The sequence below is a fragment of the Arthrobacter sp. STN4 genome (genome assembly GCF_024539665.1).
Taxonomy (GTDB): domain Bacteria; phylum Actinomycetota; class Actinomycetes; order Actinomycetales; family Micrococcaceae; genus Specibacter.
In genome coordinates this window covers 1-55,711 of record NZ_JAKZGX010000001.1, presented here as the reverse complement: position 1 = coordinate 55,711, position 55,711 = coordinate 1, and the positions used below count along the sequence as shown (strand labels likewise).

56 protein-coding genes and 1 rRNA gene (1 of these 57 cut by a window edge) are annotated in these 55,711 nt (G+C 68.8%); 30 read left to right on the top strand and 27 right to left on the bottom strand.

Annotated elements, in window-relative coordinates; genetic code table 11:
* From fliG to MMF96_RS00235, 10 genes are all read right to left on the bottom strand, one after another.
* Positions 1–122 carry the start of a flagellar motor switch protein FliG gene (gene fliG / locus MMF96_RS00280; protein ID WP_256882179.1) on the bottom strand. It extends 919 nt beyond the left edge of the window, so 122 of the gene's 1,041 nt are visible here — the first part of the coding sequence; it begins with the start codon at positions 120–122; the stop codon falls past the left edge of the window.
* Positions 119–1,708, bottom strand: a complete 1,590-nt coding sequence (gene fliF / locus MMF96_RS00275) for a flagellar basal-body MS-ring/collar protein FliF (protein ID WP_256882178.1) — start codon at positions 1,706–1,708, stop codon at positions 119–121. Before fliF ends, fliG begins: the two co-directional genes overlap by 4 nt.
* On the bottom strand, positions 1,708–2,016 hold the full coding sequence (locus MMF96_RS00270) for a flagellar hook-basal body complex protein FliE (RefSeq protein ID WP_256882177.1): 309 nt from the start codon (positions 2,014–2,016) through the stop codon (positions 1,708–1,710). Before MMF96_RS00270 ends, fliF begins: the two co-directional genes overlap by 1 nt.
* Before the next feature lie 3 nt (positions 2,017–2,019).
* Positions 2,020–2,406 carry a flagellar basal body rod protein FlgC gene (locus tag MMF96_RS00265; protein WP_256882176.1) on the bottom strand — a complete coding sequence of 129 codons (387 nt, stop codon included), beginning with the start codon at positions 2,404–2,406 and terminating at the stop codon, positions 2,020–2,022.
* Positions 2,406–2,747, bottom strand: coding sequence for a flagellar basal body rod protein FlgB (locus tag MMF96_RS00260; protein ID WP_256882175.1), 342 nt, complete (start codon positions 2,745–2,747; stop codon positions 2,406–2,408). Before MMF96_RS00260 ends, MMF96_RS00265 begins: the two co-directional genes overlap by 1 nt.
* Before the next feature lie 132 nt (positions 2,748–2,879).
* A complete protein-coding gene (locus MMF96_RS00255; protein ID WP_256882174.1) occupies positions 2,880–3,248 on the bottom strand; it encodes a hypothetical protein in 369 nt (122 codons plus the stop codon).
* A complete protein-coding gene (gene fliS, locus MMF96_RS00250) occupies positions 3,245–3,655 on the bottom strand; it encodes a flagellar export chaperone FliS (RefSeq protein WP_256882173.1) in 411 nt (136 codons plus the stop codon). Before fliS ends, MMF96_RS00255 begins: the two co-directional genes overlap by 4 nt.
* 2 nt (positions 3,656–3,657) lie before the next feature.
* Positions 3,658–5,082 carry a flagellar filament capping protein FliD gene (fliD, locus tag MMF96_RS00245; RefSeq protein WP_256882172.1) on the bottom strand — a complete coding sequence of 475 codons (1,425 nt, stop codon included), beginning with the start codon at positions 5,080–5,082 and terminating at the stop codon, positions 3,658–3,660.
* 97 nt (positions 5,083–5,179) lie between these two features.
* A complete protein-coding gene (locus tag MMF96_RS00240; protein ID WP_256882171.1) occupies positions 5,180–6,052 on the bottom strand; it encodes a flagellin in 873 nt (290 codons plus the stop codon).
* Between the two features lie 137 nt (positions 6,053–6,189).
* Positions 6,190–7,023: a sigma-70 family RNA polymerase sigma factor gene (locus MMF96_RS00235; RefSeq protein ID WP_256882170.1), complete on the bottom strand. Its 834-nt coding sequence runs from the start codon at positions 7,021–7,023 to the stop codon at positions 6,190–6,192.
* Positions 7,024–7,298: 275 nt separating this feature from the next.
* Here MMF96_RS00235 and MMF96_RS00230 point away from each other — a divergent pair, with 275 nt between their 5' ends.
* The 4 genes from MMF96_RS00230 to MMF96_RS00215 are packed head-to-tail and all read left to right on the top strand — an operon-like array spanning position 7,299 to position 10,494.
* Positions 7,299–7,781, top strand: coding sequence for a flagellar protein FlgN (locus MMF96_RS00230; RefSeq protein ID WP_256882169.1), 483 nt, complete (start codon positions 7,299–7,301; stop codon positions 7,779–7,781).
* A 15-nt stretch (positions 7,782–7,796) separates the two neighbouring features.
* Positions 7,797–9,215, top strand: a complete 1,419-nt coding sequence (gene flgK, locus MMF96_RS00225; protein WP_256882168.1) for a flagellar hook-associated protein FlgK — start codon at positions 7,797–7,799, stop codon at positions 9,213–9,215.
* Positions 9,216–9,235: 20 nt separating this feature from the next.
* Entirely contained in the window at positions 9,236–10,114 is an 879-nt protein-coding gene (locus MMF96_RS00220; protein ID WP_256882393.1) for a flagellin, read from the top strand.
* Positions 10,111–10,494: a flagellar assembly protein FliW gene (locus MMF96_RS00215; RefSeq protein ID WP_256882167.1), complete on the top strand. Its 384-nt coding sequence runs from the start codon at positions 10,111–10,113 to the stop codon at positions 10,492–10,494. The genes MMF96_RS00220 and MMF96_RS00215 overlap by 4 nt, the downstream gene beginning before the upstream one ends.
* A 77-nt stretch (positions 10,495–10,571) precedes the next feature.
* Here the strand turns inward: MMF96_RS00215 and fdhA are convergent, their stop codons facing one another.
* The 5 genes from fdhA to MMF96_RS00190 form a co-directional block, all read right to left on the bottom strand.
* The gene (gene fdhA / locus MMF96_RS00210; RefSeq protein ID WP_176616275.1) at positions 10,572–11,786 is read right to left on the bottom strand and encodes a formaldehyde dehydrogenase, glutathione-independent; all 1,215 of its coding nucleotides are present in this window, start codon (positions 11,784–11,786) and stop codon (positions 10,572–10,574) included.
* 217 nt (positions 11,787–12,003) lie between these two features.
* Positions 12,004–12,513 carry a DinB family protein gene (locus MMF96_RS00205; protein ID WP_176616274.1) on the bottom strand — a complete coding sequence of 170 codons (510 nt, stop codon included), beginning with the start codon at positions 12,511–12,513 and terminating at the stop codon, positions 12,004–12,006.
* Positions 12,514–12,627: 114 nt separating this feature from the next.
* Positions 12,628–13,275, bottom strand: a complete 648-nt coding sequence (locus MMF96_RS00200) for a lactate utilization protein C (RefSeq protein WP_176616273.1) — start codon at positions 13,273–13,275, stop codon at positions 12,628–12,630.
* Positions 13,272–14,810, bottom strand: coding sequence for a LutB/LldF family L-lactate oxidation iron-sulfur protein (locus MMF96_RS00195; protein WP_256882166.1), 1,539 nt, complete (start codon positions 14,808–14,810; stop codon positions 13,272–13,274). The genes MMF96_RS00200 and MMF96_RS00195 overlap by 4 nt, the downstream gene beginning before the upstream one ends.
* Entirely contained in the window at positions 14,807–15,604 is a 798-nt protein-coding gene (locus MMF96_RS00190; protein ID WP_176616271.1) for a (Fe-S)-binding protein, read from the bottom strand. The genes MMF96_RS00195 and MMF96_RS00190 overlap by 4 nt, the downstream gene beginning before the upstream one ends.
* A gap of 195 nt (positions 15,605–15,799) precedes the next feature.
* Between MMF96_RS00190 and MMF96_RS00185 the strand changes: the two genes are divergently transcribed.
* Together MMF96_RS00185 and MMF96_RS00180 are read left to right on the top strand one after the other, a co-directional pair.
* On the top strand, positions 15,800–17,530 hold the full coding sequence (locus tag MMF96_RS00185) for an L-lactate permease (RefSeq protein ID WP_256882165.1): 1,731 nt from the start codon (positions 15,800–15,802) through the stop codon (positions 17,528–17,530).
* 37 nt (positions 17,531–17,567) lie between these two features.
* Positions 17,568–18,332, top strand: a complete 765-nt coding sequence (locus tag MMF96_RS00180; RefSeq protein ID WP_176616269.1) for a FadR/GntR family transcriptional regulator — start codon at positions 17,568–17,570, stop codon at positions 18,330–18,332.
* On the opposite strand, the gene MMF96_RS00175 is transcribed toward MMF96_RS00180, so the two are convergent.
* The gene (locus MMF96_RS00175; RefSeq protein WP_256882164.1) at positions 18,304–18,759 is read right to left on the bottom strand and encodes an Lrp/AsnC family transcriptional regulator; all 456 of its coding nucleotides are present in this window, start codon (positions 18,757–18,759) and stop codon (positions 18,304–18,306) included. The two genes, MMF96_RS00180 and MMF96_RS00175, sit on opposite strands and share 29 nt — an antisense overlap.
* A 114-nt stretch (positions 18,760–18,873) precedes the next feature.
* On the opposite strand from MMF96_RS00175, the gene MMF96_RS00170 reads away from it, so the two are divergent.
* Complete coding sequence (locus tag MMF96_RS00170; RefSeq protein ID WP_176616268.1) at positions 18,874–19,590, top strand: LysE family translocator; 717 nt, start codon at positions 18,874–18,876, stop codon at positions 19,588–19,590.
* A gap of 14 nt (positions 19,591–19,604) precedes the next feature.
* Here the strand turns inward: MMF96_RS00170 and MMF96_RS00165 are convergent, their stop codons facing one another.
* A complete protein-coding gene (locus tag MMF96_RS00165) occupies positions 19,605–20,615 on the bottom strand; it encodes an adenosine deaminase (protein WP_176616267.1) in 1,011 nt (336 codons plus the stop codon).
* A gap of 10 nt (positions 20,616–20,625) precedes the next feature.
* Positions 20,626–21,768, bottom strand: coding sequence for a type I restriction enzyme HsdR N-terminal domain-containing protein (locus tag MMF96_RS00160; protein WP_256882163.1), 1,143 nt, complete (start codon positions 21,766–21,768; stop codon positions 20,626–20,628).
* Between the two features lie 271 nt (positions 21,769–22,039).
* Here MMF96_RS00160 and MMF96_RS00155 point away from each other — a divergent pair, with 271 nt between their 5' ends.
* The 12 genes from MMF96_RS00155 to MMF96_RS00100 all read left to right on the top strand — a co-directional run bounded on the left by MMF96_RS00155 (position 22,040) and on the right by MMF96_RS00100 (position 33,026).
* On the top strand, positions 22,040–23,152 hold the full coding sequence (locus tag MMF96_RS00155) for a DUF475 domain-containing protein (RefSeq protein WP_256882392.1): 1,113 nt from the start codon (positions 22,040–22,042) through the stop codon (positions 23,150–23,152).
* A 15-nt stretch (positions 23,153–23,167) separates the two neighbouring features.
* Complete coding sequence (locus tag MMF96_RS00150; RefSeq protein ID WP_176616264.1) at positions 23,168–23,758, top strand: TerD family protein; 591 nt, start codon at positions 23,168–23,170, stop codon at positions 23,756–23,758.
* A 29-nt stretch (positions 23,759–23,787) separates the two neighbouring features.
* Entirely contained in the window at positions 23,788–24,369 is a 582-nt protein-coding gene (locus tag MMF96_RS00145) for a TerD family protein (protein WP_176616263.1), read from the top strand.
* Between the two features lie 132 nt (positions 24,370–24,501).
* Positions 24,502–25,083: a TerD family protein gene (locus MMF96_RS00140; RefSeq protein ID WP_256882162.1), complete on the top strand. Its 582-nt coding sequence runs from the start codon at positions 24,502–24,504 to the stop codon at positions 25,081–25,083.
* Between the two features lie 43 nt (positions 25,084–25,126).
* Positions 25,127–26,320 (top strand): toxic anion resistance protein, encoded by a 1,194-nt coding sequence (locus MMF96_RS00135; RefSeq protein WP_176616261.1) that lies wholly within the window; start codon positions 25,127–25,129, stop codon positions 26,318–26,320.
* A gap of 79 nt (positions 26,321–26,399) precedes the next feature.
* Positions 26,400–26,987 (top strand): hypothetical protein, encoded by a 588-nt coding sequence (locus MMF96_RS00130; RefSeq protein ID WP_256882161.1) that lies wholly within the window; start codon positions 26,400–26,402, stop codon positions 26,985–26,987.
* The gene (locus MMF96_RS00125) at positions 26,975–27,526 is read left to right on the top strand and encodes a TerD family protein (protein ID WP_176616259.1); all 552 of its coding nucleotides are present in this window, start codon (positions 26,975–26,977) and stop codon (positions 27,524–27,526) included. The genes MMF96_RS00130 and MMF96_RS00125 overlap by 13 nt, the downstream gene beginning before the upstream one ends.
* A gap of 3 nt (positions 27,527–27,529) precedes the next feature.
* Complete coding sequence (locus MMF96_RS00120) at positions 27,530–28,300, top strand: hypothetical protein (RefSeq protein ID WP_256882160.1); 771 nt, start codon at positions 27,530–27,532, stop codon at positions 28,298–28,300.
* A gap of 38 nt (positions 28,301–28,338) precedes the next feature.
* A complete protein-coding gene (locus MMF96_RS00115; protein WP_256882159.1) occupies positions 28,339–29,529 on the top strand; it encodes an HpcH/HpaI aldolase/citrate lyase family protein in 1,191 nt (396 codons plus the stop codon).
* Entirely contained in the window at positions 29,526–31,016 is a 1,491-nt protein-coding gene (locus tag MMF96_RS00110) for a phosphoribosyltransferase domain-containing protein (protein ID WP_256882158.1), read from the top strand. Before MMF96_RS00115 ends, MMF96_RS00110 begins: the two co-directional genes overlap by 4 nt.
* Positions 31,013–32,182 carry a cysteine protease StiP family protein gene (locus MMF96_RS00105; RefSeq protein ID WP_256882157.1) on the top strand — a complete coding sequence of 390 codons (1,170 nt, stop codon included), beginning with the start codon at positions 31,013–31,015 and terminating at the stop codon, positions 32,180–32,182. Before MMF96_RS00110 ends, MMF96_RS00105 begins: the two co-directional genes overlap by 4 nt.
* A complete protein-coding gene (locus MMF96_RS00100) occupies positions 32,175–33,026 on the top strand; it encodes an HAD family hydrolase (RefSeq protein WP_256882156.1) in 852 nt (283 codons plus the stop codon). Before MMF96_RS00105 ends, MMF96_RS00100 begins: the two co-directional genes overlap by 8 nt.
* Before the next feature lie 11 nt (positions 33,027–33,037).
* Here the strand turns inward: MMF96_RS00100 and MMF96_RS00095 are convergent, their stop codons facing one another.
* Positions 33,038–33,214 (bottom strand): hypothetical protein, encoded by a 177-nt coding sequence (locus MMF96_RS00095; RefSeq protein WP_256882155.1) that lies wholly within the window; start codon positions 33,212–33,214, stop codon positions 33,038–33,040.
* Positions 33,215–33,224: 10 nt separating this feature from the next.
* Between MMF96_RS00095 and MMF96_RS00090 the strand changes: the two genes are divergently transcribed.
* Together MMF96_RS00090 and MMF96_RS00085 are read left to right on the top strand one after the other, a co-directional pair.
* The gene (locus MMF96_RS00090) at positions 33,225–34,292 is read left to right on the top strand and encodes a DUF1524 domain-containing protein (protein WP_309145209.1); all 1,068 of its coding nucleotides are present in this window, start codon (positions 33,225–33,227) and stop codon (positions 34,290–34,292) included.
* Between the two features lie 63 nt (positions 34,293–34,355).
* Positions 34,356–34,763: a hypothetical protein gene (locus tag MMF96_RS00085; RefSeq protein WP_176616255.1), complete on the top strand. Its 408-nt coding sequence runs from the start codon at positions 34,356–34,358 to the stop codon at positions 34,761–34,763.
* Positions 34,764–34,786: 23 nt separating this feature from the next.
* Here the strand turns inward: MMF96_RS00085 and MMF96_RS00080 are convergent, their stop codons facing one another.
* Positions 34,787–35,407, bottom strand: coding sequence for a LysE/ArgO family amino acid transporter (locus MMF96_RS00080; protein WP_176616254.1), 621 nt, complete (start codon positions 35,405–35,407; stop codon positions 34,787–34,789).
* Between the two features lie 69 nt (positions 35,408–35,476).
* Between MMF96_RS00080 and MMF96_RS19500 the strand changes: the two genes are divergently transcribed.
* Entirely contained in the window at positions 35,477–35,749 is a 273-nt protein-coding gene (locus MMF96_RS19500) for a LysR family transcriptional regulator (protein ID WP_306295609.1), read from the top strand.
* A 12-nt stretch (positions 35,750–35,761) separates the two neighbouring features.
* On the top strand, positions 35,762–36,364 hold the full coding sequence (locus tag MMF96_RS00075) for an ArgP/LysG family DNA-binding transcriptional regulator (protein ID WP_309145208.1): 603 nt from the start codon (positions 35,762–35,764) through the stop codon (positions 36,362–36,364).
* Here the strand turns inward: MMF96_RS00075 and MMF96_RS00070 are convergent.
* The 4 genes from MMF96_RS00070 to MMF96_RS00055 are packed head-to-tail and all read right to left on the bottom strand — an operon-like array spanning position 36,361 to position 40,616.
* A complete protein-coding gene (locus MMF96_RS00070; protein WP_256882154.1) occupies positions 36,361–37,182 on the bottom strand; it encodes a carbohydrate ABC transporter permease in 822 nt (273 codons plus the stop codon). The two genes, MMF96_RS00075 and MMF96_RS00070, sit on opposite strands and share 4 nt — an antisense overlap.
* Positions 37,182–38,168: a carbohydrate ABC transporter permease gene (locus tag MMF96_RS00065; protein WP_256882153.1), complete on the bottom strand. Its 987-nt coding sequence runs from the start codon at positions 38,166–38,168 to the stop codon at positions 37,182–37,184. Before MMF96_RS00065 ends, MMF96_RS00070 begins: the two co-directional genes overlap by 1 nt.
* On the bottom strand, positions 38,158–39,528 hold the full coding sequence (locus tag MMF96_RS00060; protein WP_256882152.1) for an ABC transporter substrate-binding protein: 1,371 nt from the start codon (positions 39,526–39,528) through the stop codon (positions 38,158–38,160). Before MMF96_RS00060 ends, MMF96_RS00065 begins: the two co-directional genes overlap by 11 nt.
* Positions 39,529–39,554: 26 nt before the next feature.
* Complete coding sequence (locus tag MMF96_RS00055) at positions 39,555–40,616, bottom strand: zinc-binding dehydrogenase (RefSeq protein WP_256882151.1); 1,062 nt, start codon at positions 40,614–40,616, stop codon at positions 39,555–39,557.
* Positions 40,617–40,754: 138 nt separating this feature from the next.
* Between MMF96_RS00055 and MMF96_RS00050 the strand changes: the two genes are divergently transcribed.
* A complete protein-coding gene (locus tag MMF96_RS00050) occupies positions 40,755–41,504 on the top strand; it encodes a FadR/GntR family transcriptional regulator (protein ID WP_256882150.1) in 750 nt (249 codons plus the stop codon).
* Positions 41,505–41,531: 27 nt separating this feature from the next.
* Positions 41,532–42,824 (top strand): MFS transporter, encoded by a 1,293-nt coding sequence (locus MMF96_RS00045; protein ID WP_256882149.1) that lies wholly within the window; start codon positions 41,532–41,534, stop codon positions 42,822–42,824.
* Between the two features lie 72 nt (positions 42,825–42,896).
* Here MMF96_RS00045 and MMF96_RS00040 read toward each other — a convergent pair whose 3' ends face one another.
* Positions 42,897–44,384 carry a TIGR01777 family oxidoreductase gene (locus MMF96_RS00040; protein WP_256882148.1) on the bottom strand — a complete coding sequence of 496 codons (1,488 nt, stop codon included), beginning with the start codon at positions 44,382–44,384 and terminating at the stop codon, positions 42,897–42,899.
* 40 nt (positions 44,385–44,424) lie between these two features.
* Positions 44,425–44,721, bottom strand: a complete 297-nt coding sequence (locus MMF96_RS00035; RefSeq protein ID WP_256882147.1) for an acylphosphatase — start codon at positions 44,719–44,721, stop codon at positions 44,425–44,427.
* Between the two features lie 131 nt (positions 44,722–44,852).
* Here MMF96_RS00035 and MMF96_RS00030 point away from each other — a divergent pair, with 131 nt between their 5' ends.
* The 5 genes from MMF96_RS00030 (at position 44,853) to MMF96_RS00010 (ending at position 55,462) form a co-directional block, all read left to right on the top strand.
* Positions 44,853–48,485, top strand: coding sequence for a TM0106 family RecB-like putative nuclease (locus MMF96_RS00030; RefSeq protein WP_256882146.1), 3,633 nt, complete (start codon positions 44,853–44,855; stop codon positions 48,483–48,485).
* A gap of 83 nt (positions 48,486–48,568) precedes the next feature.
* A complete protein-coding gene (locus MMF96_RS00025) occupies positions 48,569–50,026 on the top strand; it encodes a DUF3375 domain-containing protein (RefSeq protein WP_256882145.1) in 1,458 nt (485 codons plus the stop codon).
* The gene (locus MMF96_RS00020) at positions 50,023–50,742 is read left to right on the top strand and encodes a DUF4194 domain-containing protein (protein WP_256882144.1); all 720 of its coding nucleotides are present in this window, start codon (positions 50,023–50,025) and stop codon (positions 50,740–50,742) included. The genes MMF96_RS00025 and MMF96_RS00020 overlap by 4 nt, the downstream gene beginning before the upstream one ends.
* A complete protein-coding gene (locus tag MMF96_RS00015; RefSeq protein WP_256882143.1) occupies positions 50,739–54,041 on the top strand; it encodes an ATP-binding protein in 3,303 nt (1,100 codons plus the stop codon). The genes MMF96_RS00020 and MMF96_RS00015 overlap by 4 nt, the downstream gene beginning before the upstream one ends.
* 242 nt (positions 54,042–54,283) lie before the next feature.
* Positions 54,284–55,462, top strand: coding sequence for an NADP-dependent malic enzyme (locus tag MMF96_RS00010; protein ID WP_256882142.1), 1,179 nt, complete (start codon positions 54,284–54,286; stop codon positions 55,460–55,462).
* 151 nt (positions 55,463–55,613) lie between these two features.
* On the opposite strand, the gene rrf is transcribed toward MMF96_RS00010, so the two are convergent.
* A 5S ribosomal RNA gene (rrf, locus tag MMF96_RS00005) occupies positions 55,614–55,711 on the bottom strand; the annotation flags it as partial.

Here is a 55,711-nt window from a genome sequence, read left to right as displayed (position 1 = left end):
TTGAGGCGCCCCATGACGGCCGCGGCGGCGTCCTTGCCCAGCTGCATCAGGACGGCTGCGGCCTTTTGCGTCCCGTTCAGCGCCGGAACGCCCTTCATGGCGTTGCCCGAGGCGCCGCTCACACCGGCGTCCGCTCATCCATGAGGGTGCGCAGGAGTGCTGCGGCCTTCTCGGGATCGGCCGTCGCCAGGGCGTTGATCGAGGCGCGCTTGGAGTCGGCGTCGTTGTTTTCGACGGCGGGCAGGGCCACCGGCTCCGGGATGGACGGCAACGCCGTCGTTTCCAGCGTGCCTGGGTCGGCCGGGTCCAGGGCCGCCGGCGCTTCCCGCTGTTCGCCCAGGTCCACGAGTTCGCGGACCTGGCGGCGGTTCTTCCTCGCATACAGCACCAGGGCGAGCAGGGCGGCCAGGACGGCCCCGGCACCGAGCAGGATGGTCCGCCAGGTCTTCGCCGCCGCCGCGGAGTCGGCCTCGGCCTTGGCCGCGTCGAGTGCGGCCTTGGCTGCATCGGCCTGGGCGGTGGAGAAGGGGACGATCTTCAGGCTGACCACGTCCCCGCGGGCACGGTCGATCCCCGCGGCTGCCACCACCATGTCCGTCAGTGTGGCGGCATCCACGCGCTTGGCCGCCTGGGTGTCCACGGCCACGGCCAGTGACTGCTTTTGCAGCGCCCCTGCCGGGATGGACGTGTTTGCCGTGGTCTTGTCGACGGCATTGTTCTTCGTGGTGGCGGTTGATTCGGCGGCGCCCCCGGTGTTCGTGCCGTTGGGGACGGCGATGTTGTCCGGGCCCAGCACTCCCGCCCCGGTGCCGGTGCCCCCGGTGGACTTGTTGGTCGTGGAGGACTCGTTCAGTGCCGGCGCGCCGCTGGGCGAGGCAAACGATTCCTTCACCACCTCGGAGGATGACTTGTCCACGGCGGCCGTGAGCGCCACGGTGGAGTTGCCCGGCCCGAGCACGCGGTCCAGCATGGCCTGCACGGCCGACGTGGTGCGCTTCTCATACTCGGTGGCCTGCTTGTTGGCGCCCCCCAGGGCGGTTCCCGGCGCGGAGAGCACGTTGCCCTTGGCATCGATGACGGAGACGTTGGCCGGGGTGAGGCCTTCCACGGATGAGGAGACCAGGTGCACCACGGCGTCAACCTGGTCCGGGGACAGCTGGGAGGAGCCGGAAGACTCCACGAACACGGACGCGGTGGGGTCGGCCTTGGTGGAGGTGAAGACGGTGCTTTCCGGGATGGCCAGCTTGACGGACGCGTTTTGCACGCCGTTCATGGCCATGACCGTCTTGGCCAGCTCGCCCTCCATGGCGCGCTTGTACGTGACATTTTGCTGGAATTCCGAGGACGTCACGCCCATTGTGTCCAGCAGCGAGTAGCCGGCCGTGGTGGCGGCGGGCAGGCCGGCCGAGGCCGCCTTGAGCCGTTCGTCGTAAACGTTGGCATCCGGGACGAGGATGGTGGATCCGCCGTTGGCCAGCTGGTAGGGGACGTTGTCCGTCTTCAGCTGGGCCACGATGGCGCTGGCGTCCGCGGCGGCCACGCCGGAGAACAGGGGTGCGTACGTGGGCCGGGTCAGCCAGCTGCCCAGCGCCACGGAGCCCAGGAGCAGGACGGCAACGCCGATGACTGCCAGCGTGCGCTGGGCGGTGCTGAAGCCCTTCAGCGTGCCGGAGGCACGGGCCATGAACTGTGAGAGGACCGGTGGCATCAGGCCTGCATCCGCATGATCTCGTTAAACGCGTCGACACCCTTGTTGCGCACCGCTGCGACCAGCTCCAGCGTCACCTGGGCACGGGCCGCGGCGATGGTGGCGTTGTGGATGTCGTCGAGGTTGCCCGTGACCGCCTGGACGGCGAGGGTTTTTGACTCGCTGGAGAGGGCCTGGGCGTTGTTGACCGCACCGGCCAGGGCTGCGCCAAAACCGGAGCCGTCCGTGGAGGCGCGCACCGTGCCTGCGTCCGGCAGGTAGCCGGTGGCCGCTGTCGCCTGCACGCCGGTGATGGGTGTGGGGCTCATGGTTTACTTTCCAATCTGCAGGCCGGCTTCGTACATGGTCTTGGCGCGGTCCACCACGCCGGCATTGGCTTGGTAGCCGCGCTGGGCCATGATGAGCTGGCTCATCTGGGAAGCCACGTCGATGTCCGGGTAGCGGACGTTGCCTTCGGCGTCGGCCAGCGGGTGGCCGGGTTCGTGGACCACCCGGCCGGCTGCGTCGCCATAGGCGGCGCCGGCAACGTACACGCCGGAGTTTCCCAGTCCGGCCTCGGCCAGCACGTAGCGGGCCCGGAAGGCGTCGCCGCTGGTGGCGGTCACGGTGTTGGCGTTGGCCAGGTTGTCCGCGATGGCGTCGAGCCACTTGCGGTGCACCGTCAGGGCCGTTGCGGCGATGCCGATTGCGTCCGCCATTACTGCGTCTTCAATGCTGTGCGCAGGGACGTGAAGTCACCGTTGATGGCCTGCGCCGCGAACTGGTAGCGGAGCGTGGTTTCAATGTTGGAGAGCGTCTCAGTGTCAAGGTTGACGTTGTTGCCGTTGCTTTGGGTTGGTTCCAGTGAGCGTGCCGTGGTCGCCGCGACATGGCCGTCCCCTGCCTTCACGGAGGCAGCCAGTGCGTCTTCAAACAGGACCCGCTTGGCCGTGTAGCCGGGCGTGTTGACGTTGGCAATGTTGTTGGCGATCGCCTTTTGGCGTTCGGAGAGTGAATTGAGGGCGCTCGTAAGCGCCGCGGTGACCACGGATTCCAGCACTGCGCTCTTCCTGACGAAAATGGGGCCGGTCCATGGCCTGGGGCGAGCGTTCCATGCTCTCCCGTACCTATCGGCAGCGTGGAATGGCGCGTTAGGAGTGGCCGTGGCGTCGTTCCGGCCGGCGCCGGGTTCTTAGCCCGTGGTGTCCAGGTAGACCGGCCGCACCTGCGTCCGCGGCCTGTTGAGTGCCGCCAGTTCATGTTCGACGCCGGCCCTGGCCTCCGTGAGCACGCCCAGGGCCCGCTCCTGGAGGCCGGCCAGGTGCCGGGCCTGGTCGAGCAGTGCCGCGGGCAGCGGACCCAGGTCCGTGGGCGCGGCCCAGGGACCAGTGCCGTGGGCAGCTGGACCGTCTCCCCCGGTGTTTGCGGCCGGCGCCAGGGCGGCTTCCGCCTCCTGCTGCAGTGCGTCCAGGGACTGCCCCCACCGGCGCAGCGATTCCCCGTCCGCGGCGGGCGCCGTGGGCGTGGTCTCCGCAACCGGCAAGGCCTTGGGCCAGATCATGCTGTTCCCCCGGCAGCCCCGGCGGCGGGGCCCGCGGGCACCGCCGCCGCCTCGTGCCAGCTTTGGCGCAGCGGTTCCAGGAGGGAGATGCATTCGCGGGTCAGTGCGATGTTGCGGTACAGGTTGGCATTCATCATCGCCGTGCCGGCGTAGTTGTAGATGCCGAACAGGTTTGCGGCGCCGTCCCAGGCGTCCAGGTCCAGGGAGCCGGCCAGCTCGCCAATGATTTCCTGGGCGTGCAGCAGGTTGGTGCCGGCGCTCTCCCACGATTCGGCGTGCTGTGCCTCCTCTGCGCGGGCCAGGTCCAGCATGAGCCGGTCATACAGCATCACCAGCAGGCGGGCCGGGGAGGCCGAGAGGACGGCCTCGCGCTGGAAGGCGTTCAGGGATCGCTTGCTCGCTGCCATGGTCACTTCTTGGGGCTGCTGGAGGGGTCGAGGGAGCTGATTTGAGAGGACAGCCAGTTTTGCTGCGACTGCATTTTGTTCAGCTGCACTTCCAGGTTGGCGTAGATGGCTTGGAGTGAGCCCCGGCGCTGCGCCAGCCGGTCATCCCATTTAAGGATTTGGCCGTTGAGGTCGTCAATGACCGTCTGCTGGCCCTTGACGCTCTGGGACAGGGTGCCGTCGTAAGGGTCGGAGACCGCCTTGGCAGCGTCGGCCACCCTTTGCGCAATGACCTGCAGTGTGCCTTCGACCGCGGCCGGGTCTTTGGCATACGCAGCGGCAAAGGCGTCCGCGTCAAAGGTGAAGTCGCCATTTTTGGTGGAATTGATGCCGATGGTGGCGGGCGACCGGCCGTTGACGGGGGCCACCACGGCGGTAAACAATCCGTCCTTGGCCGCGGCAGTGGTGCTGTTGGAGGTGAACAGCCCTGACGTGACTGCGCCGGCGGCACCGCCCCCGGAGACGGCCGACTGGGTAAGGATGGAGCCCAGGATGATGTTGACGTTGGAAACCAGGTCCTTGGCTGCATCGGTGACCTGGCCGGCGTCGCGGGTCACGTTGAGCGTGACGGGGCTGGCGGAGAGCTGATGGACCGTGACGTCCAGGCCTGGCGCAATCGCGGTGAACGTGTTGGAGGCGGAGGTCAACGTTTGTTCCGCGGGGGTGCCGGCCCACATGGTGACCTGGGCGTCCTGGCCGGTGCGCAGCACGGCCGCGCCCGGGGCCGAGGTGAGGGACGCCGCCGTGCCCGCTGCGACGTCGGCGGCGCTGCCGTCGTAGGCGGTGAATGCGTTGGCGGCGCCGGTGTCCGTGGCAGTCAGCTGCAGCCGGTACTGCACCGTGCCGTCCGCGGCCGTGCCGGAGGCCACCTTGACGGCGGACACACCTGCAGCGGACTTGTTGACGGCATACGCCACGTCATCGAGCGAGCCGGAAACCGCCGTGACTTCCGTCGTGGTGCCGTCCGCCTTCACGAAGGTGAGGACCGGGGGGCTGGTGGGCCATTGCTGAAGGGGCGCTGTCACGATCGACTGGGCCTGGGCCAGCTGGGTGACGGTGAGGTCGAGGCTGACAGGCTTGGCGCCGGCGGCCAGCGTGGCGGTGATGGCCGGGGAGGTGGATGCCACTTGGTATTTGGCCAGGCCGTCGGGTTTGGCCAGCTCGGCCGCCTGCGTGGTCAGGGCCGCGAATTTCGAGTTCAGGGCCTGCAGCGCGTTGAGCAGGTAGGTGTCGCCGGAGACCTTGGACTTTAGCTGCGTCTGCGGAATCGCCTCGGCGTTCATCAGCGCGTTGATGATGGAGGTGGTGTCCAGTCCGGAGGACAGTCCGTCAATGCCCATGCCCATGTAGGTGGTCCCTTTCGTGCTGCTTGTGGCCGGCGGCACCATGATGCCGCTCCTGCGCCGACGGCAGCCGTGAAGGTGGTGTTCACGGCCGCCGTCGGGAGGGCTGCCGGACTGGTTGGTGCCCGGCGGGTGGTGCGGTTTAGCCGAGGAGCTTCAGGACGCCCTGGTTGCTCTGGTTCGCCTGGGCCAGCATGGCCGTGCCGGCCTGGGAGAGGATGTTGGCGCGGGTGAACTTGACCATTTCCTCGGCCATGTCCGTGTCCGTGATGCGCGAGGCGGCGGCGGACAGGTTTTCCTTGGAGACGGCGAGGGAGCGGCCGGCGGACTCGAGGCGGTTCTGGTTGGCACCCAGTTCGGAGCGGCCGGTGGAAACATTGGCAATGGCCTTGTCAATGTTGGTGATGGTGGTTTGCGCCGAGGCGGAGTCGGTGACAGTGAAGCCCGCCGCTGCGCCCACCACGCTGCCGCCGGTCAGGGTGACCACATCGGACAGTGCCGTGCCCAGGTTGACTGTCTGCACCGCAATGCTGGAGGCGGCGTTGCCATCCGCCCCCACCTGGAAGGTCAGCGTCGCAGGCCCGGCCGTGGCGCCGGCCTGGAACAGGTTGATGCCGTTGAAGTTGGTTGACTCGGAGATGCGCGACAATTCCGATCCCAGCTGGTCGGCCTCATTCTTGATGGCCGTGCGTGAATCGGCGTTGTTGGAGTCGTTGGCGCCCTGGACAGCCAGGTCACGCATGCGCTGCAGGATGGTGTGGACCTCGGTCAGGGCGCCTTCCGCGGTCTGCACCACCGAGATGCCGTCCTGGGCGTTGCGTGCGGCCACGGTGGAGCCGTTGACCTGGGCCTTCAGGCCTTCGGAGATGGAGAGGCCGGCGGCGTCGTCTGCCGCGCGGTTGATGCGCAGGCCGCTGGAGAGCTTCTCCAGGGACTTGGACAGGTCGTTCTGGGTGTTGCTGAGGTTGCGGTAGGCGTTGTTTGCCGCAATGTTGGTGTTGACTTGCATGCCCATGGGTGGATCCTCCGTGAGATGTGGGTAATGGCTGGCCGCCCGTCCGTGGGCAGCTGCACAGCACTCTCGGCAGCTCGCCCGGCCCCGTTAGGAGCCGCCCATGGGCACAATCCACCCGGCACGGCGGGGCGCGCCTCTCAGCCCAGTGCCGCCACCGGCTGTCCCACACCGTCCCTGGCCTTCCGCCCCGGGATGCGGGTGGCCCCGCCCAAGGTCCGCGCCCCGACGTCGGCCAGGTATTCCTCCCGGCGGGACGTGGCGATGCGTGAGTGCGGCGCGGATTGTGCATCCGCGGCGGCCAGGTAGTGCCGCTCAATCCCGTCCCGCAAGAGGCGCATGGCCTCGGAGCGCTGCTGGGAAACCGCCGAGTGGCTCGATCCGAGCTCTTCGGCCAGTTCCTTGACGCTGCGGTCCTGGAAGTACACCTGCTCCACGATGTAGCGCATTTTCTCCGGCAGTGCCGCCACGGCCTCGGCCAGGAAGGCCTCGTGTTCGGCCTGCACCACTGTTTCCTCGGGGCCCTGCGCGGTGGCCGCCACCATGTCCGCAATGACGTCCGTCAGCGGCGTGACCGACCGCGCCGCGTCCAGCCGGGCTGCCTCCACCGTGGCACGGTCCACCCCCAGTGCCGCAGCAAGTTCGTCCGTGGAGGGGATCCGGCCCAGCGCGCCGGACAGGGTTTCCTGCATGAGCGCGAGCTCGCTCATGCGGGTGCGCGCCCCGCGCGTGGCCCAGTCCTCCCGCCGCAGCTCATCCGCGAAAGCGCCCTTGATGCGCCGGCGGGCGTAGGCGCCGAAGGGCACACCAAGGCTTGCGTCGAACGACTCCGCACACTGGATGAGCGCAATGGCGCCAACCTGGGTGAGATCCGGCCGCGACAAATGACTGGCACGCATGCAAATTTCAGAGACCAAATACCCCACCAGCGGCAAATTTTGCACCACAAGGCGGTCGCGTTCCTCGCGATTCAACCTTTACTTCCCCCTCGGCACTTTGTGACAGAACGTCGCAACCGACACCCCCCCCGGGTGTGCCACCGGCGGTAAGCACGAGTGACACTCCACAGTAAATCATTTACAGGGAAGTCAGGAGGGCTACCCGTGGGTAGTTTTTGTCTCAATTCGGCAACTTCCCCGGAATCTCAGGGCATTCCCAGCGATAACGTGTAGAAATAGCCCTTACCGAAGATGCAGGGTGCGCCGATAGGGAAGAGGGACACCCTTCGGCCCGTGGAAAGGACCTACACATGGGGCCTGAAGAATTGACCAACCTGCTGTGGCGTGAACGCGAGCTGTTGGACCTGCTGGTCTTCAAGCTCGACGAAGAACAGCTGATCCTCCAATCCGGCAAGACCCGCTGGCTGGACCATGCCACCCGGGAAGTCGGGCACGTCATGGACCGCCTGCGCGCAGCCTCGCTGGAACGGGCGGCGGTGGCCTCCGCCGTTGCCCAGGCGTGGGGCCTGGCGGAAGATGCCACCTTGCAAGACCTCGCCACGGCAGGGGCGGACGGCCCGTGGGGGGACATCCTGTCCGCCCATTTCGCGGCGCTGACCACCCAGGTGGACCAGGTCCGCAGCCTGCGGGACACCAACCTGCAATTCCTGCGCGCCGGCCTGCGGTCAGCCCAGGAGACCATTGCCGGCCTGGTGCCGGACGCAGGAACCTACGACCATTTGGGACACACCAACCAGGACCCGGGTTCGCGCTTCCTGGACCGGAGCGTCTGACATGCTGAGGATTTTGTGAGTACTTTTAGTGGCCTGAACACAGCCCTGTCCGGCCTGAACGCGGCCCGGACCGGGCTCAACGTCGTCGGGCAGAACCTAAGCAACGTAAATACTGCCGGCTACACCCGCCAGCGCGCCGAGCTGTCCGCCATTGGTGCACCCGCCGGCGGTTCGCTGTTCGACGTCGGCGCCAAGCCCGGCCAGGGGGTCGGCGTCTCCGGCATTGCCCGGCTGGGCGACGGGTTTTTGGACGCCCGCGTCCGGACGGCATTCTCCAATGCCGGGTACACCAATGTCCGCGCGGATGCCCTGACGGACATTGAGTCGCGGATGCAGGAGCCCGGGACAGACGCCGTTTCCGGCCAGCTGCAGGGATTTTGGGCCGCCTGGCAGGACGTTGCCAACCACCCCGGCGATGCAGCCCAGGCGGCCGCACTGCTGCAGCGGGCCGCCGCCCTGGCACACACCATCGCCTCCGGATACCAGGGTGTGGCTGACCAGTGGTCGCACACCCGCGGCGACGCCGATTCACTCGCGGCGGAAGTCAATTCCACCGCGTCCCAGGTGGCCGCACTCAACGGCCAGATCCGCACGGCGTCAACGTCAGGACATCCCGGCAGCGAACTTCTCGACCAGCGCAACACCCTCACTGCCCGGCTCTCCCAGCTGGTTGGCGGCACCGTTCGGGATCTGCCCGACGGCGGCAATGAAATCCTGCTCGGCGGCAACGTGCTGGTCTCCGGCAGCCAGGTCAACACCGTCGCCGTGGCCGGCCCGCAGTCCATGTCTGCAGGCAAAGCCGTCCAGCTGGAATGGGAGCGCCGCCCCGGCACGGCCGTGGACCTCGACGGCGGCCGGCTCGCGGGGACCCTGTCCGTGCTGTCACCGGCCAACGCGGAGAAGACCGGCGGGGTGATTGCCGAGACGGCCGCCGACTATGACGGCCTGGCCGAATCCCTGGCCACCCAAGTCAATGCCGTGCACGCCCAAGGGTTCACCGGCAAGGGGGACCCCGGCCAGCCCTTCTTCAGCATCGACGCCGGGAAGGGGGCCGCCCTGGGCCTGCACGTGGCAGTATCCGGAGCCGCCGACCTTGCCACCTCGGCCAGTGCCACAGCCGGCAGGGACGGGTCCGTCGCGGACAAGATCTCCCAAATCGGCACCAGCCAGGGTTCCCCTGACGCTTTGTGGACGCAAACCGTCCTGGCCACCGGCATCGCGGTGCGCACCGGACTACAGCAGGACGTGGCGGCCGGCACGGCACTGGCCAATGCCGTTGCCGTGCAGCAGTCAAATGCCTCCGTGGACATTGACGAGGAAAATGTCAACCTGCTGGCCTACCAGCACGCCTACCAGGCGGCGGCACGGGTCATGACCGCCATTGATGAATCCCTGGATGTCTTGATCAACCAGACCGGAAGGGTGGGCCGCTGACCATGACGGCACGCGTGAGCATGCAATCCATGACGGCTGCGGCGCAGCGGAACCTGCAGTCGAGCCAGGCCAGGCTGGCCGGCTTCCAGCAGTCGGCCATGGACCTGAAAAAGATTCCGCGCATCTCCGCCGACCCGGCCGCCGCGGCCGATGCCATGGCCGTCCGGGCGCAGCAGGCCGCCACCGCCCAGTACGGGCGGAACATTGCCGACGGCTCCAACTGGCTGACTGCCGCGGACACGGCCCTGGCCAGTTCCACGGTGCTGCTGCAGCGGGCGAAGGACCTTGCATTGCAGGGGGCGAACGGTGCCACCACCCCGCAGGGCAAGGAGGCCATTGCCGCCGAACTGGACACGATCGGCAAGGACCTGATGCAGCAGGCGAACACGCAATACCTGGGCCGGAGCATCTTTGCCGGCAACTCCAGCCAGGGCGCGGCGTACCTCGGCGAGCCGCCGTCCTTTACCGGCGACGGCAGCACGGTGGAACGCCGGATCAGCGCCACCGCCACGATCCGGGTGGACGCTGACGGGGCCGCCATCTTTGGCCGCGACAACTCTGACGGCAAGGGGGATTCGGTGTTTGGGCTCCTCAAGGCCATCGCGGACGCGCTACGCTCCGGCGGCGACGTGGCCTCCCACCTTGGAGACCTGGACAAGGCGGCTGATACGGTCGTTGATGCGCGGTCCGCACTCGGGGCCCGGCATGCGCAGCTGCTGCGGGCGCAGGATGCCAACGCCAACGGTGCCGTGGACCTGGAAAACCAGCGCTCCGGCATCGAGGACCTGGACCTGTCCAAGGCCATCCTGGATGTCAAGACCCAGGAACTGGCCTACCAAGCGGCGTTGAGCGTGACGTCCAAGGTGCTCCAGCCCACGCTCATGGACTTCCTCCGATGAGCCTCCCGGTGCCCCTGCTGCCCTCCTCCCTCAGCTTCATGACACCCCCTCCTGGCCTGGAGCCGCGGGTGGACTTCACGCTGGCCCCCATCGACGGCGCCGCAGGGCTCTTTTCCCTCTCGGCCGCGGACGGCACGGCACGCCTGTTTGTCCTGGACGCTGCCACGCACCTGCGCAACTATGCGCCGCAGCCGGCCGCCGCCGACGTCGAACGCGTCGGCACGGCCACACCCACCGTGCTGGTGGTGGTGAACCCGGGCGCACAGAGCACAGTCAACCTCGCCGCCCCCATCCTGCTCAATGCCGAAACCGGGGCCTGCCTGCAGGTGATCCTGGAGGGCCCGCAGTGGCCCCTGCGGGCACCGCTGGCCGGAAACTGACAGGCCCGGCTTCCGGTGGCCGGGACCGTCCACCGGAAGCCGGGCCCTGAGACCCTTGCCAGTTTTTCCAATGGCCCCTAGTTCAGGTAGCCATTCGGGTTGAGGACGTACTTCGTGGCGGCGCCGGCGTCGAACTCGGCGTAGCCGCGCGGTGCGTCGGCCAGCGGGATGGCCTTGGCGTTGACGTTCTTGGCAATGTGCACCTTGTCATGCAGGATCGCCATCATCAGCCCGTGGTTGTACTTCATGACCGGGCACTGGCCCGTGGTGAACGCCAGCGACTTTGCCCAGCCGGTTCCCAGGCTCAGGGACAACGAGCCCTTCTTGGCGGCCTCGTCGATGCCTCCCGGGTCGCCCGTGACGTACAGTCCCGGGATGCCCAGGGACCCGCCGGCGGCGGTGATGTCCATGAGGTCGTTCAGCACCGTGGCGGGCGCCTCGTGCTTGGCGTCCGAACCGTGCCCCTTGGCCTCGAAGCCGACGGCGTCCACGGCGCAGTCCACCTCGGGCACGCCCAGGATCTGCTCGATCTGCTCCCCGGGCCCGCCCTTGCTCAGGTCGACCGTCTCGCAGCCGAAGGAGCGCGCCTGGGCTAGGCGGCCCTCGTTCATGTCACCGACGATCACGACGGCGGCACCGAGCAGGTGCGCGGACGTCGCCGCGGCGAGGCCCACGGGCCCGGCACCGGCAACGTATACCGTGGAGCCGACGCCGACGCCGGCCGTGAACGCGCCGTGGTAGCCGGTGGGGAAGATGTCCGAGAGCATGGTCAGGTCCATGATCTTCTCCAGCGCCGCATCCCGGTCCGGGAACTTCAGCAGGTTCCAGTCCGCGTACGGCACCAGGACGTATTCGGCCTGGCCGCCCACCCAGCCGCCCATGTCCACGTAGCCGTACGCGCTCCCGGGCCGGTCCGGGTTGACGTTGAGGCAGATGCCGGTCTTGCGCTCCTTGCAGTTGCGGCAGCGTCCGCAGGAGATGTTGAACGGCACCGAACAGATGTCGCCCACCTTGATGAATTCGACGTCGGGCCCCACCTCGACCACTTCGCCGGTGATTTCGTGGCCCAGGACCAGGTCGGTCGGGGCGGTGGTGCGGCCGCGGACCATGTGCTGGTCGGAGCCGCAGATGTTGGTGGCAACGGTCTTGAGGATCACGCCGTGGGGCACCTTGCGCCCCACGTTCGCCGGGTTCACGCCCGGCCCGTCCTTCAGTTCAAACGTGGGGTAGTCGATGTCAATGACTTCGACCTTCCCCGGTCCCTTGTAGGCAACGGCCTTGTTTCCTGACATGGATTGCTTCCTTCCTCGCACTTCGGGGAGCCGAGTGTGACAGCCCGATATAACAAGAACGCCCCGGCGCGCGCCACATCGATCCGTGGCAGCTTCGTCACCGATCTCGGGGTGCGCGAATTTCACTGGAAATTCCGGGGTTAAGGACAGCCTAGCCCGGCGGGAAGGAATATGTAAGGGGCAGTCCGGCCGCTTTCCGGAGGCGGGGCGGGGGCGCTTAAAGCACCGGCGGCAGGCCCTTCACATAGGCCGCCTGGCCGCCGTGCTGGACGCAGTCGTCCACGATGCTGATGAGGCGCACGCCGAGCGTGACGGCGGGATTCCAGCGCTTGTCCACCACCCGGTCGAGGTCGGCGTCGGAGAGCCCGCGGACGTAGTCCAGGCTCTGCGCCAGGACGGCCTGGTGGTATTCGCGCAGCAGGTCCGTGGACTCCACCCGCACCTTGTCCACCTGCGCCGCGGAGTGGCCGTAGCCGGTGTCCTTGGGATCCAGCGCGAAGCCAAAGCGCGCCGCGTATCCCCCGGACTGCCAGACGGAGGCGATGCCGGCAACGTCGGCGATTTGTTCGTCCTGGCCGCGGGAGAGGTGCCACACCAGCCAGGCGACGGAGTTGCCCGCGCCGCCGGGGCGCCAGTTGATCCGGGCAAGGTCCATCCCGTCCAGGACGCCGCCCACAATGTCGCCGATCCGGCCAAACGCATCCACCAACAAGTCAGTTGTCTTCATGGCTGCCATGCTTGCACTGCACGCCGGGCCTGTCGAGGGGCCCGGTCCCGGCAGGCCTGGGCCCGGTCCCGGCAGGCCTGGGCCCGGCCGGCGCCGGCAAGCCCGGGCGGCGGGCTACGTCAGGATGAGCACGTCCAGGGTCCGGGGCCCGTGCACCCCTTCCACACGTTCAAGCTCGATGTCGCTCGTGGCGCTGGGCCCGCTGATCCAGGTCTGCGGCGCCGTGGCCTCCAGGCGGGCCATGGCCTCCGGAAGCACCTCCACGATGTCGGCGGCCCGGAGCACGCACACGTGCCGGTCCGGGACCAGGGAGATGATCCGGCGGCCCTGAGAGGGGCCGCCGTCCAGCATGATGGTCCCCGTCTCGGAGACGGCCACGGCGGCGCCGGTGACCACGGCGTCGACGGCGTCCAGCGCGGCCACCGTCAGGGGCCGCTCCGGCGAGTCGACCGCCACGGCCAAGGTCCCGGCGTCGCCCGTCCCGGTCCGGGGCAGTGCGGAAAGCAGCTGCGGGTCCAGCCCGTGCGGCACCACGATCGAGGCGCACCCGGCCAGGAGTTCGGCCAGCCTGGCCGGCGCCCCCGCGGCGGGGACCACAAATACGTTGGCCTTGTAGTCCTCCAGCCGGTCCACGAGCTGCCCGAGCCGCTGTTCGGCCGTCTTGTCCGTCTCCCGGCGGTAGTTGCGCGGGATCTGCGGGACGGCCGGGGAATCACGCAGGGCGGACTTGATGCGGTCCAGGATCTCTTCGCGGGCGCTCATGGCCGGCCTCCTTCACTTATTGTGCCTTCACCAGTTGTACCGGGCGCGGCGGCGTTGGGCGCGCCATGCTCCTTGGCCCACCACTGGCGGAAGGACTGGCTGGGCGGGGCGGGGATATCCCGGGACTGCGTCCATTTTCCGCCGATGCCGGGCAGCTTTTTAATGACTTTCGCGCGCCCTGCGGCAAGCCTGCCGGCGGGCAGGCCCTTTTCCAGCAAGTTCAGGCGGGACCCTGCGGAGAACGCCCATTCGGCGCCCTTCATCAGCAGGTCCATCTGGGTCGGGACCTTGGCCTTGGCGCGCTTGGAGTCGACGTCCTCGCCGCGCAGGTGCACCAGGATTTCCGGGATGTTGATCTTCACCGGACAGGCGTCAAAGCACGCGCCGCACAGCGAGGAGGCATAGGGCAGCGAGTTGTTTTCCTCGCTCTTGATGCCAGTCATGAGCGGCGAGAGGATGGCGCCGATGGGGCCCGGGTAGGTGGAGCCGTAGGCGTGGCCGCCGGTGCGCTCGTACACGGGGCACACGTTCATGCAGGCCGAGCAGCGGATGCAGTTCAGCGCCGTGCGGCCCATCTCGTCGGCGAGCGCGGCGGTTCGGCCGTTGTCCAGCAGCACCAGGTGCACGTTTTGCGGGCCGTCGCCGGGGGTGGTGCCGGTCCACAGCGAGGTGTACGGGTTCATCCGTTCGCCGGTGGAGGAGCGCGGCAGCAGCTGCATGAACACCTCCAGGTCGCTCCACGACGGCAGCAGCTTTTCGATGCCCATGACGGTGATGAGGGTTTCCGGCAGGGTCAGGCACATGCGGCCGTTGCCTTCGGATTCGACCACTGCCAGCGTGCCGGTGTCCGCCAGGCCAAAGTTGGCGCCGGAAACGGCCACCTTGGCCGCGAGGAACTTTTTGCGCAGGTGGCGGCGGGCGGCCTCGGCCAGGCGGGCGGGCTCGTTGCCCAGGGCCGGGTCCACGTCCTCCATTTCGCGCAGGAAGATCTCGCGGATCTGGCTGCGGTTCTTGTGGATGGCCGGCACCAGGATGTGGCTGGGCTTGTCGTGGTCCAGCTGGACGATCAGCTCGGCCAGGTCCGTTTCAAGGGCGGAGATGCCCTGCCCTTCAAGGTATTCGTTCAGCCCGATCTCCTGGGTGGCCATGGACTTGACCTTGACCACTTCGGTTTCGCCGGTTTCACGAATGAGGGCGGTGGCAATCTCATTCGCTTCCTGCGCGTCCCGGGCCCAGTGGATGGTTCCGCCGCGGGCCGTGAAGTTCGCCTCGAACTGCTCCAAAAGCGCCGGCAGCTGCGCCATGGTGGCGTTCTTGATGGCGCTGCCGGCGTCGCGCATGTCCTCCCAGTCAGGCAGTTCGGCCACCACTTTCAGGCGCTTGTCCCTGATGGTGTGTGTGGCGTGGCCCAGGTTGGCGCGCAGCTGCGCGTTGCCCAGCTCGCGGTGCGCGGCCTGCGGGAACGGCTCGGTGGCATTCAGGTTGCCGCGGCCAAAGACGGGCAGCGTGGGCATGCCCAGGAAGGTGTTGCTCATCGCCGGGCCCCTGCCAACTGGACGTTCCCGGCGGCCGTCACCGGGTTTTCAAGCGTGCTGGCCAGGATTTCGGCAAAGTGCAGCGTCCCCACCTCGCTGCCCTGGCGGGAGAGCCCGCCGCCAATGTGCATCAGGCAGCTGGCGTCGCCCCCGGTGCACAGCTCGGCGCCGGTGCCGCAGATGTTCGCCGCCTTGTCCTCCATCATGGCGCTGGAGACATCGGCGTTCTTGAGTGAAAACGTGCCGCCAAAGCCGCAGCACGCATCCGCCTCGGGCAGTTCCACCAGCTCGATGCCGCCCACGGTAGCCAGCAGGTTCAGCTGCCGGTCGCCCAGGTGCAGGAGGCGCATGCCATGGCAGCTGGGGTGGTAGGTGACCTTGTGCGGGAAGTGCGAGCCCAGCTGGCCCGCGGCGTCCGTGACACCCAGGACGTCGGTGAGCAGTTGGGAGAGCTCATAGGTCCTTGCGCCGACGACGGCGGCCCGGGCTTCCAGCGCGCCGTCGCCGCAGCGCCGGGCCACCAGCTGGTGCTGGTGCTTGACGCTGGCCACGCAGGAGCCGGACGGCGCCACCGCGACGTCGTAGTCGTCGGTGTCAAAGGCCTTGACGTGGTTGGCCACCACGGGGAGGGCCTCGGCGAAGTAGCCGGAGTTCACGTGCATCTGCCCGCAGCAGGCCTGCCCGGGCGGGAACACCACCTCGTGCCCCAGCCGCTCCAGGATGCTGACCGTGGCGCGCGCCGTGCGCGGGTACATGGCATCGACGATGCATGTGGCGAAGAGCGCAATTCTCATGGGACCATCCTTCGGCGTGAACGACTAAAACGTGTGGTCTGACCATACGTGATGACGGGCCTGAAGTCCAGTACGGAACATCACGGACATGATCTTGGCCACACCGAAGCGAAAACATACGCTACACTTCTGTGGTCGGACCATAGTGGTCTGACCTCGTCCGCGCAACTCAATTCACCGAGTGAAGGATTCTCCATGGACCATTTCACCCCCGCCACCGACCCGATTGCGGGCAGCGTGGCCGTCTCGGCGCTCGTCGCACTGATCCCGCTGCTGACATTCATCGTGCTGCTGGCCTTCGTGAAGACCAAGGCCCATGTTGCCGGCGCCTGGTCCCTGCTCGCGGCCGTGGCGGTCGCCGTGCTCGGCTTCCACATGCCGCTGGGCCTGGCAGCCCTTTCGGCAAGCCAGGGCGCCGTGTTCGGCGCGTTCCCCGTGCTGTGGATCGTGATCATGGCGGTGTGGCTCTACCGCGTCACCGTAATCAGCGGCCGCTTTGAGGACCTCCGCGGCATCTTCGACGTGATCGGCGGCCGCGACGTGCGCGTCCAGGCCATCATCGTCGCCTTCTGCTTCGGCGGGCTGCTCGAGGCGCTGGCCGGATTCGGCGCACCCGTGGCCATCACGGCCACGATGCTCATCGCCCTGGGCCTGTCCCCGCTGCGTGCAGCCGCCACCGTGCTTGTGGCCAACACGGCCCCGGTCGCCTTTGGCGCGATCGCGATCCCGATCACCACGGCCGCCGGGCTCACGGGCCTGTCCGCTGAACACATTGGCTCCGTGGTGGGGCGCCAGGCGCCGCTGCTGGCCGTGATCGTGCCGTTGGTCCTGCTGTTCATCCTCGACGGGCGGCGCGGCATCCGCGAATGCTGGCCGGTTGCCATTGTCATGGGCCTGTGCTTCGCCGTTGCGCAGTTCCTGGCCTCCAACTACTTCTCCTACGAGCTGACCGACGTCGTCGCCTCCCTCGTGGGCCTGGCCGGCGCCTTCCTGTTCCTGCGCGCCTGGAAGTCACAGGGACACGCGGCCGCCCGCGAACGCCTCACGGTCGGCGCCATGGCCGGCGGCTCTGCGTCCGCCGGCGCGGCGCTTTCTGAAGGCCCCGCGGCGACGGCGGGCGGCACGGCTGCCCTGACACGCACGCGGGTGTGGTTGGCCCTGTTCCCCTACCTGCTCGTGATCGTGGTGTTCGGCTTTGCAAACCTGTGGAAGCTCGGCGTCAACGTCCCGGCCTGGCTGGCGACGACGAACGTCAAGGTGCCGTGGCCCGTGCTTCACAACGCCGTGGTGGACGCCGCCGGCAAGCCGGTCTCCTCCACCGTGTACAACTTCCAGTGGCTCTCCAGCCCCGGATCGCTGCTGCTGGCCACCGGCCTCATCGTGGCGGCCGTCTACTCCGTGTTCGACGGCGGGGGCCGCTTCCCCATCACCATGCGCCAGGCGGTGGCGGACATTGGCCGCACCATTTACAACATGCGCTGGGCGGGCGCGACCATCCTGCTGGTGCTGGCCCTGGCCTACGTCATGAACCTGTCCGGACAGACCGTGTCCATCGGCACCTGGCTGGCCAGCGCCGGCGGCTTCTTTGCCTTCCTGTCCCCCGTGCTGGGCTGGCTGGGCACCGCCGTGACCGGTTCGGACACCTCATCCAACGCGCTGTTCGCCAAGCTGCAGCAGGCGGCCGGCCTGAAGGCCGGGATCGACCCGCACCTGCTCGTGGCAGCCAACTCCTCCGGCGGCGTGGTGGGCAAGCTGATCAGCCCGCAGAACCTGGCCATTGCCGCCACCGCGGTGGGCATGGACGGCCAGGAGTCGGTCATCCTGCGCAAGGTGATCGGCTGGAGCGTGGGGATGCTGCTGGTGCTGTGCATCGTGGTGTACCTGCAGTCCACCCCCGTGCTCGGCTGGATGCTGTCGGGGGCCTGATGCGCCACGGCGCGCGGTCCCGTGCAAGGATTGATCCGTGAGTAATGAAACGGGTCGGGCCACGGGCCCGCGCGCCTATGAGGCGGTGCTGGCCAGCGTCGAAGCGGACCTGCGTGCCGGCCGGCTGAGCATTGGCGACCGTCTCCCGGGCGAGCGCGCCCTCTCCGAGCAGCACGGCATTTCGCGGGCCTCGGTGCGCGACGCCATCCGCATTCTCGAGGTCATGGGCCTGGTGCGCACGGGCGTCGGCTCGGGTCCGAGTTCCGGGACGGTGCTGATCTCCAACCCGTCCGCCGGGCTGTCGTCCACCCTGCGCCTGCACGTGGCCAGCCAGCACCTGCCGGTCGCCGACATCGTCCAGGCCCGCATCCTGCTGGAGACATGGGCTGCCGCCGCGGCCGTTGATGCGAGGCCGATCGACGACGGGTCCCTGGCCCGCGCCGCCGAACTGCTGGCCCTGATGGATGACCCCGGCCTGGAGCGCGAAGAGTTCCACAGCCTGGACTCGCAGTTCCACGTCCTGCTCAGCACCATGGCCGGCAACGCCGTCGTCTCCGCCATGATGGACTCCCTGCGCCTGTCCATCATGGACTATGTGCGCAACTCCGTCACCACGGACGAGCAGTGGGAGCCCGTCGCGGACACGCTGCGGGCCCAGCACCACCACATCCTTGACGCCGTCACCGCCGGCGACGGTCCCCTGGCAGCACGGTTGCTGCGCGAGCACATTGAATGGTTCTTCACCGAAACCTCGCACGTGCATTCGCCTGCGGCTACAGCGGAAGTCCCGCCGCAGGCTTGAGGTTCTTCATGACCAGCGTGGAGCTGACCCGCCGCACGCCCGGGAGCCGTGTCAGCTCGTCGTCGAAGAACCGCTGGTAGGACGCCAGGTCTTCGGAGACAACCTTCAGGACGTAGTCGGGGTCGCCGAACAGCCGCTGGGCGGAGGTGATGCGGACCAGCCCGTCAACCCGGGCCTCGAACTCGTCCACCGTGGGCCGGTCCACCCGCTCCAGCGTGACAAACACCATCGCCTCAAAACCCAGGCCCACTGCGGCCGGATCGATCACGGCACGGTATCCGCTGATGGTCCCGGTCGCTTCCAGTTCCTTCAACCGCCGGTGGCACGGCGCCACCGTCAGCCCCACCTCGGCGGCCAGCGCCGTGGCGGACATGCGCCCGTCATTTTGAAGCCTGCGCATAATTTCTCTGTCAAGGGCGTCGATCACAGCAAAATCTTAGCGCGAAACGGCGTTTTTAAGACACTTTCGGTAAGCACATTTGCCTGTGATTTTCCTAAGCTTGCTTGCACCACCGTCCCCACCCGGCACGCAGGAGCAACCATGGACCCGCAGGCACTCATCGGCTTCCTCATCATCGCCGTCGCCCTGACGTGCACGCCGGGGCCCGACTGGGCATATTGCATTGCCGCGGGCCTGGGGCGGCGCAGCTTCGTGCCGGCCGTGGCAGGGCTGTGCAGCGGCTACGTCATGCACACCGTCCTGCTCGCCGCCGGCATCGCCGCGCTCATGGCGGCCATGCCCGCGCTGCTGCTCTGGCTCACGGTGGCCGGCGCGCTCTACCTGCTGTGGCTGGGCCTTGTGACTGCCAGGTCCTGGCGTGGCGCCGGCTTCAGCGCGGCGGGGCCGGGCACTCCGGGGCCGGACGACGGCGGCACGGTCGCCTTGGGGCCGTCCGGCGAAATCGCCGCCGGCTCCGGCGCGCGCCGCGCCTTCCTCCAGGGTTTTGGCACGAGCGCCATCAACCCGAAGGGCCTGCTGTTCTTCGTGGCCCTGACGCCGCAGTTCATCCGGCCGGACGCGGCGTTTTCCATCCCGGTCCAGTCCGTGGTCCTGGGGCTGTCCTTCGTCACGGCTGCGGCAGTGGTCTACTCCGGTGTGGCGGCCGGTGCCCGCAGGCTCCTGCGCTCCCGCCCCGGTGGCGCCCGCGTGGTGACGCTGTCCAGCGGCATCATCATGCTCGGCCTGGGTGCGGTCCTGCTGGCCGAGCAGGCCGTGCCGGTGACCCAGGCCGCCGGCCGGCTCCTGGCTGTGATTTAGCTCCTGGCCGTGGTTTAACCGTCCTGCGCTGCGCGCCACGCGGCAAGTTCGGCCAGCAGCTCCGCCTTCCGGGCATCAGGGGCAAAGGAGGAGCGGATGGAGTTGCCCGCCAGCCGCCCCAGCGTGTCCGTGTCAAAGCCGAACTCCGCCACCACTGCCTGGAAGTTGTGGCCTGCGTCGCCGCCAAAGTAGGCCGGGTCGTCGGAATTGACGCAGACATTCAGCCCGGAGGCGAGCATCTGCGGCAGCGGATGGGCGGCCAGGGTGTCCACGGCGCGCAGCCGCACGTTGGAGAGCGGGCAGACCGTCAGCGGCACCTGCCCGGCAGCCAGCCGGGCCACCAGCCGGGAATCCTCCACGGCACGGATCCCGTGGTCGATGCGTTCGGCGCCCAGCAGGTCCAGGGTGTCCCAGACGTAGCTCGGCGGCCCCTCCTCGCCGGCGTGCGCCACCAGCCGCAGCCCCGCCGCCCGCGCCCGGTCGAAGAGCCTGACAAATTTCGACGGCGGATTGCCCACCTCGGCCGAGTCGAGCCCGATCCCGATGATGGGCGCATCCATGGCCAGGAGCTGCCCCAGCACATCCAGGGCGTCGGCTTCGGGCTGGTCGCGCAGGAAGGCGGCGATGAGGGCGGTGCTGATGCCAAACTCCTCCCCGCTTCCGGCGAGCGCCGAGGCAATGCCGGCCACCGCCGTCGTCAGCGGGACACCGCGCGCCAGGTGGGCCTGCGGGTCAAACATGATCTCGGCGTGCCGCACGCCGGCAGCCCGGGCCCGCCGCAGGTAGGCGCGGGTCATGTCCGCGAAGTCGGCCTCCGCCACCAGCACGGCCATGTTTGCGTAATAGAGGTCAAGGAAGGATTGCAGGTCCGTGAACTCATACCGGGCCCGCAGTTCCCCGAGGCTGGCGTAGGGCAGGTCAATGCCGTTGCGTGCCGCCAGCTCCAGGATCAGCTCCGGTTCCAGCGTGCCCTCGATGTGCAGGTGCAGTTCGGCCTTCGGCAGGGCAATTTCAGGCGTCGTCATGTGCGCCAGTCTACGGCTCCGTCGACTTGTACAACCTGGCCATGAGCTTGGGGTCGACAATCCCCGTTTTGATGGTTTCGCTGATGTCCGCCGCGGTGGTGGTGATGCCTGTCCGGCGCTTAACTTCCTTGCGGATTTGGTCAAGCATTGCATCGGAGAGGATCAGGCCAAGCAGGGCGCCGGGTTCGGTGGCCGCACGGTGCTTCCAGACGTCGTCGATCCGGCGGCGCTTGAGCGCCTCCCGGTGGAGCAGGAACATCATGGCCGCCTTCTCCTCCTCGGGGGCCGGGCCCAACAAGTCGATTTCAAAGGCCATGTTGACCACCACCGGCAGACCGCCCGTGAGGTGGTAGGCCTGCCACACCGCCCCGTTGGTCAGCACCATCCACTCCACGCCCTCGTTCACGGCATACATCTGCACCTGCCGGAGGTGGCGTTCGTTGAGCTTCTGGCTGATGCGCTTGACCTCAATGAAGGCCACCATTTGCTTGTCGATGCGCACGCCATAGTCGGCAAAGTCCTGCCTGACCATGTATTCGGTGGTCAGGTCCCGGAACTTGTCATAGTCCAGGCCCTCACACAGCAGGTCCGTGACCACCAGGCGGGTGTCGCCTTCATTGGCGTCCCGCGCACGGAGCTCCTGCAGGGGCTTGGCATAGCGCGCCATCGCGTCCCGGACCTGCTCCATCGCCGCGAGCTCCCATTTAGGACGCTTGCCCGCCGCGGCCCCCTTGCCCTTTGGCGCCGGTGTCGCCCCGGGCTCGGGCGCCCGTTTTTCCGCAGTCGCCGGCCCGGCCGCGGGCGCCTGGGCCTCGGACTCCGGCTGGGCCTCCAGGGTGTTCGCCGGCTTCACCAGGTGGTCGGGGAGTTGCAGGTGCGGATCCACCACGCCGAACGCGGCCTGTCCCATGATCCAGTCCATGGTGGCCGCCCAGTCCCGAACGGCCGGGGAATCGATGCCGCAGCCCGCGGTGCCCTTCGTCCGGGCAATCTGTTCAAGCTCGGCCGTCCCGGGCACGCGCAGGCCGTCTCCGGCCGCCGCGGCCGCCCATCCCCCCAGCGCGCGGAACCGCGCCTGCGTCTTGGCGTCCATGTCCTTCACGTCCCCTGCCCTCACGTCCACTGCCGTTTGGTCCCTTGCCGGTTGTTCCATTTTTGATTCCCCTCAATCATGTCTTCAGTGCGGCCGGACCACACGCCACAGCTGCCCGTGCTGCCGCCCACGTGAAACCCCGGGAGCTGTCAGCAAGCTCCCAGTTTGATTGTTCCCCATCCATTAGGAATAAGTCGCTCAATTGGAGATAATTGATAAAAGCTCTACAGCCTTCAGGGCCGTCAGGCCGTTGGGGGTTGCTGGAATCCGACCGTTACCGCCCGGGTCCTGCGAGGCCGGGAACTCTCGAGGAGTCTGTCACCGCGTGTTCATGAAAACCTTTGGCTGGTCTTTCGGGATCTCCGCCGCGGCCTTGGTTGTGGCATTTTTCTACGGCGGCGTCGAGGCCCTGGTGCTCTGTGCAATCCTCGGCGTCCTGGAAATCAGCCTCAGCTTTGACAACGCCGTGGTCAATGCGCGCATCCTGGAAAAGATGAGCGCCTTCTGGCAGCGGATCTTCCTGACCGTCGGCATCCTGATCGCCGTGCTGGGCATGCGCATCGCCTTCCCACTGCTGATCGTCGGTGTGACCGCCAATCTCAATCCCGTCCAGGCCGTTGAACTCGCCCTGGAAAAGGGCGACATCCACACGCCGGGCACCTATGCCTACCTGCTCCACGACGCCCACCCGCAGATTGCCGCGTTTGGCGGGGTGTTCCTGCTCATGCTGTTCCTGGACTTCATGTTTGAGGAACGGGACATCCACTGGATCGGCTTCCTGGAGAAACCGCTCGCGTTCATCGGCCGCCTGCACGGCGCCTCCATGGCCATCTCCCTGGTGGTCCTGGTCGCCTCCGCCGCCATGGTGCGTCCGGGCAAGGAAGTCGACGTCCTCATCGCCGGCATCCTCGGCATGGTCACCTACATGCTGGTCAACGGCCTCGGGGACTTGTTCGACGTCGACGCGGACGGGGACACCGATGCCGCGGACACGGAGGCCGAGGCGGCCAAGATCGCCAAAAAGTCCACCCAGGGCGTGGGCAGGGCCGTGGGCAAGGCCGCGTTCATGCTGTTCCTGTACCTGGAAGTCATTGACGCCTCATTCTCCTTCGACGGCGTCATCGGCGCGTTCGCCATCACCTCCGACCCCATCATCATCGCCATGGGCCTGGGCCTGATCGGCGCCATCTTCGTCCGCTCACTGACCGTGTTCCTGGTCCGCGAAGGCACCCTGGACGAGTTTGAATACCTGGACCACGGCGCCCACTGGGCCATCGGCGCCCTGTCCATCATCCTGCTGCTGACCATCAGCATCGAGGTCAATGAAGTGGTCACCGGCGTCATCGGCGTGGTGTTCATCGGCGCCGCATTCATCTCCTCGATCATCCGCAACAAACGATTACATGCCCACGATCTACCTCAAGTAAAGCAACTTTCCAACTAACCAGGAGGCCCCACCATGGGACTTAGCTTGCAAAAAGGCCAGTCACTTTCGCTGAAGAAGAACGACGGCGCTTCCCTCACCCGGGTGCGCATGGGCCTCGGCTGGGATTCGGCCGCACCGGTGAAACGTGGTTTCTTCGGCACCAAAAAGGCTGCCGAGATTGACCTGGACGCGTCGGCCATTTTCTTTGACGCCGCAGGCACGGCCCTGGACACCGTCTTCTTCAACCAGCTCCAGAGCAAGGACGGTTCCACCCGCCACACGGGCGACAACCTGACGGGTGAAGGCGAAGGCGACGACGAGCAGATCCTGGTGGACCTCCCCGCCGTGTCCCCCGCAGTGGCGCAGATCGTGTTTGTCATTAGCAGCTACAGCCGGCAGACCTTCGACCGGATCGAAAACGCGTTCTGCCGCCTCGTTGACGACTCCACGCCCGGCTCCCCCGAGGTGGCCCGTTTCCAGCTCACCGATTCCGGCAACCACACCGCCATGATCATGGCGAAGGTTTCCCGCGAGGGCACGGGGTGGACGTTCAAGGCCATCGGTGACCGCGCCAACGGGCGCACCGCCATGGACCTGATCCAGCCGGCCGCGGCCGCACTCTAGCCACCACCACCAGCAAAGGAGTCCAAACCATGGCATCTTTGACACTGTCCAAGGGCAGCAACCTCTCCCTCACCAAGGCCGATCCCGGCCTGCAGCAGGCCCTCGTGGGCCTGGGCTGGGACCCGCGCACCACCAGCGGACAGCAGTTCGACCTGGACGCCTCCGCCATCCTGGTTGGCGCGAACGGCAGGGTGCGCAGCAACGACGACTTCATCTTTTACAACCAGCTGGAAGCCAAGGACGGCTCCGTCGTCCACCAGGGCGACAATCGCACCGGCGAGGGCGAAGGCGACGACGAGCAGATCCTGGTCAACCTCGACGCCGTCTCGGCAGACATCGAGCGGGTGGTCATCGTGGTTTCCATCGACCAGGCCGACGCCCGCAACCAAAACTTCGGCCAGGTCCGCGGTGCGTTCTGCCGCGTCGTCAACCAGCAGTCCGACCAGGAAATTGTCCGCTACGACCTGTCCGAGGACGCGGCCTCGGAAACATCCATGATCTTTGCCGAGATCTACCGCAACGGTGCCGAATGGAAGTTCCGGGCCGTGGGCCAGGGCTACGCCAACGGCCTGCGTGGCATCGCCACGGACTTCGGGATCGTACTCGACTAGTCCCCACGCCCTCCCAGGGAAGCCGCTGGCGCGTCTTCCCTGGGACCCCCGGGCGCGTGGGCCCGCCACCTGCAGTCCCGGTGCACCGCAGCGCCGGACAGTTGAATCAATCACACACAAAGGAATGGTTTCATGGCTGGACTGACACTTGAAAAAGGCAACAACCTCTCCCTGACCAAGGCCGACCCGGGCCTGCAGCAGGCCCTCGTCGGATTGGGCTGGGACCCCCGGACCACCACCGGGGAGGCCTTCGACCTGGACGCCTCGGCCCTGCTGGTCGGCGCCAACGGCAAGGTCCGCTCCGCCGACGACTTCATCTTCTACAACCAGCCCGCTGCCAAGGACGGCTCCGTGGTCCACCAGGGCGACAACCGCTCCGGCGTCGGCGAGGGCGATGACGAAACCATCCTGATCGACCTCTCCAAGATGGCCGCCGACGTCGAACGCGTGGTCATTGTGGTCTCCATCGACAAGGCCGATGAGCGGCGCCAGAACTTCGGCCAGGTGCGCGGGGCCTACTGCCGCGTCGTCAACCAGGCCAACGACGCGGAGATCGTCCGCTTTGACCTCAGTGAGGACGCCGCCCCGGAGACGTCCATGCTTTTTGCCGAGGTCTACCGCAACGGTGCCGAATGGAAATTCAAGGCCGTCGGCCAGGGCTACGCCACCGGCCTGGCCGGCATCGCCACCGACTTCGGTGTCCCGCTGGGCTGATCCCCACCACCCGCTCCCTCGTCTGACGAAGAATGGTTGAACAATGACTTCCCCCCTCACCCCTCCCACCGACGCCGAGGTGTCGCTGGTCCTCAAGGCCCCCGACGCACCCGAGATCGTGGCTCCCGAGCAGGCCCCCGGCATGGTTCCCGTCCCGGCGGAGCGCCAAACGGAGATCAGCCGCCAGGCCCGCGAGTTCATCTCCGAGATTGCCACCTTTGACGCGCGCAGCCCCGAATTCAGCAGCAAGGTGGACGGCATCACCAAGCTGGCCGGCTCCGAGATGACGTCCTCCTCGGAAGCCTCCAGCCGCATGCTCGAACGCTCCACCACCTCCATTGCCGGCGCCAAGCGCAGCGGCAACAGCGCCCAGGCCCAGGTGGCCGGCACGCTGAACGATCTGCGCACCACGGTGGAGGACCTCACGCCGAACAACGCCGATTTGGGTGTGGGCCGGAAAATTCTCGGCTTCCTGCCGGGCGGGAACAAGCTGGCCCGGTACTTCCAAAAGTACGAGTCGGCCCAGACCCAGCTCGATGCCATCATCAAGTCGCTCATGGCCGGCCAGGACGAGCTCCTGAAGGACAATGCCAGCCTCGCGGGCGAAAAGGTGAAGCTGTGGGAGACCATGCAAAGCCTGAGCGAATACGCCGTGTTCGCCAAGGCCCTCGACGACGCCTGCGTGGAAAAAATTGACGCCACCCGCGCCTCCGGCCAGGTGGAGCAGGCGCAAAAGCTGGAGGCGGACGTCCTCTTCCCCATCCGCCAGCGCCACCAGGACATCCTGACGCAGCTGGCCGTGTCCGTGCAGGGCTACCTGGCCATGGACCTGATCCGGAAGAACAACCTTGAACTGATCAAGGGCGTTGACCGGGCCCGCACCACCACCATCTCCGCCCTCCGCACGGCCGTGATCGTGGCCCAGGCGCTGGCGAACCAAAAGATGGTGCTGGACCAGATCGACGCCATCAACACCACCACGAACAACATGATCCTCAAGACGTCGGAGATGCTCAAGGACCAGACCGTGCGCATCCACCAGCAGGCGGCCAGTTCCGGCGTCAGCGTGGACACGCTGCAGAAGGCCTTCGACAACGTCTTTGCCACCATGGACGCCATCGACACCTTCCGCGCGTCGGCCGCCAAGAACATGGAGGGCACCGTCCATGCGCTCGAGGACGGGCTGGCCAAGGCCAAGCCCTACCTGGAACGCTCCCGCCAGACGGACCGGGACTGACCCCGCGGCGCTCCGGGCGGCTTTGCCGGCCGCCCGGAGTAGCCTTGAAGGAACGACGACGGAACTTGAGGAACGTACGATGATTGGCCGTTTTGCCGGTGGCCTCTTTGGGAGCCGCCCGGCCCCTGCCGTGCCGGCGGCCCCGCAGCCCGACCCGGTGGCTGCGGAGATCGCCCAAATGGGCGTCTCCGTGGACAAGCTGCGGACCGCGGTGCGCCGTTCCGGCAGCCGCCTGCCCCCGCTGCTTTCGTCCCAGCTGCGCCAGCTGGGCGACCTGCTGCGCGAGGCCGTTGCGGACATCGGCATCCGGGGCTGCTCCACGGAACAGCGCGTGCTGCTCAATGCCATGATCTGCGACTACATCCCCTCGCCCCTGCAGTCCTACCTGTCGCTGCCGCCCGCGCACCAGGACGAGGAATCCAAGGCAACTTTCATGTTCGCCGAACAGCTGGCCACGCTGGAGGAAACCCTGGCAGACCTGCTCAACCAGATCCGCATCGGTGCCGTGGAGGAACTGTCCACGCACGGCCGCTTCCTGGCAGACAAATTTGCCGGCCAGGACGCGGCCCTGCAACTCGAACACCAGCCAGCCAGGCACCAGCCACCACCGGAACCACCAGCCGAAAGGGACCCGTTGCGCTTGGAGGGCCAGCCATGGCATCACTGATTGCCGGGGCCAACGCGGCCCTCACCGGGGAGAACCCCGGCCTGGACCACGTGGTGGTCGGCCTGGGCTGGGACGCCATCCCCAGCCACGGCCCGGCCGCCGAGCTGGTGCCTTTTGCCGTGTTGTGCGACGCCGGCGGGCAGGCCCTGTCCAACGACCACCTGGTGTTTTTCAACCAGCTGGTCAGCGCCGACGCCTCCGTCACCTTCGCCGGGGATGCCGACCAGGAGCAGATTGACGTTGAGCTGGGCGCGGTGCCCGCTGACGTGGCCAAAATCGTGTTCCTTGTCTACGTTGACCCGGACGTGCGCGGGCGGGGCAGCTTCGCCTCGGTGCGCAACTCCCACATCCGCGTCGCCACGGCGGAAAACCGGGAGCTGGTGCGCTTTGACATGCCCGCCGCCACCCTTGACGCCGTGACGGCCGTAATCTTCGGCGAGCTGTACCGGCACGGCAGCGAGTGGAAGTTCCGGGCGCTGGGCCAGGGCTACAACACAGGCCTGGCCGGCGTGGCCAAGGATTACGGGATCACGCTCTAGGCCATGGTCAACCGATCCTCCACCCCGCGCACCGACCTTCCCTACCTGCGACGCCGGGTCAAGCCCCCGCTTCCCGCAGCACAGCCCGAGGCCACCGCCAACCCAGCCGCCGTGGCCCCCGCAGCCGCCGCAGCGCCCGCGGCCCCGCAGCCCGCCGGGCTGGTGCTGGGACGCAACGCCCCGCCGTCGGCCGCCAATCCGCGGGCCGCGAAACTGGCCGCCCGGCGCGAGGCCGCCCGGAACGAGGACCACGAGGTCGGGCTGCTGTTTCCCGCGCCGGGGATCGCCGACGTCTTTGAGCTGAACCTCCGTGAGCGGGTGCTGCGGCTCACCGCGCTCGAATCTGCCGTGGGAACCATGGTGGTCAGCGGCAGCACGGCCATGGCCTGGGAAAGCACCCGCCGCGTCGTGGGCGGGGCGGACGCGGCCGGACACACGGCCGGCTCGCCGGTGAAAACCAGCGGCAACCGGCCCCTCGTGGGCTACGACGGCACGGCCGCACTGGTCAGCCTGCGCCACGTGCGCGAGCTGCGCCGGGCCATTTTCATCAACCGCAGCAGCGGGACCATGGGCGTGCAGCTCTTCAGCGGCGCCACCGTGGCCCTGCCCCCCGTGGCCGGCGGCATCCAGCTGGTGCTGCTGGTCCACCGGATCGGCAATGTGCTGGAGCTGCGGGCCGAACCGGTTCCTGAAGCCTGGGAGGACCTGCAGATCTGGCAGGAATTTGACTTCACCATGACCCACCAGGCTCCTGCGGGCGCCTACGGGCGGTAGCAATGCCGCGCCCCGCCCACCAGTCCCCGAAAGGGCCAATGCAACACTTCCAACACCTGACGCCGTCCCAGCTGGCCCGGCTGTTCCACCGGCAACCCGAAGAGTTCAGCGCCGCCGGCGATCCCGCCCTGCAGGCCGTCGCCCTGGGTGGCACGCTGTACACGCCGGCCAACCGCCGGGACCTGGCCGCGGACGTGCTGCGCCAGCGCGACGCCGGGTGCACCAGCATGGTGCTGTGCCTGGAGGATTCCATCCCCGACGCCGATGTCCCGGAAGCCGAGCGGAACATCGTCGCGGCCCTGGTCCGGCTGCACGCACGCGGCGACGGGACCCCACTGTTGTTTGTGCGCGTGCGCACGGTTGAACAGATGGTGTCCCTGGCCCGCCGCGCCGGGGCCGCCCTGGCCGTGCTGGCGGGGTTCGTCATCCCCAAGTTCGACAACGTCTCGGGCCGGGGCGACCGGTTCCTGGCGGCCCTGCACGTGATCCAGGCCGAGCTGGGCCTGGACGGGAACCCCCGCAACGGCACGCCCGGACAGAGGCTGCGGATCATGCCCATCCTGGAGTCCCCGGCGGTCATCCGGCTCGAAACGCGCGCGGCGGCCCTGACCGGCATCGGCCGGCTGTTGGGTGCCCACCGGGAAGACGTGCTGGCGGTGCGGATCGGGGCCACTGACATGTCCAGCACCTTTGGCCTGCGCCGCTCCCGCGACCTGACCATCTACGACGTCCAGGTGGTGGCGAACATTGTGGGCGACATCGTCAATGTGCTCGGCCGCCCCGACCCCGGCTTCATCATCAGCGGCCCGGTGTGGGAACACTATGCCAACACCGAGCGGGTGCTGCGCCCGCAGCTGCGCCTGACCCCGTTCGTGCGGACCAGCGAGAAGGAGCTGCGCCGCCGGATCATGACCGCCAACCTGGACACCCTGATCCGTGAAATTGAGCTGGACCTGGCCAACGGCCTGTTGGGCAAGACCCTCATCCACCCCAGCCACGTGGCCGTGGTCCACGCCATGAACGTGGTCAGCCACGAGGAATTCCTGGACGCTTGCGCCATTGCCGGCAATGTGCGGGGCGGCGCCGCGGCGTCCCCCTATGGCAACAAGATGAACGAAATGAAGCCGCACCAGGCCTGGGCGCACCGCACGCTGCTGCGCTCCCGCGCGTTTGGCGTCGCGGCCGCAGATGTGACCTTCGTGGACCTGCTGGACGCGGGCATGTCATGAGCCCGGCTTCCTCCCCCGGTGGCGGCACCGTGCCCTGGAGCGGCGGATTCGTGGCCCGCGAACTGGGCGTGGACATTCACTCGGACCCGTCCGGCGCCGTGGCCGTGGAGGACCTCGTGGGGCTGGCCCTGCGCCGCAACCCGAAGCGGGCACACCTGCTGGTCTCGCAGGTCCTGGCCAAGCACGTGCCCGTCGAGCCGGCCCTGGCCATGGCCGCCGGGGAACTGCTCGGCGCCTTCGTGGCGCGGGAGCTGGCGGAAACGCCCGCACCCGGCAGCCGGTTGCCCGGCAGTCCGTTGGCCGGTGCGGCGGCGCAGCTCACGGCCGCGCTGCGTGCCACGGGCCCGTCGCGCGACGCCGCCGTTTCCAGCCTCGCCGCGCACGTCGCGGCGCTGCGCACCCCGGTGCCGGACGCCGTCGTGCTGGGCTTTGCCGAAACGGCCACGGGGCTGGGCCGGCTGGTGGCAAACGCCCTGGGCGCCTACTACATCCACTCAACCCGCCACGCCACACCGGGCGTTCCGCTGGCCGCCGGGTTCCAGGAAGGGCATTCGCACGCCACCTCCCACCGCATGGTGCCCGCGGACCCGCGCTGGCTGGACGGAGCGGGGCCGGTGGTCCTGGTCGACGACGAGCTCAGCACCGGCTCCACCGTCATCAACACCATCCGGGAGCTGCACGCCCTGGTCCCCCGCGGCCGCTACGTGGTGGCCGCGCTGATCGACCTGCGCTCGCCCGAAGACCGCAGCCGCTTCGACCGGCTGGCCGGGGAGCTGGGCTGCCGGATTTCGGTGGCCGCGCTCGGGACCGGCCGGATCGGCCTGCCCGGGGACGTCCTGGCCCGCGCACAGCGCCTCCTGGAGACCCTGGAGCCCGCACCGGAAGCCGGGGCCCCGGCCGGCCGGCTGTCCCTGCTGGAGCTCACCGCGGCGGAGATCGCCCCCGTCCGCAGCGACCGCTACGGCAACACCGCACCGCCCGCCGCAGCGGGCATCAGCCGCATCGCCGCCGACGTGGCCGGGCTGCTGGAGCGCAACGGCTGCCAGGGACCGGTGACGGTGGTGGGCTGCGAGGAAAACATCTTCCTGCCGCTGGCCGTGGCCGCCGAGCTGGCGGCGCTGCGCCCGGCGGCCGGCGTGCGCTTCTCCACCACCACCCGCTCGCCGATCTTCCCCCTCGACCGCGGCGACTACGCCATTACCGGCGCGCTGACCTTTGCCAGCCACGACGACGCCGACGACGGCCCGGGGGTCCGCTACGCCTACAACCTCACCGGCGCGGGCCGCCGCCCCGGCACCATCGTGGCGTTCCCCGAACCCGGCGCCGACCGCCGGGCCCTGCTCCACGGCAACCCCGCCGCGGGGCTGGCCGGGCTGGCTGCCGCGCTGCGGACGGCGGCCGCGGACGCCGTCGTCGTGCTGCTGCCGGCGGACACCCCCGCGCCAACCACCGCCTTCGCCACCGCACCCGAGGACGCCACGCCATGAGCAGCACCACCTTCCCCACGCCCCTCGCCGGCCCGGCCTTCGGCTCCTACGCGTCCAGCGAGGTGCAGTGGCTGCTGAAGGACCTCAGCCACGTGGCCCTCGAGGCGCCCACGGCGGACCGCGAGCGCGCCATCCAGTCCGGCGCCGCCAACTACGCCGAGTCACTGCCGGTGGAATACACGCCGGGCACCGAATACCAGGGCCTCTACGAGGAGGCGGTGGAACGCTCCGGGGAACGCGTGGCCCGGGCCGTGGGGGTGGTGACGGAGCAGGCGCTGGCTGCCCGGGGCGGGCGCCCGGTGCTGGTCTCCCTGGCCCGGGCCGGGACGCCGATCGGCATCCTCATGCGCCGCTGGGCGCTGGCGGTCCACGGCACCGGGCTCCCGCACTTCACCATGAGCATTGTGCGCGGCGTCGGGCTGGACGAAACGGCACTGCGCTACCTGGCGGCAAACTTTGAACCGTCGCGCATCCTGTTCGTGGACGGCTGGACCGGCAAGGGGGCCATCTCCCGCGAGCTGACCGCGGCACTGGACCGCTTTGCCGGGAGCGGCGGGGCGCGCTTCCCGGACGACCTGGCCGTGCTGGCGGATCCCGGCCACTGCGTGGAGATGTACGGCACGCGCGAGGACTACCTGATCCCGTCCGCCTGCCTGAACTCCACGGTGTCCGGGCTGGTTTCACGCACCGTGTTCAACACCGACCACATTGGCCCGGGCGACTTCCACGGCGCCAAGTTTTATGCCGGACTGGCCGGCAGCGACGTCTCGGGCGGCTTCCTGGACGCCGTTTCCGCCCGGTTCGGCGCCGTCGGTGATGCCGTGGCCGCCGATGTCGCCGCCCTGCACACCGCCGACCGCACCCCCAGTTGGGCCGGCTGGGCCGCCGTCGAACGGATCAGCACCGAATACGGCATCAACAACGTCAACCTCGTCAAGCCCGGCGTCGGGGAAACCACAAGGGTGCTGCTGCGCCGCGTGCCGTGGCGGGTGCTGGTGAACCCGCAGGCGCGGGCGGACGTGGCGCACGTGCTGCTGCTCGCCGAACAGCGCGGCACGCCCGTGGAGGAAGTCCCGGGACTGCCCTATTCCTGCGTGGGCCTGATCCACCCCCTGTTCAGCAAGGCCGCCGTGGGCGCGGACGGCAGGGCGGCCGGCCATGCCTGACACCCGACCCCGTCCGATCCCCCATGGCCGGGCTCCGGTCCTGGCCGCATGCGACCTGGACCGGACCCTCATCTACTCCAAAAACGCGCTGTGGCTGCCGGGCCCGGACAAGGACGCCCCCGCCCTGGTGGTGGCCGAGGTGTACGACGGCGCGCCCCTGTCCTTCATGACCCGGGCCGCCGAGGACCTCCTGCTCAAGCTGTCCGCGGCCGCGGCGTTTGTCCCGGTCACCACGCGCACCCAGGCACAGTACGAACGCGTGCAGCTGCCCGGGCCTGCGCCGGAGTATGCCATCACCACCAACGGCGGCAAGCTGCTGCACCGCGGCGTGCCGGATCCGGGCTGGCGCCGCCACCTTGCCGCGCGGATTGCCGCCGACTGCGCACCGCTGGAATCCGTGGAGGCACGGCTGGCCGGCCCCGCCCACGCAGGCTGGATCCTGCGCGTGCACCGCGCCGAGGACTTGTTCGTGTACGCGATCGTGGACCGTGGGGCCATGCCGGCGGCCTTCCTGGAGCAGCTGCAGGCGGAGTGCGCCGCGGCCGGCTGGACCGTCTCGCTGCAGGGGCGGAAACTGTACTGCGTGCCCGCGCCCGTGACGAAGGGCGGGGCCCTGGACGAGGTGGCCCGCCGCACCGGCGCCGGCACCATCCTGGCCGCCGGGGACTCCCTCCTGGATGCCGACCTGCTGGCCCGGGCGGACGTGGCCTTCCGCCCCCTGCACGGGGAACTGCACGACGCCGGCCACCAGGCCCCCAACCTGTTCCCCACCACCGTCCGCGGCGTCCTGGCCGGGGAGGAAATCCTGGCCCGGATGCTGGCGCTGGCGGAGGCTGCCGGCTGAGGCCGGCGGTATCACGGGCCCGGGCTAAGCTGGTGGTGTCCGAGGATTTTTCCCAGAAAAGAGCGCTGCCCCTTGCCGAAGCCCCACGCGGCCACCACCTGCACGACTGCCACCACCGGCACCCGCCGATCCGCCCGGCCGGGCCGAACCGGCCGAACCGCCGGAAAATGCCGGGCCACCGATTTCATCAGTGTCTCCGTGCTGGCCACCGTCCTGCTGGTGGCCACGGCGTGCGGCGGCGCCCCGGCACCCCAGGAGGCTCCGGCGTCGTCCACGACGGCGGCTTCCCCGGCATCCTCCCCGACGGCCTCCCCCAGCGCCCCGGCCGCCACGGCCGCGGCAGCACAGCCCACGCCGTCGGCGGCCGGGCCCAACGCCGAGGCGGCCGGGCCCAACGCCGAGGCGGCCGGCAACGCCCGGTCGGCATCGGCGGCCAAGGCCCTCGATGTCCTGGCCACGCTGCCCATCAAGGGCCGGGCCCCGAAGACGGGCTACAGCCGGGCCGAATTCGGCCAGGCGTGGGCGGATGTGGACAGGAACGGCTGCGACACCCGCAACGATGTCCTGGACCGCGACCTGACAGCCAAGACGTTTCGGCCGGGCATGCGGGACTGCGTGGTCCTGACCGGGATCCTGGCCGACCCCTACACGAACAAGGTCATTGACTTTGTCCGCGGCCCCAACAGCGCGGTGGTGCAGATCGACCACGTGGTGGCGCTCAGCGACGCCTGGCAGAAGGGTGCCCAGCAGCTGTCCGTGCAGGAACGCACCGCGTTCGCCAACGACCCGGCCAACCTGCTGGCCGTGGACGGGCCCACCAACCAGCAAAAGGGCGACGGCGACGCCGCCACCTGGCTGCCGCCGAACAAGGCCTACCGCTGCGACTACGTGGCGCGGCAGATTTCCGTCAAGGCCAGCTACAAGCTGTGGGTCACCCAGGCCGAGCACGACGCCATGGCGCGGGTCCTGGGCGGCTGCGCCGACGCCGGGGTGCCCGCGGTACAGCCCGCCCCCGAGGCTGCGGAGCCCGCACCGGCGCCGGCCCCCGTTGCCCCGGCGCCTGCAGCCCCCGCACCCGCACCGGCGCCGGCACCTGCAGCCCCCGCACCGGCACCGGTCGCACCTGCACCCGCCCCTGCACCCGCCAATGTCTACTACCAAAACTGCACCGCAGTCCGGGCCGCCGGGGCCGCCCCCATTTACGCCGGCCAGCCGGGCTTCCAATCGAAGTTTGACCGCGACGGAGACGGGGTCGGCTGCGAATAGCAGGCCCGCAGCGCACCCTGGCAGACCCTGCAAAACCGTGCCGTGAATGGCTAAAATTAAGCCATGGGCCCCAGCGGTGAACAGCCGGTGACTCCGGCGGCATGGATCCGCCACGACAACGAAATCCTGCCGTTGTGGTGGGACCGGCTGTGCTCCCAAATAGGACCGCAGCCGGCATCGCGCTACGCATCCGGACTGTTTGACAGCGACCGCCGCCGGCCCATCGCCCAGTGGTACAACCCGGCGCTGGGTGCGGCACTGCTGGTGGCCCTGGAAACCGGGCCGGAGTGGCCCGTCCAGCGCTTTGCCGTGTTCTATGCCCCGCCGGGCGGCGGCTTCAGCAAGATCCACATGGACAACCACGAATGGTTCACCCGCGCCCCGAACAAGGCACCCACCGAGGAGCAGGCGTTTGCCGCTGCCATCGCCTCGGCGGAACGGTTCCTGCAGGTGGAAATGGACTTCATCTAGCCGCCGGGCACGGGCCCGTCCGCCTACCAGCCAAAGGCCATCCGCGCGGCCAGGAACACCATGACCGCAGCGATCGCGCCGTCGAGCACGCGCCACGAGAGAGGCCGGGCAAACACCGGCCGCAGCAGCCGGGCACCAAAGCCCAGGGCGCTGAACCACAGCACGCTGCCCGCCGCCGCGCCAGCGCCAAACCACCACCGCAGCCCGCCCTGCTGGTTCGCCAGCGTGCCCAGCAGCAGCACGGTGTCCAGGTAGACGTGCGGGTTCAGCCAGGTCAGCGCCAGCACCGTGGCGAGGACCGCCTGGCGGCCCAGTGCGCCCTGCTGCCCCGCCGCCTCCAGCGTGCCGGGACGGTACGCGCGTCTGGCGGCGAAAACGCCGTAGGCCAGCAGGAACGCCGCCCCGGCCAGCCGGATCACCACCACCACGGCCGGCACCGCGCGCAACACCTCCCCGATGCCGAAAATCCCGCCCGCAATGAGGACGGCGTCGCTCAGCATGCAGACCAGCACCACCAGCCCCACATGTTCGCCGCGGAGGCCCTGGCGCAGCACAAAGGCGTTCTGCGCGCCGATGGCGATGATGAGGGCCAGCCCGGCGCCAAGTCCGGTGGCCGCCGGGGAGAGGAAATCCACTGGAGTCACACCCAAGAAGCTACTAGGCTGCTTCCATTCAGTACAGCTAATTATTTTTGTGATACATAAGGAAATCTAATGTTGAACTTCCAGACGGAACAGCTGCGCACGTTCCTGGCCGTGCTGGAACACGGCACCTTTGACGCGGCAGCCCGGGCCTTGCACGTGAGCGCGTCCGCTGTCTCCCAGCGGATCAAGGCCATGGAACAGGCGGCCGGGCAGGTCCTGCTCCAGCGCACCACACCCATCCATGCCACCGCCCCGGGCACCATTGTGCACAAGCTGGCCCGGCAGTTGCGCCAGCTGGAGGCCGACGCCGCGGCGGAGCTGGGCCTGGCGGATGCGGCGTAGGCGCCCATCCCCGTGGCCGTCAACGCGGATTCCCTCGCCACCTGGTTCGTGGACGCATTGGCCGCGGTGCCGGCAGGATCCGGGCTGACCTTTGAAGTGCTGCGCGAGGACGAGCAGCACTCCGCGGACCTGCTGCGCTCCGGGCAGGCCATGGCCGCAGTGACGGCCTCGCCCGAGGCCGTCCAGGGCTGTTCCGTGGTGCCGCTGGGCGCGCTGCGCTACCGGGCCGTGGCGTCGGCGGCGTTCATGCAGCGGTGGTTTCCCGGCGGATTCCGTGCCGCGCTTTTTGCCGCCGCACCCGCCCTGCAGTTTGACCGCTCCGACACCTTGCAGTCCAACTTCCTCGCGTCAGTGGCGGGCGGGCACCCCCACTGCCCGGAGCACTTCATCCCGGACACCCTGCAATTGGCTGCCGCCGTCCGCTCCGGCCTGGGCTGGGGGCTGATGCCGGAAGCCCACTGTGCCGCCGGGCTGCGCGACGGCAGCCTCGTGGAGCTGGTGCCGGGCCGCGTCACCGCCATCCCGCTGCACTGGCAGCGCTGGAAGATCCAGTCAGCGGCCCTGGACGCGCTCACGGCAGCGGTCACCACGACGGCGGCCGCCGCCCTGTCCTAGCCCTTGAAGGCGCCTTCCGCAGCACCCTGGACCACCCAGCGCTGGGAAATGTAATACACCGCCAGCACGGGAATTGCCGAGAGCACCGCACCGGCCATGATGGGCCCGTACTGCTGGACATCGCCCGTGCTCAGGTGCTGCAACGCCACGGGCGCGGTCATGACGTCCTGTCCCTTGACGAAGGTCAGGGCCAGGAACAGTTCACCCCAGGCCATCATGAAGGCCAGTGAGGCCGCCGTGGCCAGGGCCGGCGCCGAGACCGGCAGCAGCACGCTGAACAGAGTCCGCATCTTCGAGGCGCCGTCCAGCGACGCGGCTTCCTCCAGGTCCGGCGGGAACCCTCGGAAGTGGCCCAGGACCAGCCAGGTGCACAGCGGGACGGCAAACGTCAGGTAGACCAGCACCAGCCCGGACAGCGTGTCCGCCAGCCCCAGGTTGCCCACCACCACGCTCAACGGGATGAACAGGAGCACCATGGGGGTCAGGTAGCTCATGAGAATGAGCTGGCTGGCCGCGTTGCGGCCCGGAAACCTGAACCTGGCAATGGCGAAGGCCGCCAGCACGCCCAGGACCATGGCGAGCACGGTGGTGGCCAGGGCGACGATCAGGCTGTTGCCGATGTTGACCAGGAAATCGTTCTCGAACAAGACCTTCGTGTAGTTGTCCAGGCTGGACCGTTCCGGCCGCCACGACGGCGTCCGGTAGATCGCCGACCGCGGCTTGAGCGAGGCGATGACCATGTAATAGACGGGCGGGACCACCACCACGGCCAGGAATGCCATGCCCAGGATGGTGCCGGGGCGGCCGCGCTTTTCCATTAGATCTCCTTCTTGCGGCGGCTGAGCAGCATGATGAACAGTGCCATGACGGGCAGGATGACCACGGCGTAGGCGGCGGCCTGCCCCAGCTGCCGGCTTTGCAGGCTCAGGTAGGACAGGACCGGGAACGTCATGGTGGTGGTGGATGGGCCGCCCTGGGTCATCAGCCAGATGTTCTCAAAGCCGTTGGCGGTCCAAATGGCGGAGATCACGGCCACCACGGCCACCGTTGAGCGGATCTGGGGCACGGTGATGTTGGTGAACTGCTGCCAGGCACTGGCACCGTCCATCCGGGCGGCCTCATACAGTTCCTTGGGGATGGTCTGCAGGGCGGCCAGGATCGAGATGGCCCAGAACGGGAATCCGCGCCAGACGGTGGCCAGGACCACGGAGACGCGCGCCCAGTCCGGGTCGCTGAGGAAGGGAATGGGGCTGGTGAAGGTGTCCAGCGCCACGTTGATGGCACCGTAGGGCGATTCAAACATCAGCCGGAGCCCCATGAAGGCCACAAACCCGGGCATCGCCCAGGGCAGCATGACCAGCAGGCGCCACAAGTTTCGTCCGGGCATGGGACGGTTGAGGATGACGGCGACCACTGTGCCGAGGACCAGCTTCAGCAGCAGCGAGACACCCACAATGAGCACCAGGTTTGCTGCGGCGGACAGGAAGCCCGAATCTTGCGCGAGCCGGGTGTAGTTGTCCAGCCCAATGAAGCGGCCCGGCGTGCCCACCATCCTGTCGGTAAAGCTGTACCAGATGGAGGCAAGGGTGGGGTAGCCGATGAGGATGATTATCACGGCCACGGCGGGCAGGACCAGGAGCAGTCCCAGCCGCGCCTCCTTCCGGAGCGCCGCGGGGCGTTTGCCCGTGCCGCGGCCTGCGCCCCGGCCGGCGTCCTTGTCCCGGCGCCGCCGCGCGGCGCCGGCGGGCACTGCCGGGCGGGTCCGCCCGGCAGTGCCCGCAGAGAGCTCCGACTTAGCTGGCATGCTGGTCATAGATCTTCTGGCACGAGGCCTGGGCCTGGGCCATGGCCGTGTTGATGTCCACCTTGTCCACGAGCACGCGCTGGACCATCCGCGGGGTGGAGAACGCGTTCTGGTAGTCGGAGTAGGCGGCGTTGGCGGTGTCGGGGTAGGCCGGGGCGGTGCCCTTGTCAGCCTGCTGCAGGAGCCCGGCGTGGACGGGGCTGTCCGTGAAGACCGGGTACTTCAGCTGCGAATTCAGTACGGGGCCGTACGTGGCGTTCTCCATGAAGCCGGCCATGTAGGTGTCGTCCGCCAGGGCCTTGAAGAGGTCCTGGGCCAGGATTTTGCCGGCTGCCGAGGTGCTCGCGGGGACCACACGGTAGCGCGGATCCACCGGGGCCACCTGGCCGGCAGGCCCGGCGGGGAGGGCCGAGTAGGCACTGGCCTTGGCCAGGTCCGGATCGTCCTTCTTCATGGACTGGTAGACGCTGCCGGTGTTGACGATGAACAGGGACTGGCCGGAGGTGTAGGAGTTGTTGTCTCCCGCCCCATCCCAGGTGACGGCCGACGGCGGGAACTGTCCGGCGTCGAACGCACCCTTGATCCACTTCAGGAAGGATGCGGTCTGCGGGCTGTCGATGGTGCACTTCCTGCCGGCGTCGTCGGCCACGCGGCCGCCGAAGGACTGCATCATGGACGTGGTCAGGTTGCCGTCCAGGACGTTGGAGAGGGCAAAGCCCATGCCATAGGTCTTCGGCGGGTTTTGGGTTGCCTTGGACTGGGCGAGCAGTTCGTCCCAGGTCCTGGGCGGGGCGTTGAAGCCCTTTTCCTTCAGCAGGTCGGCGCGGCTGAAGAGCACGTTGCCGAAGAAGCCGAACGGGACGCCGTAGACCTTTCCGCCGAAGCTCTTGGCCTTGGTGGCCGCATCGATGGACTTCAGCCAGCCCTGGTGCGCCTGGCCGACGGCGGCGTAGGCGTCCGGCACGGGGGTGAGCTGGCCGCCCGTGGCCATCGTGGACATCAGGTCGTAGGGAACGGTCATGGCGCTGGGCAGTGACTTGGCCTCGATGGCGCCGGAGGCCTGCTGGACCACCTCGTTCTGGTTGACCTTGACAACCTCGGTCTTGATGCCCAGATTGTCGCCCCACGCCTTGATGCGGGCCGCCTCCAGGTCATTGCTGGATTCCGGGAAGGTCAGGCCGATCCAGTACGTGAAGGGGCCCTTGAAGTCCTTGGCGGCCTGGGCCACCGCGGCCGACGGTGTGCCCAGGCCCTCAGCGGCAACGTCGTCCTTGGTGTTGGCCGGGGCGGAACAGCCGGCTGCAAGCAGGGCAAGGGCGGCGAGGCTGCCCAGCGCCTGCATCTTCTTAAAATGACGCATCACAAGTGTCCTTTGTTGTTGGTCGGTCATGGGGTAGGTTGCTCGGTGAATTGGATGTGTACCTTCAGCGGCGGATGCGCCCCTGCCTCGGGGCCAAACACGTCCAGGATGTCGGTGAATGGCACGTTTTGTTCCACGAGCCAGGAGATGTCCAGCCCGGTGTCCTTGAGAAATTCCAGGGCGGGGGCCAGCCCGCCGGCAAAGCGGAGCGTGGAGGTGACCCACGATTCCGCCTGGGAAATGTATTTGTGCGGGATCCCCGACCCGGCGGGCAGGTTGCCCACCAGCACCACGTGGCCCACGCCCGGCGTCACTGCCCGGAGGGCCAGTTCGACGCCGGCCGGGTGGCCGGAGGCGTCAAAGACCACGTCGTAGCGGCTGCCGGCGGCAACGGCCGCCTCCAGTTCCCCGGCGGTGAACGCGGCGTCCGCACCATGCTCGACGGCGAGGTGCGCGCGGCGGGCGCTGACATCCATGACGGCGATGGATGCGCTGCCCAGGCCCCGGGCGGCAACGGCGGTCAGCTGACCGATCGCCCCGCCCCCGACGATGAGCACGTTCCTGCCGGCAACAGGAGTCTTGCGGACGGCGTGCAGCGCCACGGCCAGGGGTTCCAGGAGCGCGCCCGTGGGCAGGTCCGTGCCGTCCGGAAGCGGCAGCACGTGGGTGGCCGGGAGGACCAGGTATTCCTGCAGGGCGCCGTCGCGGTGCGGCTCCACCGCCGCGGACCCCAGGTAGCGGGTGTGCGGGCACAGGTTGTCGAATCCCGCCAGGCACTGCCCGCAGCTGCCGCAGGACAGGCTCGGAACCAGCGCCACCGGGGCGCCGGGCGTGACGGTGGTGACCCCGTCGCCCAGTTCCGCCACAATGCCGCTGGCCTCGTGGCCCATGACGAAGGGGGCGGTGACGGCATAGGCGGCTGATCCGCGGTAGTAGGCGGCGTCCGAGCCGCAGATCCCCACCGTGTGGATTTTGACCAGGACTTCGCCCGCGCCGGGCGCGGGCCGGGGGCGGCGGTGGAGCTGAAGGTCGCCTGGACCGGCAAGCACTGCTGCGGTGTGGGTCCGGACAAAAGGGGCTAGTGGCATGAATCACAAGCTATGTCATACCTATCATCCTGTCAACCTATCTGATAGCTGGTGGCCAAGCCGTTATGATGGGGTATCGGACCAACTCCCTCCATCCAGTCGCGCCGCCACTAAGGGAGTGAACAGCAAGGGGACCGCGTGCCAACACCTCTGACCCGCACGAAACTCAGCCAGCAAATGTTCGACGCCATCATTGACCACATCGTTGACAATGACCTGCAGCCCGGCAGCAGCCTGCCGTCCACGGCTGCCTTGTGCGAGCAGTTTGCCGCCAGCCGTCCGGTGGTCCGCGAAGCCCTCAGCGCCTTGGAGGCAGTGGGGCTGGTTGAGGTCCACAACGGCCGCAACGCGGTGGTGAAGGAGCTCGACGGGCACTTGATCGAACTGTTCCTCTCCCGCGTGCTGCGCAACAACAGGCGCCCCTTGACCGACATGATGGAGGTGCGGATCCCCCTGGAGATCCAGGCGGCACGGCTGGCTGCCGAGCGCGCGTCGGCTGCGGACTTTGACGGCCTGGAGAGCCTGCTGGAGGAAATGGACCATGCCCTGGGCGACTCGGAGGGGTACCCGACGCTGGACATTGCCTTCCACATGGCCATTGCCCGCGCCACGGGCAATGGCGCCCTTGTCTGGTTCAGCGAGTCGCTGCGGCATGAGCTGACCACGGTCATGGTGGAGGTCCGCCGGTACCGCGAGGTCAACCAGCTGGTGGGCGACGAGCAGCGCGAGCACCGCGCCATTGCCGCCGCCATCCGGGACGGCGACCCCGAGGCCGCCGCCCGGGCCATGGCGGAGCACATGAAATCAGCTGAAAACTATGTCCGCATGATCCAGGAGACCATGTTTGGGCACGATGCCACGCCCCGCATCCGGCGCCACCCGGCCTGAGGCGGGCCGCGGCACTAGAATCCACCCATGGACCATTCCCCCACCGCACGCCGCAACCAGCTTGTCCTGGTGGCCGGCCAGCTCCTGTCCGGCGTGGGCGTCGCCTCCGGCATTTCCGTGGGCGGCATCCTGGCTGCACAACTGGCAGGCACGACGGCGGCCTCCGGCTTTGTGCAGACAGCCTCCACCCTGGGTGCCGGGCTGGTTGCCGTGCCACTGGCCAACCTCGCCGTCCGGGCAGGCCGGCGCTGGGCGCTGAGCGCCGGATTTGCCCTCGGCGCAGCGGGTGCCGTGATGGTGCTGCTCGCCGCGCACCTTGGGCAGTTCTGGCTGATGGCGGCCGGCATGCTGTTTTTTGGCGCCGCCAGCGCGTCCGGCCTTCAGGCCCGCTATGCCGCCGTGGACGGTGCACCACCGCAGACAGCAGGGCGTGCCATGGCCATCGTCATCTGGGCCACCACCGTCGGTTCGGTGGCCGGGCCCAACCTGTCCGAGCCCGGGCGGCTGCTGGGCCTGCGGCTTGGCATGGTGCCGCTGTCCGGGCCGTTCCTCTTTTCCGTCGTTGCCTTCACCACTGCAGCCCTGGTCATTGCCACTTTTTTCCTCGGCGCGCCCCGGCCCGGCGGCTCCTCCCGCCCTGCCCGGGCAGGGGAACCCCGGGCGGCGCGGGCCAGGCCTGTCGCCGCCAACAAGCGCCACGGGGCGTGGGCAGCGCTGCGGACCGCCAGCCGGAATCCGCGCGCCCTGGCGGCACTCGTCTCGGTGACCGGCGGGCACATGATCATGGTCGGCGTGATGGTCATGACGCCGGTGGCCATGGACGCGCACGGGCAATCGCTGGAGATCATCGGGGTGGTGATCAGCCTGCACATTGTGGGCATGTACGCGGCAAGCCCGGTGTTTGGCTGGCTGGTGGACAAGGCGGGGGCGCTGCGCGTGGTGCTGGCCGGCTGCGGCATCTTCGCGCTCGCGATCACACTCGGCGCACTGATGTCCGACGCCGGCAACCCGGTGTTCATGTCGATCGCACTGGCCATGCTGGGGCTGGGCTGGTCGGCCTGCCTGATCGGCGGCTCCTCGCTGCTCACCGCGTCTGCGCCGGAGGACATCCGGGTGCCGCTGCAGGGCGCCAATGACATGCTGATGAACTTCGGTGCGGCCGGGATGGCCGCCGTGGCCGGGCCCGTGTTGACCGCAGGCGGCTTCCTCTGGGTCAACCTGGCCGCCCTGGTCGTGCTGGTGCCCATGGTTGCGCTGGCCATTCGCGCCGGGCGCACGACGCCGGAACCCGCCACCGAGGAAATGGTCCCCGCCGCCTGAGCCTGGGGCCGGGAGTTGGGGCTGCCGACAATCGCGTTTGACGTACCTGGGTGCCATTTCCCGGCGTTAGCCCTATTCCCCCAGGATGTGGCGCAGGGCCGGCTCCAGGGACTCGTGCCGGAATGTATAGCCGCTGCCCACCGCCTTCGCGGCGGACACCCGCTGGTCGGCGAGCGCCAGTTCACGGGCACCCTGGCGTCCCAGCAACAGCCGGGGCCCCGCTGCCGGCACCTTGACCGCGGCCGGACGGCGGAGCACCCGGCCCAGCGTGTGGGCATACTGTTCGGCAGTCACGGGGTGCGGGGCCACCGCATTCACCGGCCCCTCCAGGGACGCGGAAAGCACGGCGTGCGCAAAGATTCCGGCCACGTCGTCGATGCCAATCCAGCTCTGCCACTCCTCCTTCCCCAGCGGCCCGCCCACGCCGGCCAGGTACAGCGGCAGCAGCCGCTGCAGCACCCCGCCGGCAGCGGACTGCACCACGCCCGTGCGCACATTGACCACCCTCAGGCCGGCCTCGGCGGCCGGACGGCTGGCCGCCTCCCAATCGCGGCACACCTGTGCCAAAAAGTCGGAGCCCGCGGGATCCGACTCCACCAGCGCGCGCGTGGACCCCGGGCCCGTGTTGCCGGCCGGGTGGTGGGGTGCCGCGCCGTAATAGCCGACGGCGGAGCCGCTGACAAAGGTGCGTGTTACGCCGTCGGACGCCAGCCGGGCCAGCGTGCCGGCCAGCAACGACGTCCCCTGGATGCGGCTGCGGTAGATCGCGTCCTTGGTCCTGGCCGTGAACCGCCCGCCGATGGGATGGCCGGCGAGGTTGACCACGGCGTCGCACGCGGCAAGCTGTGCGGCCTCGAGGGTGCCCGCGGCCGGGTCCCAAAAGGTCTCAGCACCGCCCCGCGGCGCGTGTCGGACCAACTTCAGCACCGTGTGACCGCCGCCGCCGAGCAGCGCGCACAGCTGCGTGCCGATGAGCCCGGAGGCGCCTGCAACGGCAATTGTCAGGGGGCGTCCGGCATGGTCCCGGTGGAAAGCCAGGTCATCGGACAGCTGGCGGGCGCGGAAGTCGAACATCCGGCCCAGTTCCGCCTCAAACCGCCGCTGTGCCCACGCGCCGGTGGCCACGGGCGGCAGCCGGTAGGTCACGGTGTCCGTCATGACGGTGCTGCCAGCCACCGGGCCGTCGGCAAAGTCGTGGCGATGCGTCCAGCTGGTCAACGGCCCGCTGGTCATGATGTCGGTGAATGACTCCCCCGGCTCGAGCTCCGTGTGCAGTGCCTCCCAGCGCAGCTGCGGCCGGACCGCGTTGAGGCTGCGCAGCGCCTCCGGCAGGATCCCCTGCACGGTGCCCGACGCCGACCCCAGCCACAGGCCCAGCCCGCCCGGGGCGCCGACGCCCAGGGCCGCCGTCGACCCCGCCTCAATTCCGTGGCTGGGCCCGGCCAGGACGCTGCCCAGGAACGACGGCGTGAGTCTCACCAGGGCGCCGGGCCGGGCAAACCACCGGAAAACGTCGGCGCGGGGGAACGGAAGTGCGGTGGTGCGGCGGAATGTCTGCATGTCTCTCCCGTTGCCTTTGGTTTCTCCTGCCTGCCCCACGCTACCCCGCCTCAAATCCGTGCAGGCGGCCGGTGGCGGGGCCAAAAGTGGCGTCGACGGCGGACACGCGGCCGGGTGCCCGGTCCGATTCCAGCCACTCGAGCAGTTGGCGGACGGCGGTTTCCGGCCCTTCAACCACCACGTCGACGGTGCCGTCGGCACGGTTGACGGCGCTGCCGGCCAGCTGCAGCCCGCGCGCCTTGCGGGCCGTGAGGTAGCGGAAGCCGACGCCCTGCACCGTGCCGTGGACCACGGCTGCCAGCCGCACGGCTTCGGTGTGCTCCCCCGAATGTGCCATGGCCGCCCCTTTCCTGCTGGCCATATGGTCCCACAGATAGGGGCCGGCAGGGGAGGGCCGGCGGCCATTTTTGTCCGAGCCCCTTGCTAGATTCAAGGGACTGTTCAAAGTAACCGCTGGAAGGCGCCGCCATGTTCCTCCTCCGCACCCCTGCCTTGCCTCCGGGCGACGCCGCCCCCTTGATCTTTTCCGCCTCGGACCTGGTGGTGGCCAGCGAATGCGAATACCGGACGCTGCGGATTCTGGACGAGAAGCTGGGCAGGACGGGGAAGCCGGGATTCCCGCAGGATGCCATGCTGCGCCGCGCCGCCGAACTCGGCGACGCCTTTGAACACAAGATCCTGCGGGAGCTCACCGCCCGGTACGGCACGTGGCATCCGGCCAGCGGTGCCGGCGTGAAGGTAGTGGAGCGGGGGGCGCTGACCTGGGCGGGCCTGGAGGCGAAGCGGAAGGAAACGCTGGCCGCGTTGCGGGGAGGGGCCGACGTCGTTTTTCAGGCCACTTTCTTTGACGGCTCGCTGGTGGGATTTGCGGACTTTCTGGTGAAGCAGGGGGACGGGTCGTACGCGGTGTGGGACACCAAGCTGGCCCGGCACGCGCGCGTCAGCGCCCTGCTGCAGCTGGCAGCCTACGGCGACCAGCTGGAAAAGTACGGCATTCCCGTCGACCCGGTGGCCACGCTGGTGCTCGGCGACCGCAGCCGCAGCGACCACCCCATGCCGGACCTGCTGCCGGTGTTCCGCGAGCGCCGCGGCAACTTCCTGGCGCTCACGGCCGGCCACCGGGCGCAGCCGAATCCCGTGGCCTGGCTCCAGGACGGCATCGCGTACTGCGGCCGCTGCGACTACTGCGCCGAGCAGGTCGAAAAGCACCGGGACCTGCTGCTGGTCAACGGCATGAGCGGCCCGCAGCGCCGCAAGCTGATGGCGCAGGGCATCACCGGCATTGACGCCCTGGCCGCCATGCCCCGGGCCGCTGCCACCGGCCCGCTGGCCCGGCTGCGCGACCAGGCCCGCATGCAGCTGGGGCTGGACGTGGCCGACGGCACGGCCTTTGCAGGCACGGACGGCCACCCGGTCAGCTACAAGGTGCTCAGGGACAGCATCAGCCGGCTGCCCGCGCCCAGCGCCGGGGACATCTTCTTTGACTTTGAGGGCGATCCCCTCTGGCAGGACGCGGCCACGGAAAAGTGGGGCATCGAGTACCTCTTTGGCTCCATCGAGGCGCCGGTGCCGGGCGCCGCCCCCGGCACCCCGGAGGTGTTCAGGCCGTTTTGGGCGCACACGCGCGGGCAGGAACGCCAGGCCCTGATTGACTTCATCGCCTATGTGGAGGCACGCCGGGCGGCCCATCCGGACATGCACGTCTACCACTACGCGCCCTATGAAAAGGCGGCCCTGCGCCGGCTGTCGGTGGAGCACGGGGTGGGCGAGGACGCCATCGACGACTGGCTCCGCACTGGCCTGCTCGTTGACCTGCTGGACACGGTCCGCCAGTCAGTGCGGATCTCCGAACCGTCGTATTCCATCAAGAAGCTGGAGCCGTTTTACATGCCTGCCGGGCGCGTGGGCGAGGTGACGAATGCCGGCGCCTCGGTGGTTGCCTACGCCGAGTACTGTGCCGCGCGCGACGCCGGACGGGCCGGGGACACGGCCCGGGCGGCCGAGGCGCGGGAGACCCTGGCCTCGATCGGCGCCTACAACGAGTACGACTGCCTATCCACGCTGCGGCTGCGGGACTGGCTGCTGGCGATCGGCGCGGCCGTCCAGGTGGCCGCCTGGACGGAGGGCAGTGGCAAGCGCGACGTCCCGGAAGCGAAGGAAAGCAGCTACGAGCCGTCGCCCGGAGAGGTCCGGCTGCGCGTATTCCTGGACAAACTGGCCGCCGGGCGGACCGCAGGCCAGGAACCCACGGACGATGAAACCGCCATCGCCATGGTCGCCGCCGCGGCCAGCTACCACCGCCGCGAGGACAAGCAGTTTTGGTGGGGCCACTTTGACCGGCTTGAAAAACCGGTGGATTCCTGGGCCGAGGAACGCAACATCCTCATCGTCCAGGACGCCTGGGTGCTCGAGGACTGGGCCAAGGCAACACCGCGGGCCCGGACGGAGACCCGCACGGTGAAGCTGCGCGGAACAGCGACGGAAGGCTCCGACTTCCGTCCCGGCACGCAATGGTTTGGCATGTTCAACGCCCCACTGCCGGGCGGCATGGCAGACGGGGAGGCGGACGCGTCCAGGCGCGGCGGCCTCTTCAACGTCACGGTGGTCGAGGACGTCTCCGCCCCGGGCACCCCGGAACTCACCACCTTGATTGTGACGGAGAAGTCCACCCTGAAGGTGCCTGCCTACAACCAGCTGCCCATGGCGCTGACCCCCAACCAGCCGGTGGCCACCAAAAGCATCAGGGAAGCGCTGGCCGCACTGGCGGCCACGGTGGGCGGCACGCTGCCGGACCTGCCACGGCACCCGGGACTGGAGATCCTGCGCAAGGCCCGCCCCAGGCTGGCCGGCGGCGGGGACCTGCCGTCCGCCGCCGTCCCGCGGGACGGACACGGCCTGGAACAGCCGGATTACGTTGCCGCCATCACGGAGTCCGTGCTGGCGCTGGACCATTCCTACCTGGCGGTTCAGGGCCCTCCCGGCACCGGCAAAACGCATGTGGGTTCCCACGTCATCGCCAACCTGGTGGCGCGGGGCTGGAAGGTGGGCGTGGTGGGCCAGTCCCACGCGGTGGTGGAAAACATGCTGCGGGCGGCCGTGGAAAAAGCCGGCGTGGACCCGGACCGCGTCGGCAAAAAGCTGGCGGCACCGCACGGGGTGCCATGGACGGTGACTGATGAGAAGCAGTTCGGCCGGCTGCTGGGTGAGGCGGGCGGCGCCCTGATCGGCGGCACGGCGTGGACCATGACGGGGGCCAACGTGCCGGCAGGGTCGCTGGACTTGCTCGTGATTGACGAGGCCGGGCAGTATTCGCTGGCCAACACACTGGCCGTGGCGCAGGCCGCACAACGGCTGCTGCTGCTGGGCGATCCGCAGCAGCTGCCGCAGGTCACCCAGGGCTCGCACCCGGTCCCCGTGGACGACTCCGCGCTGGGCTGGCTGTCCCGGGACCATGCCACGCTGCCGCCGGAACTGGGCTACTTCCTGGCCGACTCCTGGCGCATGCACCCCCGGCTTTGCGATGCCGTGTCGCAGCTGAGCTACGAAGGGAAGCTGAAGTCCGCACCGGCCGCCGCCGAACGCCACCTGGCCGGCAAGCCGGCTGGTGTGGAAACCGTGCTGGTGGTCCCGGCACCCGGCAGCAGCCGGGACAACAGGCAGTCCTCCCCCGAGGAGGCCGCGGAGGTGGTGGCCCAGGCGAAGGGACACCTCGGGCTGGTGTGGACGCCCGGCGCCGACGGCGTGCCGCGCCGCCTGGTCCAGGCGGACATCCTGGTGGTGGCCGCCTACAACGCGCAGGTCCACCTGGTGCGCGGCGTGCTGGACGCTGCCGGGCTGGCGGAGGTGCGGGTGGGCACCGTGGACAAGTTCCAGGGCCAGGAAGCACCCGTGGTGTTGGTGACCATGGCGTGCGCCGACCCGGCCGGCGCACCGCGGGGCATGGAGTTCCTGCTGGACCGCAACCGCATCAACGTGGCCGTCTCCCGCGGCCAGTGGCGGGCCGTCATCATCCGGTCCCCGCAGCTGACCCGCTTCATGCCGTCCAGGCCCGCCGCCATGGCGGAGCTGGGCGCGTTCATCGGGCTGTGCAACCGGGGATAGCAGTGCCGGGCCCGGCCGCTGGACCGGGCAGCCGTCCGGCACGATAAAATGAAAGACCGTGCCCCGACACCGCAAAGGCCCCCATGCGCCCCACTGACAACGCCGTTGCGCAGTGGCATGCCCAAAAACAGCTGCGCCACAGTCCGTCCTGGCGCCTCATGCAGGCCGCCCCCTGGTCGGTGGCCTTCCTGCGGGCCGAGTTCACGCCGGCCAGGCAGCGCGTCCCGCTGGAGGAGTTCCACGCCGACCTGGCCGCGTTCATGAAGGAGCTGCGGGAGGAAAACCTGAGCCTGAACGAGTCCTGGCAGGCTTCCAACTACGCCGACTCGTGGGTGCGCAGCCAGTTCCTGGCCCGCCCCATGGTGGATGGCCGCTTCGTCTACGAGCCCACCGCGGCCAGCACCCGGGTCCTGGCGTTTTTGGACTCGGTCACGGTGGAGCGCACCAACCTCAACAGCTCCCGGCTGAGCACCCTGCTCACCAGCATTGAATCATTGTCCTTCCAGACCGATCCCAACCCGGACCGCCGCATTGCCGTGCTCGAGGCCGAAATCGTCGAGCGGCAGGCGGAGATTGAGGCGCTGCGGAACGGCCGGAACCCGGCGGTGCTCTCCGACAACTCCGCCCTGGCGGCCACCCGCAGCGTCCTTGACCTGGCCTCCAGCCTGCCGGCCGACTTCAAGCGCATGCGCGACGGCGTGGAGGCCATGCTGCACACCATCCGCCAGGAAATCATGGAGTCCTCCGTGACAAAGGGCGTGGCGGTGGGGCAGGTCCTGGAGGGCGACAAGGCTCTGCGCAACACGGCCGAGGGCGAGACCTTCCAGGGCTTCACCGAATTCCTCAACGACCCCGCCCGGCAGGCCCGCTTCCGGCAGGCCGTCAACGAGGTGCTTGAACGCGGCTTCACCGACCAGCTCAGCAGCGGGGAACGCGGCACACTGGCCACCCTGGTCCGTGAAATGCGCCGCCAGGCCGCGGACGTCCACGCCATCTACGGCCGCCTGTCCGAAAGCCTCCACAGCTACGTGATGAGCGACGAGTTCCGGGAGTCCATCCTGCTGCGCAAGGCCATCCACGCCGCCGAACAGGCCGTTGCCCGCGCCCCGCTCGGCCCGCGCACGCCGGTGGTGGCGCCGCTGCTGTACGCCCCCAACTTTGAAACCTTGGCGGGCCTGGGCATCTTCGACCCCGAAGACCACGTCCCCCCGCCGCCGTTGGCCGCACCCCCCGCCCTCAGCGGTGCCGACATCCACCGGACCCCCGCCACGCCGTCGGCGGACATGCCCGCCGTCCACGCCGCCGTCGCCCTGGCCCGCAGCACCCGCAACGGCACGGCCACCCTCGCCGACGCGTACGCCGAGCTGCCGGCCGGGCTGCGCCACCTGAACACCATCCGCGGCCTCATCCTCGCGGCCCGGGCCACCGACCAGGCCGTGGACACCGCCCGCACGCAGACCCTCCGCTTCACCCAGATCGACGGCACGGAGCGCACCGCCCGCCTGCCGCTCGTGACATTCACAAAGGACACCGCCCCATGACCGCCAGTTCCACGGCTTCCCAGGAGACGTACGACGCCGGCACCCGGCCCGCCGCGCCCGGCACCAGTGACGCCTACCGTTCCGAGAGGTCCCTGTTCCCCGGTGACACGGGCTCCTTCCCCCTGGAGCTCCGTCAGGCGCTGGTCCGGCTGCTGCGCGGGCCCTACATCGACGGCACCGCTGATGCCACGCTGTGGACCACGGTCCTGACCCACCGGGCGTCCCTGCAGCAATACCTGAGCGAAATCTTCCTGGTGTTGACGGTGGATCCGGAACGCAAGATCGCCCTGCTCACCCCGGCCGGGATCGACGCCGTCCACACGCAGCCCATTGTGGCCCGCAAGCCGCTCCGGCGCGAGGAAACCGTGCTGGCGCTGCGTCTGCGCATGCTCCTGGACCGCCAGGCCGGCACGGGAACGGACACCACCGTCACGCGCGGCGGCGCCCGGGACATCCTGGCCGAACACCGCCAGCCGGGCGCTGTGGACGACAAACGCCTGGATGAGCTGACGGACTCGTCCCTGGCCCGGCTCCTGGCCCTGAAGCTGCTCCTGCCCACCGAGCTTCCCGGCGAATACCGGGTCAGCAACGCCCTGGCCCTGGCCCTGCCCTTTGACTCCATCGACCAGATCCCCGCCTACCTGGCGGCCCTGGACCAGGGCGCCTGCGCGGACACGGACGCACTTGATTCCCTTGCGGAGGAGGACGCCGAATGAGCATCGCCACCACCTTGCCCATTGGCACGGAAATCAACCCCGGCCAGTACCGGCTCAGCCAAATCCAGATCATCAACTGGGGCACGTTCCACGGCCGCCACACCATGTACGTGGACCGGGCCGGGACCCTGCTCACGGGCCACCCGGGCGTGGGCAAGTCCACCCTCTTTGACGGCATCCAGCACATTTTCTACGCCGCCCCGCGGCTGAACGAGTCCGCCCACGAGGCCTCCAACCGCAAGGACCGCCGCACCACCTTCAGCTACATGCGCGGGCGCAGGATCAAGACCCCGGACGGCACCGTGTACCAGCGCCCCAGCGCCACCTGGTCCGCCACCGCGCTTGTCTTTGAGGACGGGCTGGGCCGCCATGTCACCATCGCCGCGCTCTTCGACCTGCCCGCCAACGGGCTGGAGGGCCAGGTGGGCAAGCACTACCTGATCCACGACAAAGCCCTCGACACCGAAGCCCTGGAAAAGCACGGCAGCCGGCGCTTCTCGCCGTCCTCCCTGCACGCGGCCCTGCCCGGCTGTGAAGCCTTTGACGTGCACAAGACGTTCGCCGAGCGCTTCCGCCGCAAGCTGGGGATCGACAATGACAAGGCCTTCAGCCTGCTGCGCACCCTGCAGAACGGCAAGGGCCTGGACAAGGGCGTCAACCGCTTCTTCCGGTACGAGGTGCTGGACCAGCCGGCCACCCTGGCTGCCGCACGCGCCGCCGTCGACGACTTCAGCCACCTGCGCGGCATCTACCGCCAGCTCGAGGACGCCAGGGGGCAGCGCGACGCCCTGGCCCCGGTGCCCGAACTGCACCGCAAGCTGCGGGAATTCAAGGAAAACCATTCCCGCACAGTTGAACTAAAAAAAATCCAGCTGCCGTTGTTGCGCCGCCGCTTCGAGGCCGAACTGCTCTCGGCCAAGGCCGGGGCGCTGGCGGAACAACGCACGCAGACGCTGGCGGAGATCGAGGCCGCGGCCGCCGCCAAGGATGTCCTCACCGAGTCCGTGGCGTCCCTTGATGAGCAGCACGCCAACCATGGCGGGCGCGCCATCGAGGGCCTGGAGAAGGATATCCGCACAGCCCGGCGCGAGCTGGAAGGGCGCCGACGCGTGGAGTCGTCCGTCCGCGACGACCTGGCGGCCGCCGGCCTGGACGCCGACTGGACGCCCGAGGGCCTGGCGGCGGCACGCCGCAGCGCGGGCGCCGGCGTCGAGCTTCAACAGGCTGAAACGGAGACCGCCCGCACCCGCGAGTATGAGGCGGTGGCGGAGAGCATCAACGCCAAGGACAGCGAGAAGAAGCTTCGCGCGGAGATTGCCTCCTACCAGCGGCGCGGCAGCAACATCGACGGGCGCAACGCCGCCGCCCGGCGCGCCATCTGCGCCGCGACCGGCCTGGATGCGGAGGCGCTGCCGTTTGCCGGCGAATTGGTGGACATCGCCGCCGGCCACACGGAATGGCGGCCGGCCGCGGAAAAGGTCCTCCGCACCCTGGCCACCACGTTGCTGGTGCGTGCTGCGGACATCAAGGCGGTCACGCGGGCCGTCAACGGGCTGGACGGCGTTGGCAGGGTGCGGTGGATCAACATCGGGGCAGCGGTGCGCCCGGCCGAGCCCGGCGAGGGCCATCTGGCCACCAAGCTGGACTTCCACGACTCCGACGCCGGGGACTGGCTGCGTGCCAAGGTGGCCCGCGACTTCGCGTTCCACTGCGTGGAGAGCGACGCGGAGCTGCACGGCCACGAACGCGCCCTGTCCCTGGCCGGGACGCTGAAGGCCAACGCCGCAACCTTTGAACGTGACACCCGCACGGTCCACCCGGCCGACTACCTGCTTGGCTTCACCAACGTGGACAAGATTGCGCAGCTGGAGGCGCGGGCCGACGAACTGGCCGCCGCCAGCGAAAGCGCGGCGGCCCTGGCCGACCAGCGCAGCAGGGCCAAGGACCAGCTCACGGGCCGGCTGGAGGCGTTGCGCAGGATGGCCAAGGACGTGCGCCCCTTCGAACAGCTCGATTCCGGTCCCCTGGCGGCGCAGCTTGCCCAGCTGGAGCAGGCGCTCCAGGCGACCATTGACAGCAGCGCCACCCTGGCGGGCATCAGGGAAGCGCTGGGCGGGGCACGGGCGGACCTGGAGGCCGCCGTCGGGCGCGTGGCCGTGCTCAACAACAGCCTCGCCGGGGTGGAAGGGGAGCTCACCTCCGTTCAGGAGGCGGCGGCCTCGACCGCCGCGAAGGCGGACCAGGAACCGCCTGTGGACTGGGCACAGGAAGCGTTTGCACCCTACACTGCCGGCGGCCGGCCGGGCACCCTCGAAGAACTCGAGCAGTTGTTCAGCCGGGCAGCCGTGGACCTGGGCGAACGTGCCGCCATGGCCAAGGAACGCATCTTCCGCACCGAGGCCGCACTGGGCGACATCTTCAAGGCCTTCGCCCGCGAGTTCGGGCCGGGCATGGGTGCCAGCTACGGCACCGGCGCGGATGCCGCCGAACACTATGGGGAACTCTACGAGCGGATCATCTCCGAGGGGCTGCCGCAGCGCCAGGAGGAGTTCCGCGAATACTTCAACAACCGCTCCTACGAACGCTTTTCCGACCTGCTGCAATTGCTGGAGGAGGAACGGCGCGCCATTGGCGAGCGGATCCAGCCACTGAACCAGATCCTGGCCGAGGTGCCGTTTGAGAAGGGCAGCCGGCTGCGCCTGGAAGTGGCCACCACCATCCCCGAGGAGGCCCGCACCTTCCGGACCGACCTGAAGGAGGCCCTGGGCAACGCGTACGCCAAGGCCACGGAGGAAAAGATGGCGGCCAGCTACCAGCAGTTGGAGCGGCTGGTGGATGCCCTCAGCGACTCCTCCATGCAGTCGTGGGCGGACACGGTGCTCGATGTCCGCCAGCACGTCACCATCAGCTGCAACGAGCACCGGCCCAACGGGGAAGTGGAGCTGGGACTGGAGCCTGGCACGCTGTCCGGCGGCGAGGGGCAGCGCTTCACCTCCTTCGTCATGGGTGCCGCACTGGCGTACCAGCTGGGCATCGATGCCCAGGGCTACAGCAGCTACGGCACAGTCATGATCGACGAGGCGTTCATCCAGGCCAACTCCGAATACGCCGGAGCCGGCATCAACGCCCTGCAGGAGTTCGGCTTCCAGCTGCTCCTGGCCGCGCCGGAGGACAAGGTGGACCTCTCCCGGCACCTCGGCTCGGTCACGGACATCATCAAGCACCCGCAGGCCAACATCTCCGGCTTTGTTTCCTCGGGGCGCTCCCCCGCCACGGCGACGGACATCATCCTGGGCTAGCAATGTGACGCGTTTTCACGGGCGGCTGCTGTTTTACCGGCAGCTTGCGGTAGTGTCGGTGTCTACAAACTTCAGCTCATGCCGGGCACGTCCATGCCTGTCCACCGACGTACAGGCACGGTACCGGCGCTGCGAGGCTGTGCCGTGCCCCACCACCCCGCACGGCAGCCGCCGCCGTCCAGGCAAACCTTCGCCGGACGCTCTCGCGCCTCCCACCTTGGAAGCGACGCAGGAAAAACTACATGTCAATTGAAACCACCGAAACCACATCCACGCGCAGCCGGATCGACCTGACGGAGCAGGAGATCTTCGAGGCCCACCGCGGCGGCAAGCTCTCCGTCACAAGCAAGGTTCCGCTGGACAGCCTGCGGGACCTGTCCATCGCCTACACGCCGGGCGTGGCGCAGGTCAGCCGCGCCATCGCCGCCGATCCCGCCCTGGCGGACAGCCACACCTGGGCCAGCCGTCTCGTGGCCGTGGTTAGTGACGGCACCGCCGTCCTGGGACTCGGAGACATCGGCCCCAGCGCGTCCCTGCCCGTCATGGAAGGCAAGTCGGCACTGTTCAAGACCTTTGGCGGGCTGGACTCCATTCCCCTGGTGCTCGCCACGACGGACGTGGACGAAATCATTGAAACCCTGGTGCGGCTGCGCCCGAGCTTTGGGGCGGTCAACCTTGAGGACATTTCGGCGCCGCGCTGCTTCGAACTGGAGGAACGCCTGATCGAGGCACTGGACTGCCCCGTCATGCACGACGACCAGCACGGCACGGCCGTCGTCGTCCTGGCCGCGCTCACGAATGCCGCGAAGGTGGTCGGCAAGGATCTTGGCGCCATGCGCGCCGTGATTTCCGGTGCCGGTGCGGCCGGCATCGCCGTGGCACAGATCCTCATCGACGCCGGCCTCGGCGACGTGGTGCTCCTGGACTCCCGCGGAATCATCCACGCGGACCGCAGCGACCTCAATGCAATCAAGGCCAAGTATGCAGCCAAGACCAACCGGGAAGGACTCCGTGGCGGCATCGCTGAGGCGCTCGACGGCGCGGACGTCGTGGTCGGTGTGTCTTCCTCGACCATCCCCGAGGAGGCCCTGGCGGGGATGAAGGGGGGTGCGATTGTTTTTGCGTTGTCGAACCCGGATCCGGAGGTCATGCCGGAGGTGGCGCGGCGGCATGCGGCGGTGGTGGCGACGGGGCGTAGTGATTTTCCGAACCAGATCAACAATGTGCTGGCGTTTCCGGGGATCTTCCGTGGGGCGCTGGATGCCGGGGCGCGCCGGATCACCCCGGCGATGAAGCTGGCGGCCGCGGCGGCGATTGCGGGCCTGGCGGCCGATGCCGCCTCGGCGGGGTACATTGTCCCGAGTCCGCTGGATCCGCGCGTGGGCCCGGCGGTCGCGGCAGCGGTGGCCGCCGCCGTCTAGCGGCGGTGTGGCCGGCCCCCGCCCCCCGGCCCCCGGACCCTGGCCGGGGGCCGGGGGCCGGGTGTCGGGGGCGGGGTTTGTCGTGTGGTTGTGGTGGTTAAGTGTGGGGAGGCCCCAACACGGGTGTGTTGGGGCCTCTACCCTTGGTGTTGTCCGGCGGTGTCCTACTCTCCCACATCCTCACGAATGCAGTACCATCGGCGCTGTGGGTCTTAGCTTCCGGGTTCGGAATGGGACCGGGCGTTTCCC

Coding starts and splice junctions, on each gene's coding strand:
- fliF (WP_256882178.1), bottom strand. CDS start 1,708: ATGCCACCGGTCCTCTCACAGTTCATGGCCCGTGCCTCCGGCACGCTG.
- MMF96_RS00270 (WP_256882177.1), bottom strand. CDS start 2,016: ATGAGCCCCACACCCATCACCGGCGTGCAGGCGACAGCGGCCACCGGC.
- MMF96_RS00265 (WP_256882176.1), bottom strand. CDS start 2,406: ATGGCGGACGCAATCGGCATCGCCGCAACGGCCCTGACGGTGCACCGC.
- MMF96_RS00255 (WP_256882174.1), bottom strand. CDS start 3,248: ATGATCTGGCCCAAGGCCTTGCCGGTTGCGGAGACCACGCCCACGGCG.
- fliS (WP_256882173.1), bottom strand. CDS start 3,655: ATGGCAGCGAGCAAGCGATCCCTGAACGCCTTCCAGCGCGAGGCCGTC.
- fliD (WP_256882172.1), bottom strand. CDS start 5,082: ATGGTGCCGCCGGCCACAAGCAGCACGAAAGGGACCACCTACATGGGC.
- MMF96_RS00240 (WP_256882171.1), bottom strand. CDS start 6,052: ATGGGCATGCAAGTCAACACCAACATTGCGGCAAACAACGCCTACCGC.
- MMF96_RS00230 (WP_256882169.1), top strand. CDS start 7,299: ATGGGGCCTGAAGAATTGACCAACCTGCTGTGGCGTGAACGCGAGCTG.
- MMF96_RS00220 (WP_256882393.1), top strand. CDS start 9,236: ATGCAATCCATGACGGCTGCGGCGCAGCGGAACCTGCAGTCGAGCCAG.
- MMF96_RS00215 (WP_256882167.1), top strand. CDS start 10,111: ATGAGCCTCCCGGTGCCCCTGCTGCCCTCCTCCCTCAGCTTCATGACA.
- fdhA (WP_176616275.1), bottom strand. CDS start 11,786: ATGTCAGGAAACAAGGCCGTTGCCTACAAGGGACCGGGGAAGGTCGAA.
- MMF96_RS00205 (WP_176616274.1), bottom strand. CDS start 12,513: ATGAAGACAACTGACTTGTTGGTGGATGCGTTTGGCCGGATCGGCGAC.
- MMF96_RS00200 (WP_176616273.1), bottom strand. CDS start 13,275: ATGAGCGCCCGCGAAGAGATCCTGGACCGCATCAAGTCCGCCCTGCGT.
- MMF96_RS00195 (WP_256882166.1), bottom strand. CDS start 14,810: ATGAGCAACACCTTCCTGGGCATGCCCACGCTGCCCGTCTTTGGCCGC.
- MMF96_RS00190 (WP_176616271.1), bottom strand. CDS start 15,604: ATGAGAATTGCGCTCTTCGCCACATGCATCGTCGATGCCATGTACCCG.
- MMF96_RS00185 (WP_256882165.1), top strand. CDS start 15,800: ATGGACCATTTCACCCCCGCCACCGACCCGATTGCGGGCAGCGTGGCC.
- MMF96_RS00170 (WP_176616268.1), top strand. CDS start 18,874: ATGGACCCGCAGGCACTCATCGGCTTCCTCATCATCGCCGTCGCCCTG.
- MMF96_RS00165 (WP_176616267.1), bottom strand. CDS start 20,615: ATGACGACGCCTGAAATTGCCCTGCCGAAGGCCGAACTGCACCTGCAC.
- MMF96_RS00160 (WP_256882163.1), bottom strand. CDS start 21,768: ATGGAACAACCGGCAAGGGACCAAACGGCAGTGGACGTGAGGGCAGGG.
- MMF96_RS00155 (WP_256882392.1), top strand. CDS start 22,040: ATGAAAACCTTTGGCTGGTCTTTCGGGATCTCCGCCGCGGCCTTGGTT.
- MMF96_RS00150 (WP_176616264.1), top strand. CDS start 23,168: ATGGGACTTAGCTTGCAAAAAGGCCAGTCACTTTCGCTGAAGAAGAAC.
- MMF96_RS00145 (WP_176616263.1), top strand. CDS start 23,788: ATGGCATCTTTGACACTGTCCAAGGGCAGCAACCTCTCCCTCACCAAG.
- MMF96_RS00140 (WP_256882162.1), top strand. CDS start 24,502: ATGGCTGGACTGACACTTGAAAAAGGCAACAACCTCTCCCTGACCAAG.
- MMF96_RS00135 (WP_176616261.1), top strand. CDS start 25,127: ATGACTTCCCCCCTCACCCCTCCCACCGACGCCGAGGTGTCGCTGGTC.
- MMF96_RS00130 (WP_256882161.1), top strand. CDS start 26,400: ATGATTGGCCGTTTTGCCGGTGGCCTCTTTGGGAGCCGCCCGGCCCCT.
- MMF96_RS00125 (WP_176616259.1), top strand. CDS start 26,975: ATGGCATCACTGATTGCCGGGGCCAACGCGGCCCTCACCGGGGAGAAC.
- MMF96_RS00120 (WP_256882160.1), top strand. CDS start 27,530: ATGGTCAACCGATCCTCCACCCCGCGCACCGACCTTCCCTACCTGCGA.
- MMF96_RS00115 (WP_256882159.1), top strand. CDS start 28,339: ATGCAACACTTCCAACACCTGACGCCGTCCCAGCTGGCCCGGCTGTTC.
- MMF96_RS00110 (WP_256882158.1), top strand. CDS start 29,526: ATGAGCCCGGCTTCCTCCCCCGGTGGCGGCACCGTGCCCTGGAGCGGC.
- MMF96_RS00105 (WP_256882157.1), top strand. CDS start 31,013: ATGAGCAGCACCACCTTCCCCACGCCCCTCGCCGGCCCGGCCTTCGGC.
- MMF96_RS00100 (WP_256882156.1), top strand. CDS start 32,175: ATGCCTGACACCCGACCCCGTCCGATCCCCCATGGCCGGGCTCCGGTC.
- MMF96_RS00095 (WP_256882155.1), bottom strand. CDS start 33,214: ATGAAATCGGTGGCCCGGCATTTTCCGGCGGTTCGGCCGGTTCGGCCC.
- MMF96_RS00085 (WP_176616255.1), top strand. CDS start 34,356: ATGGGCCCCAGCGGTGAACAGCCGGTGACTCCGGCGGCATGGATCCGC.
- MMF96_RS19500 (WP_306295609.1), top strand. CDS start 35,477: ATGTTGAACTTCCAGACGGAACAGCTGCGCACGTTCCTGGCCGTGCTG.
- MMF96_RS00070 (WP_256882154.1), bottom strand. CDS start 37,182: ATGGAAAAGCGCGGCCGCCCCGGCACCATCCTGGGCATGGCATTCCTG.
- MMF96_RS00065 (WP_256882153.1), bottom strand. CDS start 38,168: ATGCCAGCTAAGTCGGAGCTCTCTGCGGGCACTGCCGGGCGGACCCGC.
- MMF96_RS00060 (WP_256882152.1), bottom strand. CDS start 39,528: ATGCGTCATTTTAAGAAGATGCAGGCGCTGGGCAGCCTCGCCGCCCTT.
- MMF96_RS00055 (WP_256882151.1), bottom strand. CDS start 40,616: ATGCCACTAGCCCCTTTTGTCCGGACCCACACCGCAGCAGTGCTTGCC.
- MMF96_RS00045 (WP_256882149.1), top strand. CDS start 41,532: ATGGACCATTCCCCCACCGCACGCCGCAACCAGCTTGTCCTGGTGGCC.
- MMF96_RS00040 (WP_256882148.1), bottom strand. CDS start 44,384: ATGCAGACATTCCGCCGCACCACCGCACTTCCGTTCCCCCGCGCCGAC.
- MMF96_RS00035 (WP_256882147.1), bottom strand. CDS start 44,721: ATGGCACATTCGGGGGAGCACACCGAAGCCGTGCGGCTGGCAGCCGTG.
- MMF96_RS00030 (WP_256882146.1), top strand. CDS start 44,853: ATGTTCCTCCTCCGCACCCCTGCCTTGCCTCCGGGCGACGCCGCCCCC.
- MMF96_RS00025 (WP_256882145.1), top strand. CDS start 48,569: ATGCGCCCCACTGACAACGCCGTTGCGCAGTGGCATGCCCAAAAACAG.
- MMF96_RS00020 (WP_256882144.1), top strand. CDS start 50,023: ATGACCGCCAGTTCCACGGCTTCCCAGGAGACGTACGACGCCGGCACC.
- MMF96_RS00015 (WP_256882143.1), top strand. CDS start 50,739: ATGAGCATCGCCACCACCTTGCCCATTGGCACGGAAATCAACCCCGGC.
- MMF96_RS00010 (WP_256882142.1), top strand. CDS start 54,284: ATGTCAATTGAAACCACCGAAACCACATCCACGCGCAGCCGGATCGAC.